At 60.6% G+C, this 57,671-nt stretch carries 46 protein-coding genes and 5 pseudogenes (1 of these 51 running past the window's edge); 27 read left to right on the top strand and 24 right to left on the bottom strand.

Annotation, left to right across the window (positions count from 1 at the left end; all coding sequences use genetic code 11):
• From QMK52_RS27465 to QMK52_RS24885, 3 genes and pseudogenes are all read right to left on the bottom strand, one after another.
• Positions 1 to 199, bottom strand: the 5' portion of a protein-coding gene (locus QMK52_RS27465; protein WP_413817853.1) for a methyl-accepting chemotaxis protein. It extends 623 nt beyond the left edge of the window; 199 of the gene's 822 nt are visible here — the first part of the coding sequence; its start codon is at positions 197 to 199; the stop codon falls past the left edge of the window.
• Between the two features lie 36 nt (positions 200 to 235).
• A pseudogene (locus tag QMK52_RS27470) lies at positions 236 to 1,057 on the bottom strand (cache domain-containing protein); the annotation flags it as partial.
• A gap of 125 nt (positions 1,058 to 1,182) precedes the next feature.
• Positions 1,183 to 2,502, bottom strand: coding sequence for a Na+/H+ antiporter family protein (locus tag QMK52_RS24885; protein ID WP_164366002.1), 1,320 nt, complete (start codon positions 2,500 to 2,502; stop codon positions 1,183 to 1,185).
• Between the two features lie 455 nt (positions 2,503 to 2,957).
• On the opposite strand from QMK52_RS24885, the pseudogene QMK52_RS27475 reads away from it, so the two are divergent.
• A pseudogene (locus QMK52_RS27475) lies at positions 2,958 to 4,028 on the top strand (HAMP domain-containing protein); the annotation flags it as partial.
• Between the two features lie 342 nt (positions 4,029 to 4,370).
• Positions 4,371 to 4,886 (top strand): annotated as a pseudogene (locus QMK52_RS27480) (methyl-accepting chemotaxis protein); the annotation flags it as partial.
• A gap of 128 nt (positions 4,887 to 5,014) precedes the next feature.
• Here QMK52_RS27480 and QMK52_RS24895 read toward each other — a convergent pair.
• The 4 genes from QMK52_RS24895 to QMK52_RS24910 are packed head-to-tail and all read right to left on the bottom strand — an operon-like array spanning position 5,015 to position 7,606.
• The gene (locus tag QMK52_RS24895) at positions 5,015 to 6,328 is read right to left on the bottom strand and encodes a sensor histidine kinase (protein ID WP_005786869.1); all 1,314 of its coding nucleotides are present in this window, start codon (positions 6,326 to 6,328) and stop codon (positions 5,015 to 5,017) included.
• The gene (locus QMK52_RS24900) at positions 6,325 to 6,993 is read right to left on the bottom strand and encodes a response regulator transcription factor (RefSeq protein ID WP_005786867.1); all 669 of its coding nucleotides are present in this window, start codon (positions 6,991 to 6,993) and stop codon (positions 6,325 to 6,327) included. The genes QMK52_RS24895 and QMK52_RS24900 overlap by 4 nt, the downstream gene beginning before the upstream one ends.
• A complete protein-coding gene (locus tag QMK52_RS24905; protein ID WP_005786865.1) occupies positions 6,993 to 7,304 on the bottom strand; it encodes a PepSY domain-containing protein in 312 nt (103 codons plus the stop codon). Before QMK52_RS24905 ends, QMK52_RS24900 begins: the two co-directional genes overlap by 1 nt.
• A complete protein-coding gene (locus QMK52_RS24910) occupies positions 7,304 to 7,606 on the bottom strand; it encodes a PepSY domain-containing protein (RefSeq protein ID WP_005786863.1) in 303 nt (100 codons plus the stop codon). Before QMK52_RS24910 ends, QMK52_RS24905 begins: the two co-directional genes overlap by 1 nt.
• Positions 7,607 to 7,765: 159 nt before the next feature.
• Between QMK52_RS24910 and QMK52_RS24915 the strand changes: the two genes are divergently transcribed.
• From QMK52_RS24915 to codA, 5 genes are all read left to right on the top strand, one after another.
• On the top strand, positions 7,766 to 8,845 hold the full coding sequence (locus tag QMK52_RS24915; RefSeq protein ID WP_320403605.1) for a patatin-like phospholipase family protein: 1,080 nt from the start codon (positions 7,766 to 7,768) through the stop codon (positions 8,843 to 8,845).
• 84 nt (positions 8,846 to 8,929) lie between these two features.
• Entirely contained in the window at positions 8,930 to 9,286 is a 357-nt protein-coding gene (gene queD, locus QMK52_RS24920) for a 6-carboxytetrahydropterin synthase QueD (protein ID WP_003190259.1), read from the top strand.
• Between the two features lie 63 nt (positions 9,287 to 9,349).
• Positions 9,350 to 9,973 (top strand): NUDIX hydrolase, encoded by a 624-nt coding sequence (locus QMK52_RS24925; RefSeq protein ID WP_005786854.1) that lies wholly within the window; start codon positions 9,350 to 9,352, stop codon positions 9,971 to 9,973.
• 149 nt (positions 9,974 to 10,122) lie between these two features.
• Positions 10,123 to 11,391, top strand: a complete 1,269-nt coding sequence (codB, locus tag QMK52_RS24930) for a cytosine permease (protein WP_194440403.1) — start codon at positions 10,123 to 10,125, stop codon at positions 11,389 to 11,391.
• Between the two features lie 50 nt (positions 11,392 to 11,441).
• Complete coding sequence (codA, locus tag QMK52_RS24935; protein ID WP_320403606.1) at positions 11,442 to 12,677, top strand: cytosine deaminase; 1,236 nt, start codon at positions 11,442 to 11,444, stop codon at positions 12,675 to 12,677.
• Positions 12,678 to 12,685: 8 nt separating this feature from the next.
• Here codA and QMK52_RS24940 read toward each other — a convergent pair whose 3' ends face one another.
• From QMK52_RS24940 to tssI, 4 genes are read right to left on the bottom strand one after another with little or no spacing between them, the layout of a single operon-like run.
• Positions 12,686 to 14,830: a lipase family protein gene (locus QMK52_RS24940; protein WP_005786848.1), complete on the bottom strand. Its 2,145-nt coding sequence runs from the start codon at positions 14,828 to 14,830 to the stop codon at positions 12,686 to 12,688.
• Positions 14,831 to 14,844: 14 nt separating this feature from the next.
• Positions 14,845 to 15,624: a hypothetical protein gene (locus QMK52_RS24945; protein ID WP_005786846.1), complete on the bottom strand. Its 780-nt coding sequence runs from the start codon at positions 15,622 to 15,624 to the stop codon at positions 14,845 to 14,847.
• Positions 15,617 to 16,453 carry a DUF4123 domain-containing protein gene (locus tag QMK52_RS24950; RefSeq protein WP_005786844.1) on the bottom strand — a complete coding sequence of 279 codons (837 nt, stop codon included), beginning with the start codon at positions 16,451 to 16,453 and terminating at the stop codon, positions 15,617 to 15,619. The genes QMK52_RS24945 and QMK52_RS24950 overlap by 8 nt, the downstream gene beginning before the upstream one ends.
• Complete coding sequence (gene tssI, locus QMK52_RS24955; RefSeq protein ID WP_320403607.1) at positions 16,453 to 18,468, bottom strand: type VI secretion system tip protein TssI/VgrG; 2,016 nt, start codon at positions 18,466 to 18,468, stop codon at positions 16,453 to 16,455. The genes QMK52_RS24950 and tssI overlap by 1 nt, the downstream gene beginning before the upstream one ends.
• Before the next feature lie 598 nt (positions 18,469 to 19,066).
• On the opposite strand from tssI, the gene QMK52_RS24960 reads away from it, so the two are divergent.
• Positions 19,067 to 20,218, top strand: a complete 1,152-nt coding sequence (locus QMK52_RS24960) for an MFS transporter (protein WP_005786838.1) — start codon at positions 19,067 to 19,069, stop codon at positions 20,216 to 20,218.
• Position 20,219: 1 nt separating this feature from the next.
• Here the strand turns inward: QMK52_RS24960 and QMK52_RS24965 are convergent, their stop codons facing one another.
• From QMK52_RS24965 to QMK52_RS24995, 7 genes are all read right to left on the bottom strand, one after another.
• Positions 20,220 to 20,882, bottom strand: coding sequence for a type III secretion effector protein (locus QMK52_RS24965; protein ID WP_232289413.1), 663 nt, complete (start codon positions 20,880 to 20,882; stop codon positions 20,220 to 20,222).
• A gap of 419 nt (positions 20,883 to 21,301) precedes the next feature.
• The gene (locus QMK52_RS24970) at positions 21,302 to 21,619 is read right to left on the bottom strand and encodes a hypothetical protein (protein WP_005786834.1); all 318 of its coding nucleotides are present in this window, start codon (positions 21,617 to 21,619) and stop codon (positions 21,302 to 21,304) included.
• A 140-nt stretch (positions 21,620 to 21,759) separates the two neighbouring features.
• Positions 21,760 to 22,749, bottom strand: coding sequence for a hypothetical protein (locus QMK52_RS24975; RefSeq protein ID WP_005786832.1), 990 nt, complete (start codon positions 22,747 to 22,749; stop codon positions 21,760 to 21,762).
• 225 nt (positions 22,750 to 22,974) lie between these two features.
• Positions 22,975 to 25,380, bottom strand: coding sequence for a TonB-dependent siderophore receptor (locus QMK52_RS24980; protein ID WP_005786830.1), 2,406 nt, complete (start codon positions 25,378 to 25,380; stop codon positions 22,975 to 22,977).
• 97 nt (positions 25,381 to 25,477) lie between these two features.
• On the bottom strand, positions 25,478 to 26,428 hold the full coding sequence (locus tag QMK52_RS24985) for a FecR family protein (RefSeq protein ID WP_194440400.1): 951 nt from the start codon (positions 26,426 to 26,428) through the stop codon (positions 25,478 to 25,480).
• A 26-nt stretch (positions 26,429 to 26,454) separates the two neighbouring features.
• On the bottom strand, positions 26,455 to 26,952 hold the full coding sequence (locus tag QMK52_RS24990) for a sigma-70 family RNA polymerase sigma factor (RefSeq protein ID WP_005786827.1): 498 nt from the start codon (positions 26,950 to 26,952) through the stop codon (positions 26,455 to 26,457).
• Between the two features lie 98 nt (positions 26,953 to 27,050).
• Complete coding sequence (locus QMK52_RS24995) at positions 27,051 to 27,425, bottom strand: c-type cytochrome (RefSeq protein WP_087945280.1); 375 nt, start codon at positions 27,423 to 27,425, stop codon at positions 27,051 to 27,053.
• A gap of 198 nt (positions 27,426 to 27,623) precedes the next feature.
• Here QMK52_RS24995 and QMK52_RS25000 point away from each other — a divergent pair, with 198 nt between their 5' ends.
• Genes QMK52_RS25000 through QMK52_RS25010 form a run of 3 tightly spaced genes read left to right on the top strand, consistent with a single transcriptional unit; the run spans position 27,624 to position 31,142 of the window.
• Positions 27,624 to 28,424, top strand: a complete 801-nt coding sequence (locus QMK52_RS25000; protein ID WP_005786823.1) for a glucose 1-dehydrogenase — start codon at positions 27,624 to 27,626, stop codon at positions 28,422 to 28,424.
• Positions 28,417 to 30,243 carry a glycoside hydrolase family 15 protein gene (locus tag QMK52_RS25005; protein WP_005786821.1) on the top strand — a complete coding sequence of 609 codons (1,827 nt, stop codon included), beginning with the start codon at positions 28,417 to 28,419 and terminating at the stop codon, positions 30,241 to 30,243. Before QMK52_RS25000 ends, QMK52_RS25005 begins: the two co-directional genes overlap by 8 nt.
• Entirely contained in the window at positions 30,231 to 31,142 is a 912-nt protein-coding gene (locus QMK52_RS25010) for an alpha/beta hydrolase (RefSeq protein ID WP_320403608.1), read from the top strand. The genes QMK52_RS25005 and QMK52_RS25010 overlap by 13 nt, the downstream gene beginning before the upstream one ends.
• Here QMK52_RS25010 and QMK52_RS25015 read toward each other — a convergent pair.
• Positions 31,128 to 32,096, bottom strand: a complete 969-nt coding sequence (locus QMK52_RS25015) for a GlxA family transcriptional regulator (RefSeq protein ID WP_194440398.1) — start codon at positions 32,094 to 32,096, stop codon at positions 31,128 to 31,130. The two genes, QMK52_RS25010 and QMK52_RS25015, sit on opposite strands and share 15 nt — an antisense overlap.
• 88 nt (positions 32,097 to 32,184) lie before the next feature.
• On the opposite strand from QMK52_RS25015, the gene inhA reads away from it, so the two are divergent.
• On the top strand, positions 32,185 to 32,865 hold the full coding sequence (inhA, locus tag QMK52_RS25020; RefSeq protein WP_005786816.1) for an isonitrile hydratase: 681 nt from the start codon (positions 32,185 to 32,187) through the stop codon (positions 32,863 to 32,865).
• Positions 32,866 to 32,873: 8 nt separating this feature from the next.
• Here inhA and QMK52_RS27485 read toward each other — a convergent pair.
• Both QMK52_RS27485 and QMK52_RS25025 read right to left on the bottom strand, forming a co-directional pair.
• Positions 32,874 to 33,035: pseudogene (locus QMK52_RS27485) on the bottom strand (DUF6124 family protein); the annotation flags it as partial.
• Between the two features lie 782 nt (positions 33,036 to 33,817).
• A pseudogene (locus QMK52_RS25025) lies at positions 33,818 to 33,988 on the bottom strand (LysE family translocator); the annotation flags it as partial.
• A gap of 131 nt (positions 33,989 to 34,119) precedes the next feature.
• On the opposite strand from QMK52_RS25025, the gene QMK52_RS25030 reads away from it, so the two are divergent.
• From QMK52_RS25030 to QMK52_RS25100, 15 genes are all read left to right on the top strand, one after another.
• Entirely contained in the window at positions 34,120 to 34,635 is a 516-nt protein-coding gene (locus QMK52_RS25030; RefSeq protein ID WP_032876877.1) for a sigma-70 family RNA polymerase sigma factor, read from the top strand.
• The gene (locus tag QMK52_RS25035; protein WP_005786812.1) at positions 34,622 to 35,572 is read left to right on the top strand and encodes a FecR domain-containing protein; all 951 of its coding nucleotides are present in this window, start codon (positions 34,622 to 34,624) and stop codon (positions 35,570 to 35,572) included. The genes QMK52_RS25030 and QMK52_RS25035 overlap by 14 nt, the downstream gene beginning before the upstream one ends.
• Positions 35,573 to 35,677: 105 nt before the next feature.
• Positions 35,678 to 38,164: a TonB-dependent siderophore receptor gene (locus tag QMK52_RS25040; RefSeq protein WP_005786810.1), complete on the top strand. Its 2,487-nt coding sequence runs from the start codon at positions 35,678 to 35,680 to the stop codon at positions 38,162 to 38,164.
• Positions 38,165 to 38,597: 433 nt separating this feature from the next.
• On the top strand, positions 38,598 to 40,037 hold the full coding sequence (locus QMK52_RS25045) for an undecaprenyl-phosphate glucose phosphotransferase (RefSeq protein WP_032876885.1): 1,440 nt from the start codon (positions 38,598 to 38,600) through the stop codon (positions 40,035 to 40,037).
• A complete protein-coding gene (locus QMK52_RS25050) occupies positions 40,037 to 41,497 on the top strand; it encodes a mannose-1-phosphate guanylyltransferase/mannose-6-phosphate isomerase (RefSeq protein ID WP_320403609.1) in 1,461 nt (486 codons plus the stop codon). Before QMK52_RS25045 ends, QMK52_RS25050 begins: the two co-directional genes overlap by 1 nt.
• Entirely contained in the window at positions 41,497 to 42,408 is a 912-nt protein-coding gene (locus tag QMK52_RS25055) for a glycosyltransferase family 2 protein (protein ID WP_005786804.1), read from the top strand. The genes QMK52_RS25050 and QMK52_RS25055 overlap by 1 nt, the downstream gene beginning before the upstream one ends.
• Positions 42,409 to 42,414: 6 nt before the next feature.
• Positions 42,415 to 43,242: a polysaccharide biosynthesis/export family protein gene (locus QMK52_RS25060; protein ID WP_005786802.1), complete on the top strand. Its 828-nt coding sequence runs from the start codon at positions 42,415 to 42,417 to the stop codon at positions 43,240 to 43,242.
• Between the two features lie 70 nt (positions 43,243 to 43,312).
• The gene (locus QMK52_RS25065) at positions 43,313 to 45,292 is read left to right on the top strand and encodes a GumC family protein (RefSeq protein WP_005786801.1); all 1,980 of its coding nucleotides are present in this window, start codon (positions 43,313 to 43,315) and stop codon (positions 45,290 to 45,292) included.
• Positions 45,292 to 46,473, top strand: a complete 1,182-nt coding sequence (locus tag QMK52_RS25070; protein WP_005786799.1) for a glycosyltransferase — start codon at positions 45,292 to 45,294, stop codon at positions 46,471 to 46,473. Before QMK52_RS25065 ends, QMK52_RS25070 begins: the two co-directional genes overlap by 1 nt.
• Positions 46,470 to 47,810 (top strand): beta-xylosidase, encoded by a 1,341-nt coding sequence (locus tag QMK52_RS25075; RefSeq protein WP_103735419.1) that lies wholly within the window; start codon positions 46,470 to 46,472, stop codon positions 47,808 to 47,810. The genes QMK52_RS25070 and QMK52_RS25075 overlap by 4 nt, the downstream gene beginning before the upstream one ends.
• Before the next feature lie 22 nt (positions 47,811 to 47,832).
• Positions 47,833 to 49,047 carry a glycosyltransferase family 4 protein gene (locus QMK52_RS25080; RefSeq protein WP_005786794.1) on the top strand — a complete coding sequence of 405 codons (1,215 nt, stop codon included), beginning with the start codon at positions 47,833 to 47,835 and terminating at the stop codon, positions 49,045 to 49,047.
• Positions 49,038 to 50,141 (top strand): glycosyltransferase family 4 protein, encoded by a 1,104-nt coding sequence (locus tag QMK52_RS25085; protein WP_005786792.1) that lies wholly within the window; start codon positions 49,038 to 49,040, stop codon positions 50,139 to 50,141. The genes QMK52_RS25080 and QMK52_RS25085 overlap by 10 nt, the downstream gene beginning before the upstream one ends.
• Positions 50,141 to 51,544: an O-antigen ligase family protein gene (locus tag QMK52_RS25090; RefSeq protein WP_005786790.1), complete on the top strand. Its 1,404-nt coding sequence runs from the start codon at positions 50,141 to 50,143 to the stop codon at positions 51,542 to 51,544. Before QMK52_RS25085 ends, QMK52_RS25090 begins: the two co-directional genes overlap by 1 nt.
• Positions 51,541 to 52,362 (top strand): acyltransferase, encoded by an 822-nt coding sequence (locus QMK52_RS25095; RefSeq protein WP_320403610.1) that lies wholly within the window; start codon positions 51,541 to 51,543, stop codon positions 52,360 to 52,362. Before QMK52_RS25090 ends, QMK52_RS25095 begins: the two co-directional genes overlap by 4 nt.
• A complete protein-coding gene (locus QMK52_RS25100; RefSeq protein WP_194440393.1) occupies positions 52,362 to 53,768 on the top strand; it encodes a lipid II flippase MurJ in 1,407 nt (468 codons plus the stop codon). The genes QMK52_RS25095 and QMK52_RS25100 overlap by 1 nt, the downstream gene beginning before the upstream one ends.
• Positions 53,769 to 53,827: 59 nt before the next feature.
• Here QMK52_RS25100 and QMK52_RS25105 read toward each other — a convergent pair whose 3' ends face one another.
• From QMK52_RS25105 to QMK52_RS25115, 3 genes are all read right to left on the bottom strand, one after another.
• The gene (locus QMK52_RS25105) at positions 53,828 to 54,400 is read right to left on the bottom strand and encodes a DUF4174 domain-containing protein (RefSeq protein ID WP_005786783.1); all 573 of its coding nucleotides are present in this window, start codon (positions 54,398 to 54,400) and stop codon (positions 53,828 to 53,830) included.
• 152 nt (positions 54,401 to 54,552) lie between these two features.
• A complete protein-coding gene (locus QMK52_RS25110; protein WP_005786781.1) occupies positions 54,553 to 55,185 on the bottom strand; it encodes a glutathione S-transferase family protein in 633 nt (210 codons plus the stop codon).
• 49 nt (positions 55,186 to 55,234) lie between these two features.
• Positions 55,235 to 57,592 (bottom strand): DNA polymerase II, encoded by a 2,358-nt coding sequence (locus QMK52_RS25115; protein WP_194440391.1) that lies wholly within the window; start codon positions 57,590 to 57,592, stop codon positions 55,235 to 55,237.
• Between the last annotated feature and the right edge of the window lie 79 nt (positions 57,593 to 57,671).

Here is a 57,671-nt window from a genome sequence, read left to right on the forward strand (position 1 = left end):
CCTGGCCCTCGGCGTCGGTCTGTTGCGCGGCGACCGCAGCGCCCTGGGCACTGCGCGCCACTTCATGGGCCGCGGACGACATCTGGTTGATCGCGGTGGCCACCTGGTCGGTCTCGTGGCGCTGGCGTTCCATGGCCTGTTCGGAGCGCTGGGCCTGGTCGGACACCTGGCTCACCAGCCCAGTAAGCTGGGCGGTCATTTCGGTGATCTGGCGCACCAGGCCGTGGATTTTATCGACAAACCGGTTGAACGCACCGGCCAGGTCGCCCAGTTCATCCTGGCTGGTGATGGCCAGGCGGCGGGTCAGGTCGCCTTCACCGGCAGCGATGTCGTCGAGGTTGGCTTTCATCAGGTTCAGCGGGCGCAGGATGGTATTGGCGACTAACATGCCCACCGCCGCAATCACCAGCAACACCACCACAGCCACGCCAAGGATGCTCAGCAGCACGCCTTGCATACGCTGTTCGACCTTGTCCTGGACCACCGCCACCTGGGCCTCGATGCCGTCCAGGTTCACAGAGGTGCCGATAACCATGTCCCATTTGGGCAGGTATTCGGTGTAGCCGAGCTTGGGCACCAGTTCGGTCTGGCCAGGTTGGGTCGAACTGTATTGCAAGTAGTGGGTGCCGTCCTTGCCGACCTTGACCAGGTCGCGATTGACGTAGACACCGTTGGGGTCACGGTTGTCCTTGAAGCTTTTGCCTACGCCGTCCGGGCTGTTGCCCTTGAACAGGCGGATGGTTTCGGAGTCGTAGCCGAAGAAATAACCGTCTTTGCCGTAGCGGGTGTTGGACAGCAACTTGACCACCTGCGCCCGCGCCGTGCTATCGCCGGGAGCAGCTGCGTCGTAGAGCGGCTTGATGGTGGTCATGGCCACTTCGACATAGCCTTGCAAAGTGGCCTTGGCGTCGTCGAGCAGGCGCTGGCGGGTTTCATCCACTTCGTTGCGGGCCTGGCCCTGCAGAATCCACACGGTGGTGAGGCTGATGACCACGGCAAACAGCAACACCGGCACAACGGCAAGGGCCAGGACTTTGGCCTTCAAACTCAGACGCATGGCTTTTCTCTCTTGTTAGTGGCGACTTGAGAGGTTAACGGCCAAGTAAGTGATTTCTGTAGGAGCGAGCTTGTGTGGCGAGGGAGCTTGCTCCCTCGCCACAGTGGAGGTGTGCAGTGCTTGCGTCAGAGCGTCATTGCAGCCAGCCAGCCAAATGCCAGCAACGGGATGTTGTAGTGCAGGAAGGTCGGCACCACGGTGTCCCAGATATGGTGGTGCTGGCCGTCGATATTCAGGCCGGAAGTGGGGCCGAGGGTGGAGTCCGATGCGGGCGAGCCGGCATCGCCCAATGCACCGGCGGTGCCGACGATGCACACGATGGCCAACGGGCTGAAGCCCAGTTGCACGCACAGCGGCACGAAAATCGCGGCAAGGATCGGCACCGTGGAAAACGACGAGCCGATGCCCATGGTGACCAACAGCCCTACCAACAACATCAGCAACGCCCCTACCCCACGGCTATGGCCGATAAACGCCGCCGAGGCTTCCACCAGTGAGCGTACGTCACCGGTGGCCTTGAGCACTTCGGCAAAGCCCGACGAGGCGATCATGATGAAGCCGATCATCGCCATCATCTTCATGCCTTCGGTGAACAGGTCATCGGTGTCGCTCCAGCGCACGATGCCCGACACCGAGAAGATCAAAAACCCGGCCAGGGCGCCGATGATCATCGAGTCCAGCCACAGCTGAATGATGAACGCCGCGGCAATCGCCAGGCCGGCCACCAGCAGGGTCAGCGGGTTGTACTGTACCGCCACTTGCTCGACGCGCTCGATTTTTTCCAAGTCGTACACGCGTTTTTTGCGGTAGCTGACAAACACCGCCACCAGCAGGCCGACCACCATGCCCAGTGCCGGCAGGCCCATGGCATGGGTGACGTTGACCTGGCTGATATCCACGCCGCTCTTGGCCACGTTGGCCAACAGGATCTGGTTGAGGAAGATGTTGCCGAAGCCCACCGGCAGGAACATGTATGGCGTGATCAGGCCGAAGGTCATCACACACGCGATCAGGCGGCGGTCCAGTTGCAGCTTGGTCAGCACGTACAACAGCGGCGGTACCAGCAACGGAATGAACGCAATATGGATCGGCAGGATGTTCTGCGAGGCAATCGCCACCACCCACAACAGGCCGATCAACAGCCATTTGACGTGGCTGCCGCCGCTGGCTTCCTGGCGGTCCACCAGCAGCAAGGCTTTGTCTGCCAGCGCATGGGCCAGGCCGGACTTGGCAATGGCCACCGCGAAAGCGCCCAGCAGTGCGTAAGACAAGGCGACGGTTGCACCACCGCCCAGACCGCCGTTGAAGGCTTTGAGCGTGGCGTCGATCCCCAGGCCACCGGTCAAGCCGCCCACCAGGGCACCAACGATGATGGCGATGACCACATGCACGCGGGACAGGCTGAGCACCAGCATGGTGCCGACCGCGGCGATGACTGCGTTAATCATGGTTACCTCAAGCAAAAACATAAAAGACAGGCATACCCGCGCACGGCCCATGGGAACAGCTGCCGGCGTGCAGGCTTGAAAGAGGTCTTATTAGAGGGCGCGCACTTTGCAGCAGGCAGGCGCTCATGTCAAAAAACGACGCCGCTTTGAGGTTTAAATGGGCCGTTTGAATAAAGAACCACGGGCGCCGGCCGATAAGCTGTTTCCATGTGCTTTCAGGTAAGGATGTCCCGATGTCGCTCAGGCAGCTCTCCATTCAATGGAAAATCACCCTGCTGGCGGGCCTGTGCCTGCTGGGGATCGTGACCCTGCTGGTGGGTCTGTCGCTGTATCGCATGGCGCAGAGCTCGGAGCAGGTCAAGGCGTCCAGCATGAAGATGCTCGACGAAGCCGCCCAGGCGCGCATTGAGGCCCAAGGTGAAGTGCAGGCATTGGGCATTCGTCAGCAGTTCATGGATGCCTACCAGTACGGCCATGGGTTTTCCCGCCAGGTACTGTTTTTGCGCGAACAGGCGGAGAAACGCTTTCTCGATGCCTTCGACACCCGTGAAGACCTGACCCGCCAGGTCAAGGCCGCCTTACAGGCCAACCCCGACCTGCTGGGTTTGTCCCTGGTATTCGAAGCCAATGCGCTGGATGGCAAAGACGAGCTATTTGCCAACCAGGCGGAACTGGGCAGTAATGACAAGGGCCGGTTCGCCCTTTACTGGTCGCAACCCACACCCGGCAAAATCACTTCGATGGCGCTGCCTGAAAGCGACATGACCGACACCTCCATTAGCCCCAGCGGTGAAAAAGCCAACGCCTGGTTCACCTGCCCGCGCACGACCCTCAAGCCGTGTGTGATCGAACCCTATTTCTATGTGATCGACGGTCAGAACGTGCTGATGACCAGCATCGTGTTCCCGCTGATGGTCAATGGCAAAGTCATTGCCTCACTGTCGGTGGACATCAACCTCAACAGCTTGCAGGCCGTGAGCCAACAGGCCAGCCAGAAGCTGTACGACGGCCAGACCCAAGTCAGCATCCTCAGCCCCACCGGTTTGCTGGCTGGCTACAGCCCGGACGCGAGCAAACTCAGCCAGCGTCTGGAGCAGGTCGACACCGCCAGCGGCGCGCAGTTGGTCAGAGCCTTGGCCAACAGCACCCAGACCCATAGCCTGCGCACCGAACAGCAACTCAAGGTGCTGGCGCCGTTTGCGCCGATCCCAGGGGGCAAGTCGTGGGGCGTATTGCTGGATGTACCGGGAAAAGTTCTGGTAGCCCCCGCCGAGGCGCTGAAAACCCAGCTGGATGCTGACAATGCCAAGGGCACCCTGTTGGAACTGGGCCTGGGCCTGCTGGCCGCTGTGGTTGGCTTGGTGCTGGTGTGGCTGATGGCGCGCAGTGTGACTCGGCCGATCCTTGGCGTGGCGCATATGCTCGAAGACATCGCCAGCGGCGAAGGCGACCTGACCCGGCGCCTGGCTTACAGCAAACAGGACGAACTGGGCCAATTGGCTGGCTGGTTCAACCGTTTCCTCGACAAGCTGCAACCGATCATTGCCGAAGTCAAACGCTCGGTGCAGGACGCCCGCGGCACCGCCGACCAGTCTGCCGAGATTGCTACGCAGACCAGTGCCGGCATGGAACAGCAGTATCGCCAGGTGGATCAGGTGGCCACCGCGTCCCATGAAATGAGCGCCACCGCCCAGGACGTCGCCCGCAGTGCCGCTCAGGCGGCCCAAGCTGCGAAGGATGCCGACCAGGCGACGCGCGAAGGCTTGACCGTCATAGACCGCACCACCGCCAACATTGGTGACCTGGCCGCCGATATGAGCACCGCCATGACCCAGGTGGAAGGCTTGGCCGCTAACAGCGAGAAGATCGGCTCGGTGCTCGAAGTGATTCGTGGCATCGCCGAGCAGACCAACCTGTTGGCGCTTAACGCCGCCATCGAAGCCGCCCGTGCCGGCGAGGCCGGGCGAGGTTTTGCGGTGGTCGCCGACGAAGTGCGCAACCTGGCACGACGCACCCAGGAGTCGGTGGAAGAAACCCGCGTGGTGATCGAACAATTGCAAAACGGTACTACCGACGTGGTCAGCTCCATGGGCAACAGCTATCGCCAGGCCCAAGGCAGCGTCGAACAAGTCGGCCAGGCCGTCACAGCCTTGCGCCAGATTGGCAACGCGGTCACGGTGATCAGCGACATGAACCTGCAGATCGCCAGCGCCGCCGAAGAGCAAAGCGCGGTGGCCGAAGAGATCAACAACAACGTGGCGACCATTCGCGATGTGACCGAGTCGCTGTCGGAACAGGCCAATGAATCGGCGCGGGTCAGCCAGGCGTTGAACAGCCTGGCCAACCAGCAGCAGGGTTTGATGGATCAGTTTCGGGTCTGAATGCAGCCAGGCTTTTCTGTGGGAGCCGGGCTTGCCCGCGATGCAACACCTCGGTATTTCAGGCAAACCGAGTCGGTGCTATCGCAGGCAAGCCAACTCCCACATTTTTGAACTGGGGTGGGTCAGTGCTAGCGGCGTGGTAGCTCGATCAATACCTTGAGCCCACCCAGCTCACTTTCCTGCAACTGCAACACCCCGCCCCACACCTCAACGATGTCCCGCACGATCCCCAATCCCAGGCCATGGCCGACCCTCTGCTCATCCAGGCGTGCGCCGCGACTGAATACCTGGTCGCGCTGGGCCTGAGGAATGCCCGGACCGTCGTCCTCCACCGCCAACAGGTAGCCCCGGGGCGTCTCGCTGACGCTCAAGCGCACCTCGGCATCCGCCCACTTGCAGGCGTTGTCCAACAGGTTGCCCAGCAGTTCCAACAGGTCTTCACGGTCCCAGGGCAAATGCAGACCCGGCGCGACCTGATAGGCGAGGTCCAGGTGCTCACCATGGATCATGCGCAGGGTGGCCAACAAACCGGGCAGTTCCTTTTCACAGTCAAACAGCGCACCCGGCAGCGCATCGCCCGCCAGGCGGGCACGGTTAAGCTCGCGATTGAGGCGCTGCTGCACCTGTTCCAGTTGCTCGCGCAACAACTGGCTCAACTGCGGATGATCCTTGAGCGCATCACTGGAGGCTGCGCTCAACAGCACCGCCATAGGGGTTTTCAGCGCATGGCCCAGGTTGCCGAGGGCATTGCGTGAGCGCTTGAGGCTGTCTTCAGTGTGGGCCAGCAAATGGTTGATTTGCGCCACCAGCGGTTCCAGTTCCTGCGGCACCTGAGTGTCGAGTTGGGAGCGCTGGCCTTGCTGCAGTTGAGCGATCTGGTTGCGCGCCGTCTCCAGCGGGCGCAAGGCGCGACGCACGGTGACCCGTTGCAGCACCAGCACCAGCAGCAGCGCCACCACCCCCACCACCAGGCCCACCTGACGCATCAGGCGAAAGCTTTCCCGCACGGGTGTGTAGTCCTGCGCCACGCTGATGGAAATCAACTTGCCAAAGCGCTTGTAGTCCGAGCGCAACACCAACAACTGCTGACCTTCCGGGCCCAATTGCAGGTTGCCCTTGAGCCCCGCCTCCGGGAGCCTGGGCAGCTCCTGATCCCACAGTGAACGAGAGCGCCAATGGACATCGGCAAAGTCGATACGAAAATAATGCCCGGAGAACGGCCGCTGATAAGCCGGCGACAGGCGCTGTTCATCCAACTGGACGCCGTTGGGCCCGCGCACCAGCGCCACCAGCAGGTTCTCGCTGTCGTTGCGCAAGCCCGCCTCCAGGTAGCGCTGCAAGCCTGCTTCGAACAGCAAGAGGCTGGTCTGCGCCAGTACCACGCCGACGATCACCATCACGCTGATCAACCCCAGGCTCAGGCGCCGCTGGATCGACTTCATGCCGGGGTGGCGCCAAATCGGTAGCCCTGGCCGCGCCGGGTTTCGATGACGCTGCGCCCCAGTTTGCGGCGCAGATGGTTGACATGGACCTCCAGTACATTGGAGTCACGCTCGGTCTCGCCGTCATATAAATGCTCGGCCAGATGGCTTTTGGACAGAATCTGTTCGGGGTGCAGCATGAAATAGCGCAGCAAGCGAAATTCAGCGGCCGTCAGTTGGATCTCGGCGCCATCGCGCAGTACACACTGGCGACCTTCATCCAGATGCAGGCCGGCAGCTTGCAGCGTTGGCTGGTTGGCTTGGCCGTGGGAGCGGCGTAACAGCGCCTGGATGCGCAGGTACAGTTCTTCGGGGTGAAAGGGTTTGCTCAGGTAATCATCGGCTCCGGCCTTGAGCCCTTCGATACGCTCGGCCCAGGAATCGCGGGCGGTGAGGATCAGCACCGGGATGGCCAGCGCGGCGGCGCGCCATTGCGCCAGCACCTCAAGCCCGGGCAAGCCAGGCAGGCCAAGGTCAAGGATGATCAGGTCATACGGCTCGCTGCGCCCTTGATACACGGCGTCGCGGCCATCGGCCAGCCAGTCGACCGCATAGCCCTGGCGCTGCAGGCCGGCCAGCAGTTCGTCGGCCAGGGGTACGTTGTCTTCCACCAGAAGCAGGCGCATCAGTCTTCCTCATCTTTGATCAGCACACCATTGGTCGCGTCCAGCTTGATCTCGCGTACCACGCCTTCGGTGGTCACCAATTCCACTTCATAGGCGTATTGCCCGTGTTTCTTTTCCAGCTCGGCCTCCAGCAGCCGCGAGCCGGGATAACGCGCCATGGCTTGGTGCAGCAGCTGTTCCAGCGGCAGAATCACGCCCTGCTGGCGCAGGGCCAGGGCTTCATCCTGGTTGAGGTCGCGGGCCGCCAGGCTGGAGCAAAAAATCATGAGCACCAGCGCCACTCGACTGCCGACGCGTAAATTTACCTTCATTACGTATCCTGATGATTCTTGAGAACCTGCCCGGTGAGCGCGTTCAATTCAACGTCCCATTCAATGCCGTCGGCATCTTGCAGCTCGACTTCGTAGACGTACTTGCCGTATTCCTCATCCAGGTCGGTGTCCAGTAGCGTCGAACCGGGGTGAAGGGCCAGGGCCGTGGCTTCCAATTGATCGAAAGCGACAATAGTAACAGTGGCGGGCACGATCAGTGGCTTGTCAGGGTCCGCGGCGGCGGCTTGGGTCGCCGTAACGATGATGATAGCGGCGGCGCCCAGAACAGTGAGGCGCTTCATGATAAGTCTCCGTTACATGATGTTTTCCTACGCCGGTCACGGTACCTGTCGCAACTTAACTGAAACTGAATTGCCACCATGGCAATTTCCGAGCGGACCCTTTTCCCCACTGCCAGCGAGATTTTCTATAATGCCCCGCTCGCCTCACCAGAGACCGGTATGACTGCCATCCACATCAAGTTCCCTGCCTTGACCCTCAAGGCAGGCAAACGTGCGTTCAGCCGCATTCGCGAACAGGGACTTGCGCCTGCCGACGTGGGTATCCTCCCCGGTGCGGCCGGTGGCCCCAAGGCCCTGGGTATCCAAGGGCTGGACTTGGCGCTGTTCGGTGACTGGTTGCCGCGCGCACCAAGGGAACGCGCGCTGATCGGCGCCTCCATTGGTTCGTGGCGGTTTGCCAGCGCCTGCCTGCCCGACCCGGTGCAGGGCTTGCTGGACCTGGGCCGCTTGTATAACGAGCAGCGCTTTGCCAAGGGCGTGACCATGGCCGAAGTCAGTCAGAGCTGCCAACGGATGCTCGATGACCTGCTGGCCGGCCGTGATGCGCAGGTACTGGACAACCCCGACTACCGGCTGAACATCATGGTGGTCAAGAGCCACGGGCTGCTTGCCGATGACCACCGTGGGCGGCTGGGGCTGGGCTTGTCGTCGGTGATTGCCGATAACCTGCGGGGCCGCGCCCGGCTGTCGCGGCATTTCGAGCGGCTGATCATCCACGACCCGCGCCAGGCGCCGCCGGTACATCCGCTCAAGGACTTTGCCTCGCGCTTCATCGACCTGGAACTGGGCAACCTGCGCCAGGCGCTACTGGCATCCGGCTCAATCCCCATGGTCATGCAAGGCGTGCGCGACCTGCCCGGCGCCGGGGCCGGCACCTACCGCGACGGCGGCCTGCTGGACTACCACCTCGACCTGCCCTATCTCGGCGATGACATCGTGCTGTACCCGCACTTCACCGATCGAGTCATCCCCGGCTGGTTCGACAAGGGCCTGCCGTGGCGACGCAGCAACCCGCAAGGCTTGCAGGATGTATTGTTGCTGGCGCCATCCAGGGACTACCTGGCCCGCCTGCCCCACGGCAAACTGCCAGACCGTAGTGACTTCAAGCGCTTTATGGGCGACGACCCGAGCCGCAACAAATATTGGCAAACCGCGATGAGCGAGAGCCGGCGGCTGGGGGACGAGTTCCTGGCATTGGCAGATAACGGCAAATTGGGCGAACACTTGCAAGCCCTTTGACCCTGGCGAGGGGCGGTATGCGCAAGGGTTGATCAAACTGTTAAACTCGCCGCCTGCCAGACACCTGACCGAGCTGAAAACACTGTGGAAATCTTCAAGGAATTTACATTCGAATCCGCCCACCGCCTGCCCCACGTACCGGAAGGCCATAAATGCGGGCGCCTGCATGGGCATTCGTTCAAGGTGGCCATCCACCTGAGCGGCGACCTGGATCCCCATACCGGCTGGATTCGCGATTTCTCGGAGATCAAGGCGATTTTCAAGCCGCTCTATGAGCGCCTCGACCACAACTACCTCAATGACATCCCCGGCCTGGAAAACCCCACCAGCGAAGTGCTGGCCAAGTGGATCTGGAATGAATTGAAACCTCTGCTGCCGGAGCTCAGTGCAATCCGCATCCATGAAACTTGCACCAGCGGCTGCATCTATCGCGGCGAGTAAGCGGTAGCGTGTCGAAAACCACCTACGGGTGGTTTTTTTTGGAAATGCCTACAGGAGAACGTGATGGAAAACACCTGGCTGGCCCACGCCAAGCGCTTGCAGGCACTGGCTTCCACGGGGCTGCATTTCTGCACCGATGATTTCGAGCGCGAACGTCTGGAAGAAATTGCCCTGATCGCCCACACCATGCTGGCGCAGTTGGGCAGCGTGCCGCTGGAGCGTATCAACGGCCTGGTCTCGGATTTTGCCCAGAGATATTCGACGCCGATGGTCGATGTGCGCGGTGCAGTGATCGAAGGTGAGCGGATTTTGCTGGTACGGGAATCGACGGATGGCTGCTGGGCATTACCGGGTGGTTATGCCGACATCGGTTTGTCGGCGGCCGAGAACATTATCAAGGAAATCCGCGAAGAAGCCGGGCTGACGGTCACCGCAAGGGCGTTATACAGCGTGACGCACAAAGCCAAGGGCTTGTACCGGCCGGATGTGAGGGATTTCTACAAGTTGTACTTCCTGTGTGACCGGGTGGACCAACTCGCGCCCATGGCAGGTTTTGAAACCACCGAAGTCGGGTTTTTTACACTGGATGATCTGCCGCCCCTGTCTCGCGGGCGCACGATTGAAGGTGATCTTGAGGCGGCCTTTGCGTTTCATCGGGGTGAGACCACGCAGACGCTGTTCGACTGAGCCAGTTTGGCTCACCGCTGCACTGCTTCTGCACCGGATTGGGCTGGGGTAACTTGAAGGGGCTTGCTTGCGCTAGCTGATATCTACCCGCCTCTGCGTTGGCACGCACGATGCAAACGAGCTGCGTCACCACTCAGGGAGCAGCCCCCATGACGCAGCAACCACCTGGCAACGATTACCCCCTCAGCGAAGTCCCCCTGCATGCGCGCAAAGGCCTTGCGTCCACGGCCATGGTGTTGCTGGGTTTTACCTTTTTTACCGCAACCATGTTTGCCGGCGGCAAGCTGGGGGTGGCGTTCAGTTTCATCGACATGCTCGGCGTCGTGGCCCTGGGTAACCTGTTGTTGGGTATCTATGCCGCAGGCCTGGGTTACATCGCGTTCAAGAGTGGCCTGAATTCGGTGTTGATGGGGCGTTTCTGTTTTGGCGAAGTGGGCAGCAAGCTCAGCGACTTGATCCTCGGTTTTACCCAGATCGGCTGGTATGCCTGGGGCACTGCCACGGCGGCCGTAGTATTGGGCAAGTATTTCCAGCTGAGCCCAGGCAGTGTGCTGGGGTTGATGATGGTGTTTGGCTTATTGTTCTGCGCCACCGCCTATGTGGGGTATCGCGGGCTGGAAATCCTGTCCTGGGTCGCAGTGCCTGCAATGGGGTTATTGTTGATCCTGTCGATGTGGGTCGCCACGGTGAAAGTCGGCGGGCTACCGGGGCTGCTGGCGGTGGTGCCGACCGCAGAGTTGGACTTGTCCACGGCGATTACCCTGGTGTTCGGCACCTTCGTCAGCGGTGCGACCCAGGCCACCAACTGGACGCGGTTTTCGCGCTCGGCCAAGGTCGCGGTGCTGGCCAGCCTGATCGGCTTTTTTATCGGCAATGGCCTGATGGTGCTGATCGGCGCCTATGGCGCCATCGTCTATCAGCAACCGGATGTGGTAGAGGTTTTACTGCTGCAAGGTTTCGCCATGGCCGCGATGGCGATGTTGCTGCTCAATATCTGGAGCACCCAGGACAACACCATCTACAACTTCGCCGTCGCCGGTTGCAACCTGCTGCGCACCCAGCGCCGCAAAACAGTGACCCTGGCCGGTGCAGTAATCGGCACCCTGCTCGCCTTGCTTGGCATGTACGACCTGCTGGTGCCCTACCTGATCCTGCTGGGCACCGTGATCCCGCCGATTGGCGGGGTGATCATGGCGGACTTCTTCTATCGTTATGGCGGCCAATACCCGCGTCTGGCGGATGCTCGCCTGCCGGCATTCAACTGGCCAGGTCTGGTAGCGTATGGGGTGGGTACCGTACTGGCGTTCAATTCGCCATGGGTCGCGCCGCTGGTGGGAATTGTTGCCGCATCGCTGACCTACGTGTTGCTCAGCGCCATACTACGCATCATGACCGCCGGGGCATCGGTATCGCCTTGAGGATCCGGCGGCTGCCTGCCTGATTGTTTTTAGCCAAGAGGAACTTGACCATGCACATCATCAATGCCCGCCTGCGCAACCGTGAAGGCTTGCATGATCTGCACCTGGAACACGGCCGGATCGCCAGTATTACTGCGCAAACCAGCGTGCCCACGCTCGCGGCCGGCGATCTGGACGCCGCCGGCAACCTGGTGATACCGCCTTTCGTCGAACCCCACATCCACCTTGATGCCACGCTCACTGCCGGCGAACCGCGCTGGAACATGAGCGGTACGCTGTTCGAGGGGATCGAGTGCTGGGGGGAGCGCAAGGCCACCATTACCCAGGAAGACACCAAGGCCCGGGCCAAAAAAACCATCCAGGCCCTCGCCGCTCATGGTATCCAGCATGTGCGCACCCATGTCGACGTCACCGACCCGGACCTCACCGCGCTCAAAGCCATGCTGCAAGTGCGTGAAGAAAGCACGCACCTGATCGACCTGCAAATTGTTGCCTTCCCCCAGGAGGGCATCGAGTCGTTCCGCAATGGCCGCGAGTTGATGGAGGAAGCCATTCGCCTGGGCGCCGACGTAATCGGCGGCATCCCCCACTTCGAATACACCCGCGATCAAGGGGTCAGTTCGGTGAAGTTCCTCATGGACCTGGCCGAACGCACCGGTTGCCTGGTGGACGTGCATTGTGACGAAACCGATGACCCTCACTCACGCTTTCTCGAAGTACTTGCCGAAGAAGCCCGCAGCCGCGACATGGGCACCCGCGTCACCGCCAGCCACACCACGGCCATGGGCTCCTACGACAACGCGTACTGCGCCAAACTGTTTCGCCTGCTGGGGCATTCCGGCATCAGCTTTGTGTCTTGCCCCACCGAAAGCATCCACCTGCAAGGCCGCTTCGACAGCTTCCCGAAACGCCGCGGCGTCACCCGTGTCAACGAGTTGCTCGAAGCCGGCATGAACGTGTGTTTCGGCCAGGACTCCATCGTCGATCCCTGGTACCCGTTGGGTAACGGCAACATCCTGCGCGTGCTGGAAGCCGGCCTGCACATCTGCCATATGCTCGGCTACCGCAACCTGCAAAGCGCGCTGGACCTGGTCACCGACAACAGTGCCAAGGCCATGGCCCTGGGTGACCGCTACGGTCTGGAAGCCGGCCGCCCTGCCAACCTGCTGATCCTGTCGGCCGACAGCGACTACGAAGTCATTCGTAGCCAGGGCCTGCCCCTGTACTCGATCCGCAATGGCGAGGTGCTGATGAAGCGGCAACCGGCACAGGTGGAGTTTATGTAACCCGGTGGCTAGACGATGGAGTCGATATCCAGTGTTTGCGCCCTTGCCAGATCATCGTGGGAAGGCGGTGGGATGCTGGCAAATTGAGCAGGCTCGCGATTCTCACGGTGGCTGAACCAGCGTTTGAGGCTGGCTTGCAGGTGCGCGGCCCCCGCATGACTGCCGTAGACATCGCGGGCTTGAAGGCGGCGCCAGCGCAGGCTGGCCAGACGCTCGCGACTGGTATGTAAACGGTCGATCTCGGCGTTCAAGGCATCGCTGGTTTCATGGCTGCGATCATTGGCAGGGCGTCGATGGGCGAACTCACGCCGTTTGGCCCGCAGTTGCGCGCGCATGTCCTCAAGCGCCTGGTCGAGCAGCTCAAACTCCCTTGGAGTCACCAAGGGGCCTTGGCTATCCAGGGTTTGTTGCCAGCGGCGCAATGTAGCCCAGGCCGCGGGGATGTAGCTGGTGGTCATGAAGTGTTGACCGGACTGAAAAAGCTGCCTCAATAGATTGTCTCGGTCGGGCATGTCGCCCTGCAGTTGCAATGCGCGATTACAACCTGCCTCTTCGATGGACTCACAGCCCGGCTTCCATAACACCGAAGAATGGGTGCCGTCCGGGAGCGTGATCGGCATGAAGTGATGTTGTTCACCATGATGTTGATAGGGGTTGCCCCCCATGCGCACCAACCCGGCGGCGAACAACAGGCCACCGGGTGCAGGAGCACTGAATAACGTGATGGCCCCGGGTATCCAGAGTTTGGCGGTGGTGTTCATCCACGGGGCGGGGACACTAGGCACGGGGTCGTTGTGATTGACGATGCGGTGGTGGACCAGTGATGAAGCGCCGGCAGTGAATTCGGAGTCAGCGGCACGGGGCGCCCCATAGGTGTAAAGGAGGATGTTGTAGTGGGCGTCCGGCGTTCGGCGCAGTCCTTCGGCCAACAGCAATGCAATGGCGCCGCCAAGGCTGTGGCCGCAAATTACAATGCGCTGGCCGGTGTGAAACCTAGCAAGATAACCGAGTATGAAATTTTGCATGGCCCGAAACGCTTGATAAAACCCGAGATGCGCTTTACCAACACCCTCAACAAGGGAGACCTGATGGGCATCCGCATCACGCAAGACGTCGGCGCCGCTAGCCGTGCCACGCACAGCGATGAGAACAACCTCATTGTGATGACAGATGAATGCTTGAGTATCCGTACCAGACTCAACATCGTTAAAAAAATGAAGTCGCTCTGGGTGTTCAGGACTACCCAAGGTGTCACCCTGTCCGTACAACGCGGGATCAAAAGGCAAAATCTCAAATCGACGTGAATAGGCCACCTCTTCATACACTGGGAAAAAACGCTGTACTTGCTCTGAGTCGAATCTCCACGCTTCCTTGTAGCAAGACAGGTATTCGACAAATAAATTTCCGATACTTGGATCCAGTGGAAAGCTGACCTTATCCTCAGGCGCTGTCGAGGGTTCTTGACCAAACTCGCAGTAACTTAATGTAGCCATTAAAGCCAATTGGTAAAGATTTAAAGCACAAAATTGATCATGTATTGAAATGGCGGGGCGTAACGCTCGCAGAGGACGAACCTCCAACACCGTAAACCTCTTGGGAAACAGTACCAATCCATTGGAAGATAGTTCTGGAGGCCCAAACCCAAGGTCTGCCATCAATTTTTGCACATGCCGCCTTGGGTGGCGGGTTTGCGACGATCGTGGCGGCAGGTGAGCGCTATGTCGAACCAGATCACTCACTTCAACTTGATAAAAATGATCTGCATTCTGCCGTGCAGGATTATTTTCGCCATGCTGATCGTGGCTAACAAGAAAATGTGTTTGCTCGGCACGTACTTGAAGCTCAGTGATAGGCAAAGCGTAAAAGGATCGCGACATCAGCGACTGATAAAGCTCCTCCTGTCCCGAATACCGCTCCTCCATCACAAGGATTACGGGGCCACAGGAAAAATCCGCCACTCTGGCGAAACCCTCCCCGTTCAACCGACCTCTGTACTGTTGCCCCGCACCATCATAGATTGTGTAAGGCAGCCCCCCATAACCCTTACCACTCCCGGTTTCATCCACTAAGCAAAACGTCAACCAATGCCCTTTCAATGGGCAAGCAGGCATCCTGTCGTTGAAGAACTGCTGCTTCCATGCATCGTGTTCCATGAGTTTCCTCCTTATTAATCACAGGTCGGATAAATACTGCAAAGGCGCCCATCTGGCATTTTGAAAGCCTTGAAGTCAGAGACATTGCCACGACAAAATGCAAACATATCCTCCTGACTTTCGCCCTTGCAGCGCTTCCAGCCACCCGACACTTTTACCCAGTTATCCTCCACGGCTGGCAACTCATCTTCGGTTAATGCAAGCACCATTCTCAATGTCTTCCCGGACAATCCGCTACGAGAAACATGTCCGCCGGCTCGTACCTTCGTGGGCTGTCCACTTGCATTCAACGAATTACATCGAAGCACCTTGATAACGGCATGTTCAGGGCCAACAGTACGAAATAACCATTGGCATTGCCCAGGGAGCTCTTGAGGCCGAGTACCAAGCACTGAAAATATGCCAGGTCCTTGATTATCCAGAAAATAGATAGCCGCATAATCCCGCCCGATATCCGACCAGCGCGTGCCCCACGTCGCATTAATTGCAAACACAAGTTTGCGTAAAACAAGCGGGCAGCCTTCCACCTGTTGTGTTAATGGCACATCAAAACTCACTCTATTTGCCACTGACTTGCTGGCAGCCTTGAATATCTTCAGATTCGGACGTTTACCGCCTCGCCGGGTCAGCTCGCACATTTCTCCCGATGCTGGTGTGTATGACGCATCGCCAACAAGGCTGAATTGCGCCGGCAAATCCACCTCCAATGTAAAACTATCCACCACCCGCCCCGCGCACCCCGGAATCCCCGCCCCCCCAAGAACAAGCAACACCGCTGCCATCCACCTATTCATCGTTTTCCACCTCCCTGTGCCACTGCTCCACGACCCGTTCAAAATGCACTTCAGGTGTTTCCCCAGCCCGAGGCGGCCAATGAATAACGCTGCTTCGGATCGTCTCTTCCAACCGGCGCACCACCAGGAACGCCAACTGCTCGGGGCTGCGCCATTGCCAGGTCCGCGCCTGTTCCAGTATTTGGCTGAGCCAGACCCTGGGGTCCTGGAATTCGACCAATGCCGCCAGGTCCTCACTGTGCTCCGCGAGCAGATAACGCAGGATATTGGCGTGCAGGATGGCTTCGGCCTGTGGGTTTGGCGTATCCAGCCAGGGCGCTGGATCCGGTGCCGAGTAATCGCCCGGAGCAGGGTTTTCGCTTTGGTGCCAGCGCCCTTCATGCCAATAGCACACGCTGACCAGCGGCCCGAGATAGACCGGCCAGTGCTCCTTTGATAGATGGAGCAAGGCGCGGGCCAGGGTGCGGTTGTCGTGAATACGATAGAGCGCCCGCTGCCCCGTCGGCCCCACCAGCAGCCTGTCGCGCCAATGTCGCGTTGCACCCGCCAAGTCGGCAGCGGATAGGCTAAAGAGCCATCCCCAGTTCGACTCGGGATGTTGCAGCAGGTCGATCAGTGCGGGCTCGTTCATTTGTTCCAGCAATAGGATCAGCGGGCCAGAACTCGCCAACTGCGCCGCATCGGTCTCGCTGTAGAGGTTGCAATAACGCGACAGATCGCGCCCTGCCAGCAGCGGTTGGCTAGCCTCATGACTCCCCTCAAGCATCAGGCATAGGTGGTAGCCTTGTTGCTGCTGTCGGGCCATCCATCGAGTGACCAGACTGTCCATCAAGCTGCCCTCCCCGCAATATCGCACTGACCTTCGCGGCAGCATTCGCACAGCGGGCAAAAGTCCGCACCCAGTTTTTTAGCCAAATCCATGATGACGCCTTGCGCTGCAGAAATTTGCGCGCCGGCAACTGGCGGGGGCGTTACCGAGCGCGTTGCGGACGGTGAACCGCCCAGGATGATGGGCCGGCTGCTGAAAATACCGCCGGCCTGAATCAGCAGGTGCTCTCCGCCAGCCTTCAGGCTCAGTTGCGCACCCGCATCAATCACCAGGTTGGCACCAGCCTTGAGATGAACCTGTTGTCCGGCTTCGATCACCAGGGTCTGAGCAACACGGGTCAGGCTATCGCCCTGTACGTCGAGGTGGTCGTGCGCCTCGAGCACAACCTTGCGAGCACCAAGAACATGGCGACGCTCCTCACTTTCCAACCGAACCGTACTGGTTCCCCGAATGACTTCATGCCGTTCCCCTGCCACTTCCAGGCGGCTGTCATGCCCCACCCGTTGTTCCAGATCACGCTGGGCGCGCAGGTAGATGAGCTCTTCGCCACTGCGGTCTTCCAGATGCAGCTCATTGCCACCGCTACCGCCTGGGGAACTACGGCTGCGCAGTACCGTGCGTGTCTTGTGCTGTGGCAAGGGGTAAGCCGGCAAGTGCAACGCATTGGGCAAACAGCCGTTGACCAAAGGTTGGTCCGGGTCGCCTTCCAGGAAGCTCACCAGCACTTCCATGCCTACCCTGGGAATGACCAGCGCGCCAAATCCGTCACCGGCCCAGCCCGAAGTCACCCGCAGCCAACAGCTGCTCGTATCGTCGTTTTTGTCCAGGCGATCCCAATGAAAGCGCACCTTCACCCGGCCATAGGCATCGCAATGCACGTCCTCTCCAACGGGCCCGGTTACCGTTGCGGTCTGGCTGCTACTGATCGTCGGCTTGGGGTGCTTGAGGGCCGGGCGATGTACTGCGCGCCAGGGGGTTGCAGTGAATCGGTTGCGATAGCCCTGAAACCCGCTGGCCTCGAATGCCGACTCTTCCAACACCTGCGGCTGGCAGCCCTCATGACGCACCGACGTCAGCAACCATAAGTCATTGCAGGCTGGATCCGGGTGACCGCACAGTTCAAGAAAGTGACCACTGCGTAACGCGGGTTGATCGCTTTTGCCCAACACCCGATGGCGATCACGCTGATGGCGCTCCAGGCCACGTCGCGCCAGTTGCGCCCCCCGGGCACGGCCGGTGAAACCACCGGGGCATTCATAGTCTTCCCATGGTTCTGCCGTTTTGGCACCGGCCTGTTCTTGCAGGCAAAACGAAGGATGCTCAAAGTCATAGTCTCGACGCACGGTTCGCTGACTGCGTGCTTGCAAACGCCGGTCGAAGCGCTGGACCACCCGGGCCTCGAGCGCCGGATCACCCGACGAGCAATAACGCTGCACCGCCAGCCGTCGAAATACCGTCTGGTCGTCACCGAATACCAGCAGATGGTTATCCACGCTGTGGCGAAAATGGTAGTGAATACCCTCCTCTTCACACAGCCGCTGTATAAAGTGCAGGTCGGATTCCCTGTACTGCACGCAAAACACCCGAGGTGGATACACCACCGGTCCAAGCTCGAAGGCATAGGCGTCGGCAAGGATCCCGTGGTGTTCAAGGACCGTTGCAATGATCTGCGGCACGCTGCGTTGCTGGAATATCCGCTGGTCGCGACGATGGGCAAGGCAGGCCAGGCGCGGGGCGAGGGTCAGGTGATAACGGGTGAGCCGCACGCCAGGGTCATCTCGACCGATGGCGTAGACCTGCCCATGCAGCCCCTGCTCCGCTTCGCCAAAGTCCAGATAGGCGGGTTGATGAAGAAGCGCCTCCAAATCGAAGGAAGGGTCTTCGCTGACCAGTTGCACATGTATGAAGTAAGGCTGATCGAGGGCTTCAGTGCCTTTGAATGCCACTACCTGAAAGTCTGTGGTTATGCCTGGAAGAACCAATTTGAAACGTGACGAAACAAACGCGTTAACCATCCTTTGTTACCCGCCATCAACTTTTCAACTGAACGACTCCCCCTCGCCAATACCTGATGGATTGCGAAAAAAAGCACCTGAACAGCCTAAAGCTTAGCGATTTCCCGCGCTTTTCGGCGCTTACCCAATAAAAAAGAAGTTTCGTACACCGAAGATGGAAGTGTCGCTTATAAAGCAAGACATACAGCCAATGAGCCATCTAAGAACAACAAGAAAACTCTTACGCGAGTTTATATCTGAATAACCAAGTTCCGAAGAAACAGCTGACATCTGCCCACCAACGTTATCGGACAGGGGAAGCGTATTACAGAACCTCCAACCTGTGGGAAGTGGACTGGAAGGTGGTAATCCGTCGCAAGAAACCTGGGGTTCAGCCACCCTCACGAGGATTACGCACCTTCCAGACCACCGCCTACAGGTTCAATCACTCCTGTGTGGTTATCAGCCACCAAAGCGTTCCGGCTCTGTAAAAAAATAATTTTCTCAATCCGTATTTTTAATCCCGAACGCGGAGGGAACCCGGCTCGCTCCAGAGGGCCTGATGTGCAAGGATGTAACACTGAACATCGCTCGATGAACGCAAAACCAAGGACTTTTCATGACTGCCATCCCCACCCCTGCGCCCGTAATTCCCGGGCGGCTGGAGCAGATGTCGACGCGCATCGCTTTCTTTATCGCTGGCTTCGGTATCGCCGCCTGGGCGCCGTTGGTGCCGTATGCCAAAGCGCGCGCCGATCTGAATGAAGGCACGCTTGGCCTGCTGCTGTTGTGCCTGGGAGTTGGCTCGATCATCGCGATGCCGGCAGCAGGCGCCTTGGCATCGCGCTACGGCTGCCGTCGCGTGCTGACCGCGGGGACGCTCATGATCTGCCTGGCCCTGCCGATGCTGGCCACGGTCAGTTCGATCCCGTTGTTGATCGCAGGGTTGTTCCTGTTCGGCGCGGGCTTGGGCACCGTGGATTCCACCGTCAATCTGCAAGCGGTGATTGTCGAGCGCGCCAGTGGTAAAACCATGATGTCGGGCTTCCATGGTTTGTTCAGCCTGGGGGGCATCGTCGGCGCAGCGGGGGTTGCCGGGTTGCTGGGCCTGGGCCTGTCGCCACTTGAGGCGACGCTGGTAGTAGTGGTTATCATGGTTGTGGCGCTGCTCAAGGCCGCACCGCACCTCCTGCCTTATGGCAGTGAAAGCTCCGGCCCGGCGTTTGCGGTGCCACATGGAGTGGTGTTGTTTATCGGTTGCCTGTGTTTCATCGTGTTCCTGGCCGAAGGTGCCGTGCTGGATTGGAGTGCTGTATTCCTCAGTGCCGAGCGCGGCCTGGATGAAGCTTACGCCGGCCTTGGCTACGCGGCATTTGCCTTGACCATGACCGCTGGGCGTTTGACCGGTGATGCCATTGTCCGACGCCTGGGGGCAACGCGAGTGATCGTGATCGGGGGCACCTTGGCGTGTGTCGGCCTGCTCATCGCGACGCTATTACCCGCCTGGGAAACTGCATTGCTTGGATACGCATTGGTGGGTGCCGGGTGTTCGAATATCGTGCCGGTGCTGTATACCGCCGTCGGCAAACAAAAGGTCATGCCGGAGCATATTGCGGTGCCGGCCATCACCACGCTCGGTTATGCCGGCATTCTCGCCGGCCCTGCGGTGATCGGTTTTATCGCCCATGGCAGCAGCCTGAGCACCGCCTTTGTATTGATAGCAGTGTTGCTGGCGGCCGTGGCCATCAGCGGCAAAATCCTCAAGGTATAAGTCAGCGCGCTTTGCGAGCATCGTCCTGCTCCCGCCAGCGCTCGAGGCTTTTGTTGCTCAGCCACCCCTCTTTGTGGGGGGGCCCAAACAGTCGCGTGCCGTTGGCACGTTCCAATGAGGGCAGCAAACCTGGGCGTTCGAAAATGTTCTTCGCCGTGTAGACACACAACTCACTGTATTGGGGCCTGGGCATGCCGGTAGACGTGTCCAGTACAGGGCTGCCCTGCTGATCAACTTCGTAAGGGTCCTGCATGACCGCCTTGAGCTTGGCAATCTCAACGTACTGGTGTTGTTCGAACAGGAAGGTGCGATCCATTGTCTTGTCTCTCAACTGTTCAAACTGGCTTTGCAGCGCTTGCACCACTTGCGCGTTGCCATGGGTATGAAACGGATCCTGGCTGAACACACTCGCCGAGCTGTTGCCATGCAAAGCCTGGGCTGCCGCACTGAGGCTGTCACGCGTGATATCGCCGTCGCGGCTGAAGATGGTGTCGCTTAACCGCGCACGCTTGAGAATTTCCCTGACGACCTGAATGACGCCGTCCAGTGCCTCGTTTTCACCCATGGGTTGAGCGGCGATCCGCTGCAATGACATCCAGGTCAAGCGCCCCTCATTAAGGAAGGGGTGCAACAGACCAAAGGCTTTTTCAAGGGCCTTTGCCAATTGCTTGTCCGTTGAAGTTTCACCCGGCAAGGAACTGCTCGCCCGTTCAGCGGGGAAGTTCTGCAGGTCTCGATGACTTAGAGCGGATAACGTTCCGCGCAAAAGAGTGGGCTGGCGAGAGATTCCTCGCTCCGACACGCAAGAGGCTTCCTGCCAAGTGACCGGTGATAGCGACGTTGCTCGCGCGGCTGATCCGCCAGGGGCGAGAGGCCGACCGGGAGGTAGTACACCCTCGATTTTCATGGGTTTTCTCCAACTCTATTCAGATGCATATCCGCTTGGTGACCTGTGTCGGAATGACAAGATCAACGAATGGATTCCACTCGGACAAGCACCTCATGTGTGGTTGGAGGGAGACGGCAGTTCCGGATGAGTAGCGAATACCAATGACAATATGTAAAAGCCCAGGCGAGGCAGCATCAACCTGACTTTCGACTACGCCACCACGTCGTCAGGCTATTGATCAGCCCGGTGCTTTTCAGTGAATCGGCGCGGGCCACTGGAACCTGGCGGTCAGCCAACATGCCCCGGGAAAAATCATCCGCAACGGGCGCCTGAAATTTTCGCTCGCCGGCAAACGCTTTCATGCGGCGGGCTTGGGCCACATATTCCTGCGCTGCAGTGGGCATACCTTCTGATACTCCGCCCTTGTCGGAGAGCGAAGGTTTTACTTGCTGGTTGTTTTGCAGAAGTTCAAGGCGGCAGGATTGGGAGGAATTAAACGAAGTTGAAGTCATGTGTTTTCCCTCAGGCGAAATCTGAAAAGCGGTGGGCCGATGCACCACCGCAGTTACCACCTATGTGGCAAATAAGCGTAAGCCGTTCCTTAAATAATTTAATCAGGCGCCGTTTTCGCAGCGCAGCGCCTGAAAGTGGGTTATTGCGACAGTAAGGCCAATGCTTTGCGACGGATCTTTCCATCACCGTCGGCACTGACGAGGTTATCCATCAGTTTGAGCAGGTCGCCCCGTTTCATGACTGCCTGGGCCAATTGGATCAGGTGATCCTTGGCTGCATCGCCCGTGAGCTCCTGACTTGCAAGTTTCCTCAAGTCTTTGAATTTCAGGTGGGGCCCGCCGCTCCCATCCTTGAGTTCATCGAAATGCTCGAGCATTTCAGCGGCCAATTCCTTGTCAGTCTTGTACTTGAAGTAGTTATCTCCCTGGATAACCGCGTTCAGGCTTTTCCAATCAATAAGATCATTCAACGCACCGGTGCGACCGTCCCGGTCAAGCGCCGCCATCAGTTCCGGACGTCGCAGCAGCTCATTGGCCAAGCGGGTGTTTTCCCTCATGACCGGGTTAGGTGACCATCCTCGTTTCGCCATCGCAAGAATGCTGTCAACGCTGATAGACCCAGGGTTATTTGGATCTCTAAACGCGTTGAAACTGTCGCGCAATTGCTGCGCCAACTCTTCGTTACTCTTTAATGAGTATTGCGGGTCCGGCCTGCCGGGGGCGACCGGATAAGGCCTACCCCCTGCGGTAGGGTCGGGGCGCGGCGGTGGATTGCTTGCCCCGGGGTTGGGCCTTGGCGGCGGGTTGCTGCAGCCCGGATGCATGGGCGGCCGATGCCCCAGGAACCAATGACTGAGCCAGCGCTTGAGTTGGCTCAGTAAGTGATGCAGCCCGGGAGGGTTGTGTTGATGGCCAAGCACATCAGCCGCGGTTGTTGCCGGCTGATGGTGATCGAACACCGGCCCGGCCTTGTTTTCCGCGCTCGGGAAGTTGACATGGGCAGCTCGCTGATCATTGAAAGAAGGCGCAGCAGGGGCCTCGCGAGTGTGTTTGACGACGGCCTTGCCAGTGACTTGTGAAAGGTCTGGCGTTTTTGAAGCAGAGACGGATGTATCCATCGATACCGACATAGGTTTCTCCATTGCAGTAGGCGCGATTTTCAGCTTGTCGCTCCAACACAGTGTCGAAGCCCATCAGCTTTCCCATGTGTGGTTTTGTGTCGGAAACAGTTCCTGACGCAGCAACAGTATGTGCTTTGGCGGTGTAGGAAACACATCAGGCAGGCTTGCGTTACGCCTGGCGCAGGCAAAAAAAATCGCAACCCTTGGGCTGCGATTTTTGCCATCCATCGAAGATCAGAATCCAACGCTTGCCTGTACGAAGAACGTGCGTGGCTCGCCCAGGTATATCCCGGCGTTGTTGTCGCTGGAGCGCGTGTAATGTTGCTGGTCGAAGAGATTTTTCACCCCCACGCCAAGTTTCAGGTTCGACAGTTGCGCGCCGAAGTCATAACCGCTGCGCACGTTGACCGAAACATAGCCCGGAATATCACCGTACTGGCCGTCAGCGGTGCCTTGAGTGATATAGGTGGTGCCGGTGCCTGGCGCACGCTGGCCAGACTGGGCATAGACGTCCAGGTTGTGCGTCCAGTGGTTGACATCGTAACGCAGGCCCAGGGTCGCCACTTCACGGGAATACAGCGGCAGATCGCGGCCCTTGAACGGTACGTCGCCCTCGGAGGTGGCCTTGGTATAGGTAAAGCCGGCGTTGGCGGTCAGGCCGTCGAGGCGCGGGTCAAGATTGGACAGGTCGTAGTGGGCCGACGCTTCGATACCAGCGTGCTTGGTGGCGCCGAGGTTGGTCCAGCCTACGTCATTGCTGACGTATTGCAGTTCATCCGAGAAGTCGATGTAGAACAGCGTCACTTCGCCGCCCCAGATGCTGTCGTTGTAGCGCGTCCCGATCTCGTAGGTCTTGGCTTTTTCCGGGTTCAGACCGTTGGCGGTCTGGTTGCCGGTACCGCCCTGCCCCAACTGGAAATACTGCAAGCTGCCGAAGGAGGTTTCATAGTTGGCGAACAGTTTCCATGCGTCGCTGACGTGGTACATCACGCTCAGGGCCGGTAGCGGTTCATTGTTGTGAATCTCGCGGCGTTTTTCCTCGGTACGCTTGCCGTTCAGGGCCACGACCGGGCGGTCATGCCATTCGGTGCGGATGTCTTCAAAGCGGATGCCCGGCGTGATGGTCCACTGGCCGATGTCGATTTTGTTGTCGATGTAGAACGCGCTGGCTTCGGTGCCGCCGGTGCGGTCTTGATAAACGTGGCCGTCGTTCTGCCCACCTGGCGTGGGTACGTTGTTGACCAGGTTCAGGCTGGTGGCCTGCTCATGCATGCCTTCCTTCAAATAGCGGTAGCCAACGCTGACTTCCTGCGTGCTGGGGCCCACATCGAACACATGAGACACCCGTGGCTCGATGCCGAAGGTGTAGTAGGTGCGTGGGTAGGAACTGAGGGTTTTCAGATCGCGGTTGGCGATGTTGCTGCCTCGGAAGCTGTCGGAATAGTAGGTCAGCACTTCAGCCTGGGTACGGTCGTCGATCTGGCGGATGTACTTGAAGGACACGTCCTTGCGGCGGCCGCTGAAGTTGTCCCAGTCGCGCACCGACTGGTACGGGTTGGCGTCAAACTGCTTCTGGGTCAGGCCACCGGGCATGTCGGCGCTGGCATCGTAATAGTGGAAGTTGAGCGAGAAGTCATCTTGATCAGTCGGCGCCCAGTGGGTCTTGAAGATTACATCGTCAATGTCGTTGGAATTGTTGCTGTTGCGATAGCCGTTGCCATTGACCCCGGAGTACAGCAACGCGGCGCCGATGCCGTTGTCGGCGGTGCCGCCGATAAACGCATTTTCGACGTGCTTCCAGCCACCGTGGGCGGACGTTTGCAGGGTGGTGCCGACTTCCCCGGAGAATTTTTCCGGGATGGCGCGGGTCACGAAATTGATCACACCGCCGACGTTCTGTGGGCCATAGCGCACGGACCCGGCACCACGCACGACGTCGATGCTGTCCAGGTTACCGGCGGAAATGGGCGCCATCGACAGTTGCGGTTGGCCGTACGGGGCGAAGGCTGCCGGTACGCCGTCAATCAGCACGGTCGAGCGTGGCGACAGGCGTGAGGTCAAGCCGCGTACGCCGACGTTGAGAGAAATATCGCTGCCCCCGGTGCCGTTGGATTCCTGTACCTGCACGCCAGGCACGCGGCGCAATACGTCACCGACGTTCATCGCGCCCTGCTCCACCATGGCTTCGCGGCGCACCACCGTGCGTGCACCCGCATGGTTTTGCACCACGGCGGCGTCGGCATCGCCGAGCCAGTCACCCACCACCTTGATGTCGGTGACGCCCAGTTCCAGCGGCGAGCCAGCTTCGCCAGTGCCGGCGCTCAGCGTGCGCAAGGTTACGGAGCCTGCGTCGATCTGGTAATCCAGCCCACTGCCTTGCAGCAATTGGCGCAGGGCTTGTTCAGGCGAGAGGTTGCCATCCACTGCTGGGGCTTGCTTGCCGGCGACCATGTCGGGGCTGAAGAACACTTGCAGGGAGGTCTGCTGGCCCAGTTGGCTCAAGGCTGCGCCCAGGGGCTGGGCGCGAATATGAATGCCTTCGCCAGCCTGTGCGGCAGGCAGCGCGATGCTGACTGCAATAGCCAGGGCGAGAGGCGCCCAGCGGGAGATTTTATTGTTGTGGAGGGCGAGTTTTTTCACGTCGAACCTAGTCCTGTGATCGCAAAAGTGTGCGGCTGTTAATGCAAACCAGTTGCAGTTGCAGGAGAAGACGAATAACGCGAAAAAAACCTGAATGTCAGCGTGAAATAATTTCCTGGCTGCCGTCCGGCAAGGTGCGCAAGGCAACCGGCAGAATATGTGGCAAGGCTTTGAGCAGGGCGTCGGTGTCACTGGCGTTGAACACGCTGGTCAGACGCAGGTTGCCCACCGCTGCCGTGGTGACGCGCAACGGTTGCTCGCGATAGCGCGACACTTCCCGCGCCACTTCGGCCAGGCTAGCGTTGTTGAACACCAGTTTGCCGGTGCGCCATGCGGTCAGCTCTTCAGGGTTTACGGCGTAGGCCGCAGCCACTTCGCCCTGAGTATCGACATGAGTGCCCCGGCCGGCGGTGAGCGTCACGACTTGAGCCGACGCTCGTCCCTGCACCTTGACGGTGCCGGTCTCGACCACCACGCGGGTGCGGTCGTCATCGCGACGCACATCGAAGCGTGTGCCGGTGACCGTCACCTGCCCTGCCCCGGCGGCCACCACGAACGGGCGACTGACGTCGTGCTCGACACTGAACATCGCCTCACCCTGCTTGAGCTCAATGCCCCGCCGACCTTTTTCGTAGTGAACCGCAACCACACTGCGGCTGTTGAGGTCCATCACAGAACCGTCGGGCAAGGCCACCTGGCGCTGCTCGCCCACCCGGGTAGTGAACTCGGCGCTGTACGGCTTGGACTGGCCCAGCCCGCTGAACAAACCCAGGCCCACGGCAATGGCAACCACACCGGCCGCTACCGCATAACGCAGCACCGCGCCACCTCTGGGGCGCTCGGCCGGCGCATCGCACAAAGCCTGCAAACGGGGTTGGGGCAGCAGATCGGTGGCGCTCCACAGCCCTTGCAGCACATCGAATTCATATTGGTGTTCGGGCTGCTCGGCACGCCAGGCCTCGAAACGTCGCCGTTCTTCGGCGTTCAACGGGCCGTCTTGCAGGCGCACAAACCATTGTGCCGCTTCGTCACGGACACGCTTATCCATCGTGGAAGATCCTGTTTCAATGCGGGTCATGGCGCCATTGCATCCAGGCGGTCACGCAGATGCCGCAGGGTGCGGATCATATACTTCTCCACCATGTTTTTAGACAGCCCCAGGCGCACGGCGATTTCCTGCTGGGTGAGCCCCTCGATTTTCTGCCAGATAAAAATCTTGCGACAGTTGAGCGGCAACTCGACCAGGGCCCGCTCGATGGAGTCAGCCAACTGAATCGCGTGCATGTAATGCTCCGGATCACCGCTGTGGGGGGCGTGATCAGCGGCCTGCAACATCAACGCCTCGCGACGTTCTTCGCGCCGGTAGGCGTCCACCGCGATATTGCGCGCGGTTTGATGCAGGTAGGCGCGTGGTTGTGCAACCTCGCTGGCGTGGGACTCGAGCACTCGCACAAAAGTGTCGTGGGTCAGGTCCTCGGCTTGCTGACGGCTCCTCAAGCGGCGCGTCCACGTGCCGATCAACTCTTCGTAGTGCTCGAAAAAGCCTGTTCTGCGGGGCGGCTGAGGAATCATCGCGAAGGCACTGAGGAGGCGGGGCGTGAATAGTAATGTTTCCTATTAAGCAGGGCAATTGCTGTCCATCGGCGGTACGCCCGCCGCACTCAAACCCCTCAACTTTTTGAAATCACACTACTCATGTATTGATGCAGATCGCGGAAATCCTGAACGCTCCACGCGTGCGGCGCTATCTTCACACCGTTGTCCTTCAACGTCTTTGGAATCAGGTTGCCATTTGGGCGAAGTATTATCGACGACACGATCACGCCCGGATAATCATGCAGCCGTTGTTTGAACGCGGCGGTTGTAAGGTCGGGCGTGGGGGGATTGCTTTTTTTAGCCAATGGCCCGGAGGCCTTTATATCGGGGCCATGGCACACGGCGCATCGCTGTAGATAGAGCGTTTTTCCGTTGCTGTTTTCCGCAACGGCCAGTGATGTCTGAGCCAGTGGTAAAACGGCTGATAAGCCAATGAGTAAACGTTTCATCCTTGAGGTGCGTGTCGACATACACATTCCTTTGCTCCATCCCTTATCTTTTGTTTTCAGCATATTACGATAAACCTTTGCCTTGCGCCCCGGCGCTACACCTGCGGCCCACGGCCTGAGCGTACAAACCGCGCGGTGAACTTCCGCTCTACGCCGCCAGTCAGCTGAAAGGACTCTGATAAACACAGTGGGTGGGCGATGCAGATTTCCTTGCAGCAACAAGTAGCTCTGGTCACCGGCGCCAGTTCCGGCATCGGTGCTGGCGCAGCCAAAGCCCTGGCCGACGCGGGCGCGGCGGTAGTGCTTAACTACAACTCCCAGGCGGCCCCCGCCGAGGCCCTTGCCGCACAGATCAATGCCAACGGCGGTCGGGCGCTTGCCATCGGTGGCGACGTGTCCAAGGAGGCCGATGTCGAGCGCCTGTTCGCACAGACCCTCGATGCCTTCGGCCACCTGGATATTCTGGTGGCCAACTCCGGCCTGCAAAAAGACGCCAACCTGGTCGACATGAGCCTCGAGGACTGGAACACCGTGATCGGTGTCAACCTCACCGGGCAGTTCCTCTGTGCCCGAGCGGCGGTGCGTATCTTCAATCGTCAGGGCGTTCGCGAGGGCGTGTCACGAGCGGCCGGCAAAATCATCCATATGAGTTCGGTGCATCAAGTCATTCCGTGGGCCGGGCATGTGAATTATGCAGCGTCCAAGGGCGGCGTTGAGATGCTGATGCGCACCCTCGCCCAGGAAGTCAGCGAGCAACGCATCCGCATCAATGGCATTGCGCCTGGGGCGATTCGCACGGCGATCAACCGCGCAGCCACTGAAGGCGCTGCGGAGAAAGAGTTGCTCAAATTGATTCCTTACGGTCGCGTCGGAGATGTAGAAGATGTGGCCAATGCAGTGGTGTGGCTGGCCAGTGATGCTTCTGATTACGTGGTCGGCAGTACGTTGTTCATCGATGGCGGCATGAGCCTTTATCCGGAGTTTCGCGGCAATGGTTGATCTGAAAAAAGAACCCCAAAGCGCCATCGATGCCCATGGCATCATCGGCGACATGCGCAGTGCCGCACTGGTAAACGACCGTGGCAGCATCGATTTTTTCTGCTGGCCGGAATTCGACAGCCCGTCGATCTTCTGCGCACTGCTCGACACGCCCGACGCCGGCACCTTCCAACTTACCCCGGACCTGCCCAACGCCCGCCGCGAGCAGATCTACCTGCCTGACACCAACGTGCTGCAAACACGCTGGCTGAGTGACGAGGCAGTGGTGGAAATCACCGATCTGCTGGCCGTCAGCGAAGACGTTGACGATTTGCCGCTGCTGATTCGCCGCGTACGGGTAGTCAGTGGCCAGGCAACTCTGCACCTGCGTTGCGCCGTGCGCCACGACTACGCCCGTGCCAAGACCCACACCACAGCCGATGACAGCGGCGTGCTGTTCAGCGCCGACGGTCAGCCCGGCCTGCGCCTGGTAGGCAGCCACCCGCTGACCCTCGAAGAAAATGCCGTCGTATCCCGCTTCACCCTGGCCCAGGACGAGGGCGCTGAATTTGTGCTCGGCGGCCAGGATGATCCGCGGGTGGTCAACGACTGCACGGACCTGTACCTGGAACGCACCCTCAAGTTCTGGCGCGGCTGGATCTCCCAGTCCAATTACCGTGGGCGCTGGCGCGAAATGGTCAACCGCTCGGCCTTGGCGTTGAAGCTTTTGACCTCGCGCAAGCACGGCGCAATCATCGCCGCCGCCACCTTCGGCCTGCCGGAAAGCCCCGGCGGCGAGCGCAACTGGGATTACCGCTATACCTGGATACGCGATGCGTCGTTTACCGTCTACGCGTTCATGCGCCTGGGGTTTGTCGAGGAAGCCAACGCCTATATGCGCTGGCTCAAAGGCAGAGTCAGCGACTGCTGCGGCCAGCCGACCAAAATCAATATTCTCTACGGCATCGACGGTCGCCAGGAGTTGCCGGAAACCACCCTCGATCATTTGCGCGGCCACGGCGACGCCCAACCGGTGCGCGTGGGCAACGAAGCGTTCGACCAGATCCAGCTGGATATCTACGGCGAATTGATGGACGCGGTGTATCTGGTCAACAAGTACGGCGAAGCCATTTCCCACGAAGGCTGGAAACATACGGTGGAAGTGGTCGACCAAGTGTGTGAGATCTGGAACCGCAAAGACGTAGGTATCTGGGAAATGCGCGGCGAGCAACACCACTTTTTGCACTCGCGCCTGATGTGCTGGGTGGCTTTGGACCGAGCTATTCGCCTCGCCTCCAAACGCTCGCTGCCCGCCCCGTTCGCGCGCTGGGACCAGACACGCCAGGCTATCTACGCCGACATCTGGAGCAACTTCTGGAACGAAGAACGCGGGCATTTCGTCCAGCATATCGGCAGTACGGCGCTGGACGGCTCGATGCTGTTGATGCCGCTGGTGCGCTTCGTTGCGGCCACCGACCCGCGCTGGCTGGCGACGCTGGAAGCGATCCAGAAAAGCCTGGTGCGCGACGGCATGGTCTACCGCTACCGCAATGACGACAGCCAGATAGATGGGCTGCAAGGCACAGAAGGCGCATTTGCTGCCTGCTCGTTCTGGTACGTGGAATGCCTGGCCCGCGCCGGACAAGTGGAAAAGGCCCACCTGGAATTCGAACAGCTGCTGCGCTACGCCAACCCGCTGGGACTGTACGCCGAAGAATTCGACAGCCAGGCTCGGCACTTGGGCAACACACCTCAGGCGTTGAGCCACTTGGCATTGATCAGTGCGGCAACCTTCCTGGACCGCAAACTCAGTGGGGAGAAGACTGTATGGCAACCCTGACGACCCCTGCCCCGCTGTTGTATGTGCGCACGTCCATGCTAGACGTGGCTTATGAAACCCACGGCCCCATCGCGGGCGAGCCGGTGATCCTGCTGCATGGCTTCCCTTATGACCCTCGCGGTTATGACGAAATCGCGCCGGTGCTGGCCGAGCGTGGTTATCGGGTGTTGGTCCCCTATTTGCGCGGTTATGGCCCGACGCGGTTTATCAACGACCAGGTCATGCGCTCCGGCCAACAGGCGGCGTTGGCCAAGGACCTGCTGGATTTCATGGATGCGCTGTCCATTAAGCAGGCCACGCTCGCCGGGTATGACTGGGGTGGGCGCGCGGCGTGTATTGTCGCGGCGCTATGGCCCGAGCGGGTACGCGGCTTGGTGACGGGGGACGGTTACAACATCCAGGACATCGCCAAGTCCCTTGAGCCTCGGGCACCGGAAACCGAGCATCGATTGTGGTACCAGTATTACTTCCACACCCAGCGTGGGGTCGACGGTTTGACCGCCAATCGACGAGAGCTGTGTGAGTTGTTATGGCGGCTTTGGTCGCCGACCTGGCGTGAAGGGCCAAGTCTGTATGGCAAGACTGCGCCGTCATTTGATAACCCGGACTTTGTCGCGGTGGTGATCCACTCTTACCGCCATCGTTTCATGTATGCGCCGGGTGATCCCGCGTTGGAGTACATCGAACAGGCGCTGGTGCCCCAACCGGCGATAACGGTGCCCAGCATTTCGTTATGTGGGGCCGACGACGGTGTGGGCCCGCCGCCACTTGAGGATGACGATGTGGAGCACTTCAGCGGTTTTTATCGCCGGCAGGTTTTGCCAGGCATTGGTCATAATGTTTTCCAGGAAGCGCCCCTGGTCACGCTTGAAGCATTGCTGGAACTACTGGAGCGCTGAAAAACGCTCCCGGTAAGCTTGAGGCGTCACTGACAAGGCCCGCACAAAGCTGCGGCGCAAAGTCTCTTCACAGCCAAAACCGCACTGCATGGCGATACGTTTGATGGAGGTCGTGCTGTCTGCCAATTGCCGGCGCGCAGTTTCGACACGGATCAGTTCCACGGCCCGGGCCGGGGTCTGGCCGGTCTCGGCGCGGTAATGGCGCACAAAGCTACGCTCGCTCATGCCAGCCTGGGCCGCAAGGGTGGCGATGTTCAGATCCAGCGTCAGATGGTCGGCGATCCAAGCGTGCAGGTCGGCAAAGCGGCTGTCGCTCTTTTGCAGGGATAACGTCACGCTAAATTGCGACTGACCGCCAGGGCGCTTGAGAAAGACCACCAAGTGGCGCGCCACTTCCAAGGCAATGGCGCGACCCAGGTCATCCTCTACCAGGGCCAGGCACAGGTCGATCCCGGCGGTCACACCAGCAGACGTCCACACGGCGCCCTGCTGGATGAAAATCGGATTGGCCTCCACCGTGAGTGCGGGAAACTTGCGCGCCAGTTCTTCACACCGCGTCCAGTGCGTGGCCACTCGGCAACCATCGAGCAAACCACTGGCGGCCAGCAGAAAGGCCCCGGTGCACACCGAAGCCATGCGCCGGGTGTGCCGGGATTTATCGCGCACCCATTGCACCAGTGTCGGGTCTTCGGCGGCAGCGTACACGCCCCAGCCACCGGCGATCACCAGGGTGTCGCAAGGCGCGTCGATGGCGGGCAGCGGCTCAGCCAGCAGCGCCAGGCCGGCAGAAGTCCTCACCGGTTCAGGCTGAGCGGCGATCACGTTCACCGCGTAGGGCAACGGTAAACCACGTTGGCGCAACAGGTCATTAGCCGACGCAAACACTTGCAGAGGCCCGGTGACATCGAGCACCTGGGCATTTTCAAAAGCGAGTACATGAATAATCTTGGGCATGATTGGCGTGATTAGTGGGTTCAATGGCGTACCCGCCAAAGCCTAGGCTTCTACAGTGAGGTCGTCCATTTCTTTCGGAGCTTGCACCATGACCTTGCAGATCGGCTTTCTGTTGTTCCCCGGCATCCAGCAACTGGACCTGACCGGCCCCTATGATGTCCTCGGTTCGCTGCCAGACGTGAAGCTGCACCTGGTGTGGAAAGACCTCGCGCCGATCACCTCCAGCACTGGCCTGGTGTTCACGCCGACCATCACTTACGCCGACTGCCCGAACCTGGATGTGCTCTGCGTACCCGGTGGCGCCGGTGTGGGCCCTTTGATGGAAGACCCGCAAACCCTGGATTTTCTCAAGGCCCAGGCACAGACAGTGCGCTACATGACCTCGGTGTGCACCGGCTCATTGGTATTGGGCGCGGCAGGGTTGCTGCGCGGTCGCAAGGCCACGACCCACTGGGCCTACCACCACCTGCTCGCCCCGCTCGGTGCTATTCCCGTGCAGGAGCGCGTGGTGCGTGACGGCAACCTGTTTACCGGCGGCGGGATCACCGCCGGCATCGACTTTGCCCTGACCCTGGCCGCAGAGTTGTACAGCGAAGCGGCGGCGCAACTGGTGCAATTGCAAATCGAATATGCGCCGGCCCCACCGTTTGACTCCGGCCGCCCGGAGACTGCGCCCCGATATGTACTGGAGGAAGCCAACAAGCGCACGGTGGAGTCACGCAGAGTGCGTGGGGAGATTGTTGCGCGGGCGGCTGCGCGGTTGGGGTGAATGTTCATCCGTGGCGAGCCATCAACCTCAAAGGCCAGGTGCGCCGCTATGGCATTGATGGATTCCAGATCCTGGGAAGCATTGACCAGCAGGGTTTCTGTGTCGCGGTTGGGACGGAGGGTGAAGAGAAGGTTTGAATCTGAAGGAGGATTGGAGATGTCTTTGATCATGATGTAGTTCCTGAGAGTAATGGACTACTGGAGTAATTCGGATTTCTCACGTCCGGTCGCTGAATTGGCAGCGACTGGGCAAGACTAGTGACGACTGTTTCTAGCAGCAACCTTAAAGGGTTGTGGGAAAAAACCGGCTTCAGCGCCTGGACGCAAGGTGAGTCCTAGGCTGCTGTACGAAACTTCTTTTGATTCTTTCGGGGGTAAACGGCCTGTCCGGTTGTAGCCGACAGTAACCACGATGCGAAGCGAGCCGCTCTTGATCTTGATCTGCTTGTGATCTTGATCTTAAGCGCCCCGTTAAACCACGCTGGCCGGAATTCGACAGGGATTTGGGGGGTAAACCGGCAGGGATGCCGGTTTAGCCGCCCCGCGCCATGGATGGCGCGTGGCGGCGGCCCCCCCAAATCCCTGGCGGATTACGGGCACACCGAGCCCAGGCGAGGTGCCGAGTGGTGGGGCAAGAGCGTTTTGCTTACTTTTGCGCTTTTCAAAAGTGAGCCGCCGTCAGGGCGGAACCCTAAGTGGCCGTTACCGCAGGAATGGATATGTACTCGGTATGACTGTGTTGGCTGTCAGGCCGCCTTCGCGAGCAAGCCCGCTCCCACATTTGGATCGCGGGGTGTCAGGTAGAGAAGCATCGCCTGTCAGGCCGCTATCGCAGGCAAGCCAGCTCCCACAATTGGAGTGTGAGGTGTCAGGTAAATGAGCATCGACTGGCAGGCCGTTACGGGAGCAAGCTCCCTCGCCACACAGAAACCTGCTTGGCTTCCCGCGTGTCGTCAGGCAGGACGTGACATCACCGCCAAGCGCACGGCCAGCGCCATCAACACTGCCGCCAACCCCCACTTCTGCAGCCAGGCGCTTTTGGTGCGTTTGGCGAAGAAGCGGCTGAGCGCCCCGCCAAACATGCCCAGCAGTAGGTGAAACACACTCGCGATCAGCGTCAGCACGGCGCTCGCAGGCTCTACAAAAAATTGTGCTGGATACATTACTGACGCAGCGAACCAGTGATTGCTGAATGCCACAACCAACGTCTAGAATGCGAAACATTATCAATTAAGCCTGCTGCGCCAGGATGACCATGTCGAGCGATCACCCACTGGACCATGCCGCCATCGGCCAGCTTTACCAAGCCCACCATTCCTGGCTGCGCGGCTGGTTGAGCCGACGCACCGGCTGCCGTGAACACGCCGCTGACCTGGCGCAGGAAACCTTCGTGCGCCTGCTCAACGCGCGCAAGCAACAGACCTTGCAGCAGCCGCGTGCTTACTTGAGCAGCATCGCACGCAGTTTGATGATCGACCAGTACCGACGCCGCGAACTGGAACGTGCCTACCTGGAAAGCCTGGCGCACTTTCCCCAAGTCGAGGTGCCGAGCGAAGAAACCCGCCTGCTGATCCTCGACAGCCTGGCGCGCATCGACCGTTTGCTCGACCAGCTCAAGCCACGGGTGCGCGAGGCGTTTCTGTTGGCCCAACTGGACGGCCTGACCTGCGCGCAAATCGCTTTGCGCCTGGGCGTGTCCAAGGCCACGGTGGAGCGTGACCTGTCCAAGGCATTGCACGCCTGCTATCGGTTACGTTATGCCGAATGCTGATCCGCGCCTGGTGGACCAGGCCATCCAGTGGATGATCAAGCTGCGCTTCAACACCGCTGACGACGCCAGTACGGCGGCCTTCGAACAGTGGCTGCACACCAGCGCCGCGCATCAACTGGCGTGGCAGCGCGTGGCGACCATGAATGACGACTTCACCCAACTGCCGGCGCATGTCAGTCGCCATGCCCTCGATGGCGCGCGCCAACGTATCAGTCGGCGTGAAGGCTTGAAGCTGCTGGGGTTGTTGGCCGGCGCCGCCGGGTTGGCCTGGCTGGGTCGCGACTACACGCCCCTGCCCGCCCTGATGGCCGACTATCGCACCGCCACCGGCGAGCGGCGCTGGGTGGTGTTGAACGATGGCAGCAAGGTCCAGCTCAACAGCGCCAGTGCCATCGATATCACCCTGAATGCCGAGCGGCGTCTGGTGAACCTGCGTCAGGGTGAAGTGTTAGTCAATACCGGCGCTGACAACCGTCCGTTCTGGGTGCACACCCGCGATGGTTACCTGCGCACCCTCGGCACGCGCTTTGTGGTACGTGAAGAAGCCCAAGGTACGCTGCTGGCTGTGCAGCAGGGTGCGGTCGCGGTGTATGCCGACAGCCATGACGCCAGCGCACGCCAAATGATCAAGCCGGGCGAACAGGTGCTGTTCAACCGTAGCGGCATTCGCCCTTCTCCCACCAATGGCCTGGATCCCTGGGCCTGGAGCGACGGCGTCATCAGCGCCCACAATATGCGCCTTGACGACTTCCTGGCCGAACTGGGCCGCTACCGCAACGGCTTGCTCCGTTGCAGCGAAGCCGTCGCGGGGCTGCGGGTTTCGGGCACCTATCAACTGGAAGACACCGATCAGGTACTCAAGCTGGTGGCGCAATCGTTGTCGATCAATGTGACCTACCGCAGCCCCTATTGGGTGACCGTCTCCGCTCGGGTTTGAGCGGCCGAAAATAAATGAGGTGAATTCTCATTGCCATTCGACCTGTAAGGAAAGGCCGATCAACAGGCCGGTGTTGTCCACTTCCTTCAGGAGCATCCCGCGGTCATGCAAGCGTTCCCCTCCAAACGTTCCCCCCTCAGACACGCCCTCAATGCCACTCTTCTTGGCGCGTGCGTGGCAGCCAGCGCTTTGCCGTATACCGCAACAGCCCAGGAACCCCGCAGCGAGCGCCAGGCCCGCGCCTGGAATATTGCGCCCGGGCCTCTGGCGGGCGCCCTTGATCAGTTTGCGCGGCAGGCCGGTATCAGCCTGTCGTATGACGCGGGCAGCGTGGCCGGCAAAAGCAGCCCGGGGCTGAGCGGCACCCTGGCCCCACAACAGGCCCTGAGTCAGTTGCTTCAGGGCCAGGGTTTGCAGGCGCAAAGCCAGGGCCAGAACGCCTGGTTACTGCTACCTCAGCAGCAAGCCGGCTCGGCGCTGAGCCTGGGCGCCACCACCATCACTGGTGATCGTCTGGGCGCCACCACCGAAGGCAGCGGTTCCTACACCACCGGTGCGGTGACCATCGGCAAGGGCGAACATAGCCTGCGACGCACGCCGCAATCGGTGAGCGTGATGACCCGCAAGCTGATGGATGACCAGAACATCACCACCATCGACCAATTGCTGGAGCGCACGCCAGGGATCACCAGCTACGAGTCGCCCATGGGCGGCAAGTATTTTTACTCCCGGGGCTTCAAGATGCTCGGTCAGTACCAGTTCGATGGTGTGCCGCTGGACATCGGCAAGGACTACATACAGGCCGACAGTTTCAGCGCGAACATGGCGATTTATGACCGGGTAGAGGTGCTAAAAGGCGCCGCCGGTATGCTCAAGGGCGCCGGCACCGCCAGCGGTGCAGTGAACTTCGTGCGTAAGCGGCCCCAAGCCACCCCGACCACCAGCCTCGGGCTGTCGGCGGGCACCTGGGATAACTACCACGCCGAACTCGACACCGGCGGCCCGTTGAACGACAGCGGCACGGTGCGCGGCCGTGCGTCGGTCAGCCAGCAGAATCGTGGCTCCTACATGGACCTTGCCAAGCGCCAGGACCAGGCGTTTTACGCGGCGCTGGACATGGATGTCAGCCCTGACACCACCCTAGGCTTCGGCGCCAGCTATGAGGATGTCGACGCCACACCGTGCTGGAGCGGCCTGCCGCGCTACCGCGACGGCAAAAGCCTCGGCCTGAGCCGCTCCACCTGCCTGGGCCAGGCCTGGAACGATTGGCAAAGCCAGCGCACCACGCTGTTCGCCGATCTGACCCATCACTTCAACGACGACTGGAAGCTCAAAGTCAGCGCCGTGCATAGCCGCAACCTGCAAGACATCAAATACGCCGCCAGCGAAAGCACCGTGGACTATGGCAACCCGGCCCCTACGCTCACCAGCTACGCCGCGCTGCTGGATTACGATCACAAGGACTACGGCCTGGATGCCTACATTGATGGTCAATTCGAAGCGTTTGGCCTGCAACATGAGTTGATCCTCGGCGCCAATGGCAGTCGTGGCACCCAGGACGATGTCTACGCGATCCGCAACCTGCCCCAGCGCCAAAGCGTTTTCAACCCCAACCACCACTTCCCGGAACCTGCCGACGATACCTTCTGGCCCAACATGTACCGTGGCGGCACGGTCAAGGAAACCGCCACCCAATACGGCGCCTACGCCACCTTGCGCCTGCGTCTGGCCGAACCGTTGATGCTGGTTCTGGGCAGTCGCGTCAGTTGGTATGAAAACCGCCGTGAGTCCTTGAACCTGGCCTGGGGCGAGTGGGCCGACCAGGATGCACGCACCAAGGAAACCGGCGTGGTCACGCCGTTTGCCGCGCTGATCTACGACCTCAATGACAACCTTTCGGTGTACGCCAGCTACGCCGATATCTTCCAGCCACAAAGCTCCTACGCCACGGTCAGCGGTTCGGCGCTCAAGCCGAAAATGGGTGAGAACTACGAGCTGGGTATCAAGGGCGAATGGTTTGACGGGCGCCTCAACAGCTCCCTGGCGCTGTTTCGCGCCATCGAAAAAAACGCCGCCCAAACCGATTTCGAGACCCGCTGCGGCAGCTCCTCCGACGGCTACTGCTACACCGACACGGGCAAAGTTCGCGCCCAAGGGGTCGAGGCCGAGCTGAGCGGCGAATTGCTTGAACGCCTGCAAGTGTTTGGCGGCTACACCTACACGCAAACCAAGAACCTGAAGAACATCGACAGCGCAGCCGAAGGCGCGGTGTCCAACACCTACGTACCAAGGCATATGCTGCGTTTGTGGGGCGACTACCAGTTGGACGGTGCACTGTCAAAATGGACAGTCGGCGCCGGGGTCAACGCCCAAAGCAGCAATTACCGGTTGCAAACCATCAAACTGGAACAGGCCGGGTATGCGTTGTGGAATGCGCGCATTGCGTATCAGGTGGACGACACCTGGACTGTGGCGCTCAACGGCAACAACCTGTTCGATAAAAACTACTACCAGACCGTGGGTACCTCAGGCTGGGGTAATCTTTATGGAGAGCCGCGCAACCTTACGCTGAGCCTCAAAGGCAACTTCTAAACATCAGCAGTCCTTGCACCAGAGCCGGCAAGCCGGCCCTGGTTCGACAACCCCCCTTCCCCCGCCCTGCTTCTGTCAAAAAAAAGCTTTTTTCGCTGGCAGGCAAATCCCCACGTTTGTTCCTACACTCCAAAAAGCCATCATCGATTCTCGATTTTTCTGAAAGCATGGCCTCTCATGTCAATAAATCGTCATATCATGGGGGCCTCATGAGAGCCATTGAAGGCAGCGGCGAAAAAAGCCAAATCATTGACACGGAACCTCAAGGAAGCCACTATTTAGCCATCACTCCGTAAATTCCTGCGTCTGAACAGGCATTACGTATTACCCAGCAACTGCAGTTGTTCGATTTGCACCACTTGTAAAGCAAACCTGCCTTATGGATGAGCAAAACGAATAGGAACGTTCTGGTGGTGTATTGAGGATCTGATCTATGCGCGGTAAATCGTCGGTCGATAGCCTGTTTTTGACTCGTCCCGGTTTCGTTGAGTTTTTTGTCGTCTTCGTAAAACTGATCCACGGCCTCACTGCTGTGGTGCCGGCAATTATCCTGTTGTTCTACCCGGAACCCGTCGCCGAGCACATGCGCAACCACTACCTGGGCCTGCTGGTATTCTTTGCGCTCTTGACCATCATTCTGTTCCAGGCCCTGGGGGTGTACTCCGAGGATCTGTTCAGCAATCGCCTGCGTTTTCGCGTGATGCTGGTGGCCTGGGTCTCGGCGTTTTGCATCCTGCTGTTCATGTACCAGATCCTGCTGCTGTTCCCACAGTTGAGCCCACGCAACCTGGCGGCCTGGTTCTCCATGAGCCTGGTGCTGTTTGGCGTGGAGCGGATATTGATGCTGCGCCTGTATCGCCATTTGATGAAGAACGGCAAATTCTTGCAGCGTACGGTGATCCTGGGTTTTACCGAGACGGCGGTGCATGTGGCTGAACACCTGTCGCGCAACAGCGATATCCGTTCCGGCCTGATCGGCTTTATCGACGACCGTACCGAGCGCATTCCCAAGGAACTGAGCCGCCTGCCCTTGCTGGGCAATACCCGCGATCTGGAAAAGCTGATCCGCTCCGAACAGGTCAATCAGGTCATGATCACCCTGCCCTGGGCTGCCGAGCAGCGTATCAACGGGCTGGTCAAACGCCTGCGGCAGATGTCGGTGAACGTCATGCTGGTGCCCGACATGGCGGCCTTGCGTTATGGGCATAACCGCATCACCGATGTGGGCGGCATCCTGATGTTCAACACCTCGCAGTTGCCGCTGCGCGGCTGGTCGCCCTTTATCAAGCGTTGCGAAGACCTGCTGCTGGCCAGCCTCGGCCTGTTGTTGCTGTCACCGGTGATGCTGGCGACGGCCATCGCGATCAAACTCGATTCCAAGGGCCCGGTGCTGTTTCGCCAGAAGCGCTTTGGCTACAACGACAACCTGATCCGGGTGTTCAAGTTCCGCTCGATGTACGTGGAACAGACCGACCTCAACGCCGAGAACCAGACCACACGCCAGGACCCGCGCATCACCCGGGTAGGCAGGATCATTCGCAAGACCAGCATCGATGAGCTGCCACAACTGTTCAACGTGCTGCTGGGCAATATGTCGATGGTCGGCCCGCGCCCCCACGCCACGGCCACCAAGGCCGCCGGGATTCCGTTCGAGCAAGCGGTCAGCGAATACAGCTCACGCCACCGGGTCAAGCCAGGCATCACCGGCTGGGCACAGATCAATGGCTACCGTGGCGAGACCGACACCCTGTTCAAAATCCAGAAGCGCGTCGAATACGACCTGGAATACATCGCCAAATGGTCGGTGTGGCTGGATCTGTACATCGTTTTCATGACGGTTCCGGCCGTCCTTTCCACCAAGGAAGTCTATTGATGAACCCTCTTAACGGATTGATCCCGTGCATCATCTCCGGTGGTTCGGGCACGCGGCTGTGGCCGGTTTCGCGGCAGAACATGCCCAAACCCTTCATGCGCATGCGCGATGACCAGAGCCTGCTGCAAAAGACCTTCCTGCGCGCCAGTCACTTGCCGGGGGTGGAGAGCATCCTGACGGTGACCAACCGCGACCTGCTGTTTCGCACCCTCGACGACTACCGTGCGGTGAACACTCAGCGATTGGCCCTGGAGCTGCTGCTGGAGCCGTTTGGCCGTAACACCGCCGCCGCCATCGCCGTGGCCGCCTTGCATGTGCAGGAGCATTTCGGCGCTGAAGCACAGTTGCTGGTGATGCCCGCCGATCACCTGATCCTGGATGAAACGGCCTTCGCCCAAGCGGTGGAAAAAGCCCGTGCGCTGGCCGAGGCCGGTTACCTGGTGACCTTCGGCATTCAGCCTGACCGTGCCGAAACCGGCTTTGGCTATATCGAACAAGGCGCAGCGTTGGGGGCCGGGTTTCAGGTCCGGCGCTTTGTCGAGAAGCCCGATCTGGCCACCGCCCAAGGCTATCTGGACGGCGGCAAGCACCTGTGGAATGCCGGCATGTTCTGCTTCAAGGCGGCCAGCCTGTTGGAAGAATTGGCCAGCCACGCCCCGGCAGTCCTGGACGCTGCCAGGGCCGCACTCGAGCACAGCCAGAGCCTGCAGAACAGCAGCAGTCGCCAGCGTGAGCTGAGCCCGGAAGGTTTCGGTACCGCGCCGGACATCTCCATCGACGTGGCCCTGATGGAAAAATCCGCAAAGGTCGCGGTCGTGCCCTGCAACATTGGCTGGAGCGATATCGGCTCCTGGGAAGCGCTGCGCCAACTCACCCCCAGTGATGACAATGGCAACCAGATCAATGGCGAGGCGATCCTGCACGACGTGCATAACTGCTACATCGACTCGCCCAAGCGGGTACTCGGTGCAGTGGGCGTGCGCGATCTGATCATCGTCGACACCCCGGACGCACTGTTGATCGCCGACGCCCACCGCAGCCAGGACGTGCGCTATATCGTCGCCGAACTCAAGCGCCAGAATCACCCGGCGTTCAGTCTGCATCGCACAGTCACCCGCCCGTGGGGCACCTACACGGTGCTGGAAGAAAGCACGCGTTTCAAAATCAAGCGCATTGTGGTCAAGCCCAAAGGCTCGCTGTCCCTGCAAATGCACCATCACCGCAGCGAGCATTGGGTAGTGGTCAGCGGCGCAGCGATGATCACCAATGGCGAGCGCGAAATCCTGCTCAACATGAACGAGTCCACCTATATTCCCGCCGGCCACAAACACCGCCTGACCAACCCCGGCATCATCGATCTGGTGATGATCGAGGTACAGAGCGGTGAGTACCTGGGCGAAGACGACATCGTGCGTTATGACGACATCTACGGCCGCGCGCCGGTGGAAGAGAAACCCTGATGCGCACGTCCCTGATCATCCCCACCCGCAACGCGGCCAGCCATCTGGACCGCCTGCTGCCAGCGCTGCGCATGCAGACCCTGCAACCGGACGAGATGCTGGTGGTCGACAGCGCATCGAGCGATGACACCGTGGCGCGTTTTCGCGAGTTTGGCGCGCGCGTGGAGGTGATTGCTGCCCGCGACTTCAACCACGGCGGCACCCGGCGCTGGGCCAGTGAACAGGTGGGCGGCGACGCTTTGATCGTCATGACTCAGGACGCGATCCCCGCCACGGCCGAGACCTTCGCCAACCTGATCGCCGAATTGCAACTGGAGCCGCTCAATGGCGTGGCCTATGGACGGCAGTTGCCGCACCCCGGTGCAGGGGTGCTGGGGGCACAGTCGCGGCACTTCAACTACCCGGCGGCCAGCCGCAGCAAAAGCCTGGCCGATGCACCGCAGCTAGGGATCAAAACCTGCTTCAGCTCCGACTCGTTTTCGGTGTACCGACGCAGCGCCCTGCAGGCGGTGGGTGGTTTTCCCCAGGATGTGATTGGCAGCGAAGACGCCTACGTCGCCGCACGCATGTTGCTGGCCGGCTACCAGGTGCGCTACGCCGCCAGCGCGCAGGTTTATCACTCCCATGATTACCGCTTGCTGGACGAGTTCAAGCGCTACTTCGATATCGGTGTGTTCTACGGCCGCGAGGCGTGGATTCGCCAGGCGTTCGGCGACGCCGGCGGCGAAGGTAAACGTTATGTGCTGGCCGAACTGCGCGCATTGCGCGAGGCCAACGCGCTGCACCGTGCGCCGGAAGTGGTGGTGCGCAGCGCCTTTAAATTGCTGGGTTATCGCCTCGGCCACCTTGAACGCCACTTGCCCAACTCGCTTAAACGGCGCCTGGGCATGTTTTCCACCTACTGGACTTGAGCCGTCATGAAGACTACCAACCGACGTTCCCGTCTTACCCTGCTCAGCCTCTTGAGTGCCTCAATCTGGCTGGCGGGCTGTTCGACCCCCGCGCGGGTGCCGCTTCCTGACAACAATACGCTCAAGGCCGGCCATCAAGCGGCGCTGACCCTGGCCGACCTGCCACCACCGCAGGTGCTGATCCAGACCGGCGACTCGCTGCGGATCGTGCGCGATGCCCAGGAACCGGCGGCGGCCGATGACATGACCGTATTCGTCGTGCGCCCCGACGGCGTGATCTCGGTGCCCAATATTGGCCGGGTCAAGGCCGCCCTGCGCACGCCCGAAGACCTGGGCAAGGAAATCACCGAGAAGTACAAGCGCATCTACCGCGAACCGGCGGTGACGGTGAACATCGCCAGCGCACCGAGCAACAAGGTGTTTATCGGCGGCGCGGTGTCCAACCCGGCGTTTTTCGACCTGGCCGGCAACGTCAGCGTCGAGCAGGCGCTGCTCAGTTCCGGTGGTGTATTGCCCTCGGCGGATGCCTCCAACGTGGCCTTGCTGCGCACCGGGCCAGATGGCAAGTACAGGACGTACTTCATCAGCCTGGAGAGCATGTTGACCAACCCCAATCACCCGCGGGTGGCGTTGCAGCGCGGCGACTTGATCTTTGTGCCGCAGTCGGGCATCGGCGCGACGGTGGAAGCCGTGGATATGTACTTCACCAAGCTGTTTCCCATCAACAAAGGGATTGGCGTGGGCTTTAACTACGACCTGAACAAGAGCGACGTGAAAAACAGCGGCAACACCATCTACAACAACCCAACCATCAACGCAGGCCAAGGATTATGAAGCGGGCGTCGTATCACTCGAACCAAGCGTTCCCGTCTTTCGTAAACCCCATATGCAATGGAGTGATCCTGTGATAGAAATCCGCTCTCTTCGCGACCTGCTGCGGCTGTTTTTCATCTACCGCCGCGAATTCAAACTGGCAGTGATCACCACGATCGTCGTCGCGGTGCTGGGTGCCTTCCTGTTGCCGGCTCGCTACGAGTCCGACGCGCGCTTGCTGGTCAAGCCGGGGCGGGACAACACCACCGTGCCGATCGAAGCCGGCAACCGCCAGACGCTGATTGCCCCGAGCACCCAGCACGACCCGATTGTCGACGAAGAAAAAATGCTCACGGGCCGGCCCATCGTGCATATCGTTGCCGAGCGCTATATGGCGATGACCTCCGAGCCGCCGCAGGGCTTCTGGAAGGTCACCAAGTTCTACATCAAGAAGGGCCTTGGCGAAGTCATCAATGGCATACGCAGTGTGCTGCAGTTTGTGGGCCTTGCCGAGAAACAAAGCCCGCTGGAGCGCCTCGCGACCTCGCTGGAGAAGAACTTCAAAGCCGGTCACGAGCCGGGCTCTTCGGTGATCGAGATTTCCTTCACTTGGGACGACCCGGCGGTGGCGCAAAAAATCGTCGAGGAATGGGTCAACGCCTACCTTGAGGAACGTGCGCGGATTCTCGGGCGCAAGAGCCTGCATACCTTCTACGAAACCGAACGCGCCAAGGTGGCGGAAAATATCCAAAGCCTGAAGGACCAACTGCAAGGCCGTTTGAAGCAGATCGATTCGATCAGTGTCGATGCGCGCCTGAAGAACCTCACCAGTCAGATCGACCGTGTCACCGACGCCAAGGTCAGCGCACAGAACCAGATCTCGGGCATTCGCAGCCTCCTGGCCAACGCCAGCCAGCAGATCAAGAGCCAGCCGGCAGACGTGGTGACGATGCGCGAAACCAGCCTCAACCCCACCCAACTGGACCTCAAGCGCCAGCTCAATGCGCTGCAAGTGGAACGCGCACGCCTGTTGCGCACCTACCTGCCGGGCACGCCGCAGGTCAATCAGATCGAGCAGAACATCCGCGACATTGAAGCCCTCAGCGCTCAGGAAGCTACGCGCCTGGAACGCTCGCAAAACACTGCGCCCAACAGCTTGGTGATCAACGTCAAGCAGCAAGTGATCGACGCCCAATTGCAAGAGCGCAAACTGGCCGGGGAAATCGAGAACTACGACAAGACCCTCGCCGAACTGCGTGACCAGCGTGACAAGGCGATGACCGATGAGCCGGAACTCAACAAGCTGAGCCAACAACTGCGCGCCGCCGAAAAAAGCTACGCCTTGTACTCGGACAATCTTGAACAGGCGCGTATCGATCACGAACTGGACAACAGCCAGATCAGCAACATCGCGCTGATCGAACACGCCACCCTGAACCCGTCACGTGTGTTTCCCAAGAGCCTGCTGATTCTGTTGTTCGCCATTCCCGCCGGCGTAGCCGTGGGCTTTTTGACCATTTATGTGCTGTACCTGCTGGACCAGCGCATCCACGATGGCACCCGCTTGCAGGAGATGTTCCAGGTGCCGCTGTGGAGCAGCATCCCCGACGTGCAAGACGCCACGCCGGCCGCCGTCACCGCCAGCCTCTATCGCCTGTACAGCCTGCTGCCCCTGGAGCGCATCGCCAGTGAAGGCTTTGCCCTGGGCCTGACCTCGGCGCGGCATGGCGAGGGCGTGACGTTTATCATCGAGCAGCTCAAGCGCCTGCTGGAAGAACGTGGCCACCGCGTCTCGGTCGACGGGGCGAACGCGCCCACGGCGGGTGAAGTGCTGTTGCTGGATGCCTCGGCCTTGTCGTCCAACCCACAGGCCTTCCTGACGCTACGCCGTGCCGACCAGATCGTGCTGGTGATCGAAGCCCGCACCAGTACCGTACCGACCATCGAAAACGCGGTGTCGCTGCTGACCACCGCGTTCGGCAAAGTCGACGGCATGATCCTCAACCGCCGCCGCTTCGAAGTACCGGCCAAGGTCCTGGCGCGGATCAACAGCTGGCGCGGTGCGGCCTGATGCGTATTGCATTGCTGGCACCTCTGCCGCCGGAGCAGACCGGAATCGCCGATTACGCCGCGCATTTGCGCAACGCGTTGATCGAACTGGGCCTTGAAGTGGTGACCCCCCTCGCGGGTTGCCAGGACCTGGCTGAACAGTTGCGGCGCTTGCAAGTCTTTGACTGGCACGGTGTGGACCTGGTCCATGCCGAACTGGGAGGTGGGCGCTTCGGTGAGTTCCAGGCGCTTGACTACCTGCGCCGGGCACACCCACAACTGCCGTTGACTGCCACGGTGCATGACCCGGAGCGCTTGATCTGGCGCCGGGCCAAGCTGTTTTTCCCCTTGACCCTGCTCGAACGCCTGCCCCACCCGCTGCCCCAGGCGGCGGCGCTGCTGGCCGACCCGCTGACCTTGCACGAAGAACGACGCCTGGCCAAAGGTATGCGCCGGCTGATCACCCTCACCCGCCTGGGAGGCGACTGCCTGCGCCAACGCATGGGCCTGCGCCCGCAGCAAGTGGCGGTGATTGCTCACGGCAACCTGCCCATCGCGCCCCAGGACTTGCCGCCGCTTGCGCCGCTGCGTCTGTTGTATTTCGGCTTTATCTATCGCGGCAAGGGCATTGAAGATCTGCTCCAGGCCCTGGCCCAGTCACTGGCCGCTCACCCGCAATGCCGAGGCCAGGTGCGCCTGACCCTGGCCGGCGGCACCGCCCCGGAAATGACCTTCGACCCGGCCGGCAACTACCTCGACGGCCTGCGCCAACAGATCAGCGCGCTGCACCTGGAGGATGTGGTGGACTGGCAGCTGGACCTGCCATCGGCGCAGATCGCCGCTACGATCCAGGCGCACCATGTGATGGTGCTGCCCTACCGTGAATCGAAAAAACTCGGTTTCCTGGGACAGATGCGTGGCACCAGTGGCGCGCTGTCGTGGGCCAATGCCTGCGGGCGCGGGGTGATCACCTCCAATGCGCGTGCCTTTGCTGAAGAGGTGGCCGGCGGCAATGGCATCACCTATCAGCAGGGCGATATCGATTCCTTGAGCAACGCCTTGAACCGCTTGATCCTCGACCCGCAGCAGGCCCGGCAATGGGCTGCCCGGGCAGCGGAAATCGGCCACCAACGCCAGTGGGCCACCACGGCCCAACGTTTTGCCGAATTATTTCGGGATGCTTGTGAGGAGCCGTTGCGATGAATATTTCATCTGTTCGCCCGATGTGGCGCTATCTGCCGCTGGTGCTGGCAATCGCCGTGGGTGGCGCCCTGCTGTCGAGTGAAAAAGTCGATGCGCAGCCGGTGAATCTGGCCCCGGAGCGCACTGTGGTATGGAAGGACTTCCTTGGCGTGAACGCGCACTTTCTGTGGTTCACGCCCGAGCAGTACCGCCAGCAGATCAAGCAATACAAGAAACTTGGGTTGCAATGGGTGCGGGTCGACCTGCACTGGGATCGCCTGGAGCCCACAGAAGACGGTTATCAACTCAGCACCTTCGATGAACTGGACCGCACCCTGAGCGCTGAAAAAATCCGCTCGGTGTTTTACCTGGTGGGCTCGGCGCCCTTTATCACCACCGCCCCCAAGGGCGCGCAGTTCCAGGACCAGTATCGCCCGCGGGACCCCGAAATCTACGCGCTGCGCCTGGCACTCCTGGCCAAGCGCTACCCCAATATCGATGCCTGGCAGGTGTGGAACGAGCAGAACCTGCCGAACAACTGGCGCCCCAAAGTCAACGCCAAGGAGTACGGGCAATTGTTATTGGCCAGTCACCAGGCGTTGAATATTGCCGCGCCCGGCAAACTGCAAGTCATGGGCGGCATGGCGTACTACAGCCAAATGCCGCCGCGTGGCAAAACCCTGATGTTCGAAGCGCTTGGCGCGCTGGGCGTGCAAAACCTGGGCATGGTCGCGGCCTATCACCCTTATTCGATGACCCCGGAAACCGATGAACCGGGCAAGAACGAAGTGCTGCTGCGCGGCGATCAACTCAATACCATGCTGCACGGCGCCGGCATCAAGAACGTATGGGCTACCGAGTGGGGCTGGTCCAGCTATGCCGGCCCCAAGGAGATGCAGGACCTGATCGGTATCGACGGGCAGGCCGACTACACCTTGCGCCGCCTGGCGTTGATGGCGTCCCAGGACTATCAGAAGATTTTCCTGTTCGCGCTGTCCGACCTCGACCAACGCGCCTCGCCACGCGACCAGCATTACGGCCTGCTGAACCTGGACGGCGAACCCAAGCCGGTCTACACCGCCCTCGCCCGCTTCCTCGAGATCACCGGCCCCTCCCTTAAACCCGGCACCACGCCCAAGCTTGAGGATGTGCCGGACAGTTTCTACAGCGTGGCCTGGACTCGGCCTGACGGAAAACACCTGTTGATGTACTGGAGTGCCAAAGGCAGCAGCATCAGCCTGCCGGACATCAAACACGCAGAACTGCTGGACCCGCTGACCGGAGCCCGGCAGCCCCTGAACGACGACAACGGTATTCGCCCAGCGGTGAAGCCGAGTTTGCAGATACTGGTGTGGTAGCCCCGGGCATGGAGAGCTGTACATGAGAATCCTATGGATTGTGCCCTACCTGCCTTGGCCGACCACCAGCGGCGGCAAGACCCGGCAGTATCATTTGCTGCGCACCTTGAGTGAGCGCGGGCATCGCATCACGCTGCTGGCGCAATCGAAGACACCGGCCGATGACGCGGTGCACGCAGCCCTTGAACCGTTGCTCGAACGCCTGATCGTGGTGCCGCGCCGGCCGCTGAAACACCCGATGACCCTGCTCGCGGGTGTATTCGCACCATGGCCGCTGTTGACCACGGTCAACGGCCTGTCGGCACCGTTGCAAGCCCAATTTGCGCAACTGTTGAACGAGCGCTGGGACGTGATTCAAGTGGAACACAGCTACAGCCTGCAACCGTTTCTGCGCACCTTGCAGCAGCGCCAGCGCGAGTTTGTGCTGACCGAGCACAACCTGGAATCAAGCCTGGGCGGCGCCACTTATGACCGTTTTCCCAAGTGGGCTGCGCCGTTCGTGCAGTACGACCAATGGCGCTGCCGGCAATGGGAGCGCAAGGCGTTCGATGCCGCCGCCCATGTGATCGCGGTGACCGACGCGGACGCCCAGGCCATGCGGCCGTTGACTGCAACGCCGGTAAGCGTGGTAGTCAATGGCGTCGACAGCCGTGCCTTCGCCCAGGTCAGTGCCGATACGCAGAGCCAGCGTTTGTTGTTTGTCGGCAATTACGAATACGCACCGAACCTGGACGCTGTGCAGTGGTTGCTTGAAGAGATATTCCCCCGGGTCTGGCTGCAGTGTCCGAACGCGCGCCTGGCGGTGGCCGGTTACGGCTTGCCCGAACACTGGCGCGACCGTTGGCCGGATGAACGTGTCGAGTGGCTGGGGTTTGTTCCTGATCTGTGCGCCCTGCAACGGCGCTGCGCCGGTTTTGTCGCCGCGTTGCGCCATGGCGGCGGCTCCAAGCTCAAGGTGCTGGAGGCAATGGCCGCCGGCTTGCCGCTGGTCAGCACGGCCCAGGGTGTTTCCGGTTTGGCGGTGCAACCACAGGCGCATTACCTCGCGGGCGAAAGCGCCGAGGCCCTGGCCGACGCCATCGTGCGTCTGCTGGATCAGCCGCTGCTGGCCCGGCAACTGGCCGATGCGGCACGCGATTATGCGCGGCACTACCACGACTGGGCGGTGGCCGGTGACGAACTGGAGCACATCTACCGCACCTTGATCGCCTCTAAGGAGTCTCAGCCATGCGCGTAGCCCTGGACTATCGCCCCGCCACGGTTGCGCCCTCGTCGGGCATCGCCCGCCAGGTCCTGGCGCTGGAAGATGCCCTGCGCGCGCGGGGCAACACCGAGGTGGTGCTGTTCACTGAGGCGCCCCTGGACCACCCGCAACGCCAGACCGCCATTTGCCCACCCTGGGCCAGCCCGCTGGATGGCCTGCAACGGCCGCAGGTACGCTTGCGGTTCGAGCGCAAATTTTTGCCCAGAGCCCTGCACGAGCAACAGATCGACCTGCACATCGCCACGGCCAATATGGGCTTGCCGCTGTGCCGCAAACCCGCCGGCACCCGTTATGTCCTGGTGCTGCATGACCTGTTTCAGCTGACTCAGCGTAACTTCCATCGCTCCAGGCTCAAGGCCCTGGCCTATCGTTTGATCGACGGCGCCTCGATTGCCTGGTCGGTGTGGCAGGCTGACCGGGTGTGGTGCCCTTCGCAGTTTTCCTGCAACGAAGCCGCCCGCGTATTCCCCTGGGCCCGGGCCAAGTTCCGGGTGTTGAGCAACCTGGTGCCCGAATTGAATGCAGCGCCAGAGCCGCTGCCAGACAACCTGCCGGCGCGTTACTGGCTGGTGGTGGGCACACGGGAGCCGCGCAAGAACATGGCATTTTTCCTGCGTCAATGGCAGGCCTGCCGTGCGGCGAACCCTGAGGTGCCGGACCTGGTGCTGGTGGGCCACGCCAGCGATGTACCGTCCGCCCTTGGCGAACTGCCGGGCCTGCACTGGTGCAGCGGTTTATCCGACGGCCAACTGCAAGCCCTCTACCGTCATACCGACTGCCTATGGCAGCCGTCTTATGCCGAGGGCTTTGGCCTGCCGGTGGTGGAAGCTTTGAGTGTGGGCACGCCGGTGGCGGTGGCACGCGGTTCCGCCCTGGATGAAGTCGCGCCGCCCGGCGCCCCGCGCTTCGACCCACACGATGCCAGGCAATTGCAGAACGTCATGCAGCAACTGGCAACCGCGGGCGACACGGCAGACGCCGAAACGCAGCGCGCCTGGGCCCGGCAATTTGCCGAACCGGCCTATCGCTCGCGCCTGGATACTTTGCTCAAGGAATTGGACCGCTAATGCTGCCAGGAAAACTCATCAGTCTGCTCCTGGGCCTGGTCTTCGGCATTTTGCTGTTGGCCCTGTCGCCGATCAAGGCCTTGCTGGTCGTGGCCGGCGCGGGTGTGGCCTTGACCCTGATCCGCTTTCCCCTGTGGGGCTTGCTGATTTTCGCGGTGTTGGCCACCAGCATTCCCTACACCACGTTGGAACTGGGGATCCGCACCACCATCAGCGAAGCCGTGTTGGGGCTGACCTGGGTCGGGGTGTTCTGGCAATCGTTTATCGGCAAGACCCGCGGCTTGATCCTGTGGCGTCCGACCGAGCGCGCGCTGATGTGGTTGATGCTGTTCAGCACTATTCCGTTTATCTGGGGCATGGTCATCATCCATGCCGAAGGCAACGGGCCGGTGAACTGGGTACGCTGGCTGATGAACCTGTCGTTGCTGTTTATCGTGCCGTTGCTGCTGCGCACCGACGCCGACCGCGACAAGGTGGTGGTCGCCCTGCTGCTGGGCAACCTGGCGATGCTGTTGCTGTCGATTTTCATGTTTTTGAAAACGCGCAACGCCATGTCGATGATCGAGGTGCTCACCGACCTCAAGTACGCCCACCCGGAAGCGGTGAAGGATATTTTTTCCGCCAACTACACGCGCATGGCCTCGCCCTGGGTGCACCCAAACCTGACGGGTGGCGTGCTGGTGCTGTTTATCCCCCTGGCGCTGTTCTACGGCTGGACCCGCAGCGGCTGGCGCCGGGCGCTGGGCCTGGCGGTGGCGGTGCTGGGTTGCGCCGGCCTGCTGCTGAGTATTTCCCGTGGCGCCATCGTGGCCCTGGCGCTGGTGCTGATCTGGCTGACCTATAAGCGCGTACCCAACAGCGGGCGCATCATCGGTATCGGCGTGGCGTTTGGGGTTGCGCTGGTGATGTTCTATCCGCCGTTGCAGGAGCGCTTGCTGACCATCTTCTCGTCCACCAATGCCAGTACCGAAATCCGCTTCGACGAGTACGCAAGATTCCCCGAGGCCATGTCGACATACCCCCTGGGGATCGGCTTCAAGATCGACCCACCCGTACCCGGCACCAACCTGTTGGGCATCTCCAACCTGTGGCTGAACTTCATCTACAAGGTCGGCATTCCGGGGATGCTGTTGTTTATCACCGTCACGGTGTTGTGGTGGCGTGAAGTGCGCCCCCTGGGCCAGGTGCGCAAGGTCACCGCCGACAACGCCCTGTGGCTGGGGTGTATCTGCGGCGTGATGGCAGCGCTGTTGACGGGGATTTTCGACCACTATTTCAGCTTCACCTTTGTACTGATCGCGCTGTTCTGGCTGTTGATGGGCATGAGCCTGCAACAGGTGCGTCTGCGCCCCTCCATTACCGCCCCTGTTGCTGCTATTGCGCCAAAGGATAACCAACCATGAAGCACCGGATGATTCACTCCACCGATTTGCGCGATCGCCTCCCCACACTGGCCGCTGAACTGGGCGTGAGCCTGCCGGACCTGGAAGAGGCGCTGGACTGGTGCCTGGCCAACGACGTGGTGTTTGAAGAGGGCGAAGGCGACAACAAGCGCTTCTGGATAAACTCCATCGACCTGGAACCCGCCCTTGAGCACCCGGTGGCCCGCCTTTTGTTCCGCCGTATGAAACAGGACCTGCCGGGCAAGCTGTTGCCGCGCTATGGCAAAAACTGGGCAACGATCAAGGATCGCTGGCGCAACGCCTGGGACATGGCCTACAACATTTTGATCAACAAGATCCCCAGCCACCATGTGCGCATTGCCTGGCTGCGCCTGGGCGGCGCGAAGATCGGCAAGGGCACAAGCTTGTGGCGTAACACCGAAGTGTTGGGCATCCACAACTTGAGAGTCGGTGACGATACGGTGATCGGTTGGCATTGCCAAGTAGACGCCCGCGCCGGGCTGGTGATCGGCAACCACGTGGCGATTGCCTCCCACGTGCTGATCATCGCCGGCAGTCATGATTTGCAGGCACCGGAGTTCTGGTCGATTTCCGGGCCGATCTACATCGACGACTATGTGTGGATCGGCAGCCGGGCGTTGATCGGCTACGGCACGCACCTGGGTCATGGTTCGGTGATCAGCGCCAATACCGTGGTGGCCAAGGCTGTGGCCCCCTATAAAATCATTGGCGGTTCCGGGGCCAAAATCATGGGCGAACGTTGCCATGCTCTGAACTATAAGGTGGGTGGCAAGGGCCTGTTCACCCTGTTCCACTGATGTTCGGCAGCACGCTCTGGCTGACCGTCGCGACCCTCGCCGGGCTGGTCGCCGGTTTTGCCCGCGAATGGCTGCTGGTGGCGGCCTGGGGCGCAGGTAGCCGCAGCGACGGGTTTCTGGTGGCGGTGTTTTTGCCCGAAGCGTTGCGCATGACCCTGGCCGCCGGCTTGCTTGCGGCGGCTGCCCTGCCCCTCTATCAACAACGCGACCCACAACGCCAGCAAGCCTGGCTGGCCAGCCTTTCTCCACGCCTGCTGGGAGTAGGCCTGGCCCTGTTTGCCGTATTGGCGCTGGGCGCGCCGCTGTGGGTGCGCCTGATCGGCCCCGGCCTGGACGCCGCAGCCCATGCCGAAGCCGCCGCTAACTTGCGCTGGCTGGCGGCCTGTGCGCCGGGCCTGGTGATGCATGGGTTGTTCAGTATTCCCTTGCAGGCACGCCAGCGTTTTGTGCTGCCGGGGCTGGGCTCTTTGCTGTTCAACCTGCCGCCGGTGCTGTACCTGTTTATCCGCGGCAGCGCAAGCGACAGCGGCGAACTGGCCATGAGCTTTTTTGCCGGCAGTGTGTTGATGTGCCTGCCGCTGCTGGCGCCGGTCTGGTCTTTCGGCTGGCGGCCGTGGCAAGTCACTGGCGACAAGCTGGCGGGCCGCGAACTGTTGGGGCGCATCGGACCATTGTTGGCCAGCAATGTCGCCAGCCAGGGTTTGGCGCTGCTTGAGCGATTGATCGCCAGTTACCTGGGGGAAGGCGCCGTCACGTGGGTCAACCTTGCACGCAAACTGATCAATCTGCCCTTGATCGCCCTGATGAGCCTCAACCAGGTACTGCTGGGCATGATGAGCGGCGAACAAGGCCAGCAGCGCCTGGCCCTGCTGCGCCGAGGCCTGGATGCTGCGACCCTGCTCAGCCTGCCGGCCGCCCTCGGCCTGATCGGCGCCAGCCCGGTGCTGATTCATCTGCTGATGCCCGCCCAAAGCGCCGACAGCCCACTGCCCGCCCTGCTGGCCTGGTTCGCGACGCCATTGGTGTTCGGCGCCTGGAACGCTATGCTCGCCCGCTACGCCTATGCCAGCGGCGACACGCGCCTGCCCTTGCGCTGCGAATTGCTGGGCAGCGGGGTCAACGCTTTGCTGTTGGTGCTGCTGCCGTACTTTCTGGGTTTGCCGGGTATCGCCCTGGCGGCGTTGGGCGGGGTTATCGTCACCAACCTGCTGCTGATGCAGCGCCAGCAATTGCTTGGGCAACTGGGCTGGCCGCTGCAATGGGGGCTGAGTGCGGTTTTACTGGGTTTTGCAGCCGTGATATTGCACCCGCTGCACAATGATGGGTGGCAACTGGGCTTGAGTACCTTGGCGGCTGCCCTGGTATTGGGAGGGTTGGCTGGGTGGTTCAAGCCGTGGAAACAGTGAACTGGAGCCACCACCGCAATGGCCTGCGCAGGAGCTGGTAAGCCAGCTCCTGCACGGACTCAGTCATCCAACTGTTGAGGCGCAGCCGGCTTGGTTGCCTTACCCGCTTTGGTAGCGTTCTTGCCAGGCGCAGGCGCCGGTTCTGGCACAACCGGAGCAGCCGCTTCTTTCTCGGCCATCGGCATCTGGTCGATGGTGCTGAAAAATTCCTTCAGGTCGAGGGTATCCGGCGGGACGGTCTTCTCAACTTTCTTCTCACCATCCTTGCCGATCAGGATCACCTTGGTGCCGCTGCCGACGCCGAGCTTGAGGGCACGGATCAGCGCGTTGGTTTCAGGCGGCGTGAGCTTTTTGCTGTCCTTTGGGTCCTTGGCGAACTTCTCCCCTTCGGCGCCAATGCTACCGAACTTGACGGTGTAGAACACCATGCTGCGCTCTTCGAAGGACTGCTTGGTGGCAGCCTCTTCCAGTTGTTTCTTCAGCGTTGCCAGTGTCGGGTTTCCAGCATCAAGCTCCACGACCACCAGCGGGCGCGTCTTGCCCAACTCCTGCTTGAGCGGATTATCATCAGCGGCCAACAACGGCCCCGTAAAAGCCATCAAGGTAGCCAGGGTCAGCGACCGGATGAGCATGCGCACCTCCTTTGAATTCCATGCAGGGTTCTTGAGTTTCATGTCTGCGACAGTCAAATTCAAGGATGATTCCTACATCACTTTGAGAAGAGTAGGTCAGGACGCCCGCTACGCAAGGGCTTGGACAGTGGCCGGAGCATTGTTTCTTCCGGTTACGAGACCGTCCACTGCGGCCAATGACGGGCAAAAACCGGGGCCACGACAGGGTCGGCGTCTACCCGCTCCAGGCTCTGTGCAAAGCCCGGCGCCAGGTTGCCGAGCACCTCGCGCGCGTCATCCCAGCGCGACACCGCCGCCGCCATGATGCCCAGTGCATTCGGCACATTGCCCGGGGTAAACAGCTGGTCGGCAAACTGATCGGCAAACACGACCCAGGCCTGGTGCAGGTAGCGCCGTGTGCCGCTGACCAGTTGCGCTTGCTGCGCCTCATCGGCATTACCCAACCAGCGTTGCGGGTAGTCGATGATGCCGATCGCCGAATAGCAATTGGCGGCGATGTACAGCAGCCCGCGCAGGATCTGCGCACGATCGCCGGCCAGCAACTCGGCCTTGGGGTACTCCAGGCCCAGGTGGATCAGGATAGCGGCGCTTTCGGTCAGCACCTGGCCATTGGGGGTGACCAGGGTGGGGATCTGCTTGAGTGGATTGATACGTGCAAGAGCGTCGCTGCCCTCGCCGTCCTGCCAGGAGCTGGCGTCCACGCGATGCCACGGCACGGCGCAGCGCTGCAGGGCGATTTCGATCATGCAGGAGCCGGATTCGTCGGTGCCATAAAGTGTGTACATGGGCGTTGCCTCCTGAGCGATGGGCGATAGGGACAGTGTGGTCCATTGCCTAGAATAGCCCCATCTGCCCGCCCACCAGGGTACCGAAGTCATCATTCACAAACGGCAAGATCGCGTCAGCAACGGGCTGCAATTGCCGGGTCACATAGTGGTCGTAGTCGATGGGCGCTTGCCGCACTTCCAAGGGTTCGGGGCCGTTGACGCTGATCACGTAGCTGATCCAGCCACCGCGCTGGTACTGGCGCGGGCGCCCCAGGCGGTCGTTGTACTCGTCGGCCAAACGTGCCGCGCGCACATGGGGCGGAACGTTGCGTTCATAGTCGTGCAAGGGGCGGCGCAGGCGCTTGCGGTAGATCAGCAACTCGTCGAACTCGCCGCTCAGGGTACGGCGCACGTAGTCGCGTATGTAGTCCTGATGGGGCTGGCGATGGAAGATGCGCCGGTAGAGTTCCTGCTGGAATTGCCGGGCCAGAGGCGACCAATCGCTGCGCACGGTTTCCAGGCCTTTGTAGACCATCTCTTCGCTGCCATCGTCGCGCACCACCAAACCGGCGTAGCGCTTCTTGCTGCCCTCCTCCGCGCCACGGATGGTCGGCATCAGGAAGCGGCTGAAGTGGGTTTCGTATTGCAGCTCCAAAGCACTTCGCAGGCCGTACTCCGTGCTCAGGTGGGCGCGCCACCAATCATTGACGTGCTGCACCAGCGCCTGGCCGATGCGATTGGCATCCTGCGGAGAATGGGCGCTGCCGAGCCAGACGAAGGTGGAGTCGGTGTCGCCGTAGATCACTTCATAACCCTGGGCCTCCACCAGCTCGCGGGTCTGGCGCATGATCTGGTGCCCACGCAGGGTGATCGACGACGCCAACCGCGTATCGAAGAACCGACAGCCACTGGAGCCGAGCACGCCATAGAAGGCATTCATGATGATTTTCAAGGCTTGGGACAGCGGCGCGTTGTGCTCGCGCTTGGCCTCTTCACGGCCTTCGGATACGCGAGTGACGATGGACGGCAGGCAGTGCCGGGTGCGGGAGAAACGTGCGCCGCGAAAGCCCTCTACCGAGTCGCTATCGTCGGGATGCTTGAGGCCTTCGATCAAGCCCACCGGGTCGATCAGGAAGCTGCGGATGATCGATGGGTAAAGGCTTTTGTAGTCCAGCACCAGCACCGATTCGTAGAGGCCCGGGCGTGAGTCCATGACAAACCCGCCAGGGCTGGCCTGGGGCGGTTTGTCGCCCAGGTTCGGCGCGACGAAACCCTGGCGATGCATCAACGGCAGGTACAAGTGGGTGAAGGCGGCGACCGAACCGCCGTTACGATCGGCCGGCAAGCCAGTGACGCTGGCACGCTCCAGCAAGAACTTGAGTAACTCGGTCTTTTCAAAAATCCGTGTGACCAGCTCACAGTCCTTGAGGTTGTAGCGCGCCAAGGCGGGCTTGTCCTCGGCGAACATGCGGTTGATTTCGTCCATGCGCTGGTACGGGGTGGAAATGTCCTTGCCTTCGCCGAGCAGGGTTTGTGCGACGTTTTCCAGGCTGAAGGATTCAAAGCTCCAGGTCGCCGAGCGCAGTGCTTCGATCCCGTCGATGATCAAGCGCCCCGCCGCTGCCGCGAAGTAGTGATTGCGGCTGCCGTGCTCGCGCCAGGTCATGGCTTCACCGCCACGCCCCAACAACAGCGGCACGTTCAAACGTTGGGCGTGCTCATGCAGGACGCGCAGGTCGAACTGCACCACATTCCAGCCGATGATCGCATCGGGATCAAAGGTGGCCAGCCATTGGTTGAGGCGTTCGAGCAGTTGCGCACGGGTGTCGCAGTAGTCGAGCTTGAAGTCCACGGCATCGGTTTTGTTTGGCGGGCCGAGCATATACACCTGGCGTTCGCCGCAGCCTTCCAGCGCGATGGAATACAGATCGCCCTGGGCGGTGGTTTCGATGTCCAGGGACACCAGCTTCAAGCGCGGGCGGTAGTCGGGCGCGGGCTTCATCTGCGCATCCAGCAAGGTACCGCTGGCATCCGCAGTGCCGCCAAACCACACGGGAGCTGTGATAAAGCGCTCCATCATGTAGCGCTCGGGCGGTCGCACATCGCCTTCATAGACATCGACCCCGGCGCTGCGCAGGCGCTTTTCGATGTCCATCAATTGGCGGTGCTGGCGGGCATAGAGGCCCAGGACCGGGCGATGGTGGAAGTCGCAGAGTTGCAACGGGCGCAGCTCAAGATCGCGCTCGCCCTTGAGCAGCCAATCAAGCGGCTTGCGATGGACTTCGGGGATGAACATCACCGAGGTTTGCACGGGTAGGCGAATACACCGAGGCCCGTGGTCGGTGGCCAGCCAGAAACTGACCTCCGTGCCCAACGAGGTATCGCGCCAATGCCGGGTCAGGACAAAACCCTGCTGTAAATCCACCGTACCGCACCTCAGGAATCGCTTTCAGGGCGTGATTCTACTCGGCATCCGGGCAAACGCGTCGGGTAAACGCACACGC

The sequence above is a fragment of the Pseudomonas sp. P9_2 genome (assembly GCF_034008255.1).
Taxonomy (GTDB): domain Bacteria; phylum Pseudomonadota; class Gammaproteobacteria; order Pseudomonadales; family Pseudomonadaceae; genus Aquipseudomonas; species Aquipseudomonas synxantha_A.

What these genes read in the sequence shown, in the direction of transcription:
- QMK52_RS24915 (WP_320403605.1), top strand. Translation starts at nt 7,766, where the DNA reads ATGACTGCCATCCACATCAAGTTCCCTGCCTTGACCCTCAAGGCAGGC.
- QMK52_RS24945 (WP_005786846.1), bottom strand. Translation starts at nt 15,624, where the DNA reads ATGAATAGGTGGATGGCAGCGGTGTTGCTTGTTCTTGGGGGGGCGGGG.
- QMK52_RS25075 (WP_103735419.1), top strand. Translation starts at nt 46,470, where the DNA reads ATGAATATTTCATCTGTTCGCCCGATGTGGCGCTATCTGCCGCTGGTG.
- QMK52_RS25050 (WP_320403609.1), top strand. Translation starts at nt 40,037, where the DNA reads ATGAACCCTCTTAACGGATTGATCCCGTGCATCATCTCCGGTGGTTCG.
- QMK52_RS24975 (WP_005786832.1), bottom strand. Translation starts at nt 22,749, where the DNA reads ATGTCGGTATCGATGGATACATCCGTCTCTGCTTCAAAAACGCCAGAC.
- QMK52_RS24990 (WP_005786827.1), bottom strand. Translation starts at nt 26,952, where the DNA reads ATGATTCCTCAGCCGCCCCGCAGAACAGGCTTTTTCGAGCACTACGAA.
- QMK52_RS25010 (WP_320403608.1), top strand. Translation starts at nt 30,231, where the DNA reads ATGGCAACCCTGACGACCCCTGCCCCGCTGTTGTATGTGCGCACGTCC.
- QMK52_RS25090 (WP_005786790.1), top strand. Translation starts at nt 50,141, where the DNA reads ATGCTGCCAGGAAAACTCATCAGTCTGCTCCTGGGCCTGGTCTTCGGC.
- QMK52_RS24925 (WP_005786854.1), top strand. Translation starts at nt 9,350, where the DNA reads ATGGAAAACACCTGGCTGGCCCACGCCAAGCGCTTGCAGGCACTGGCT.
- QMK52_RS25085 (WP_005786792.1), top strand. Translation starts at nt 49,038, where the DNA reads ATGCGCGTAGCCCTGGACTATCGCCCCGCCACGGTTGCGCCCTCGTCG.
- QMK52_RS25095 (WP_320403610.1), top strand. Translation starts at nt 51,541, where the DNA reads ATGAAGCACCGGATGATTCACTCCACCGATTTGCGCGATCGCCTCCCC.
- QMK52_RS25105 (WP_005786783.1), bottom strand. Translation starts at nt 54,400, where the DNA reads ATGCTCATCCGGTCGCTGACCCTGGCTACCTTGATGGCTTTTACGGGG.
- QMK52_RS25070 (WP_005786799.1), top strand. Translation starts at nt 45,292, where the DNA reads ATGCGTATTGCATTGCTGGCACCTCTGCCGCCGGAGCAGACCGGAATC.
- tssI (WP_320403607.1), bottom strand. Translation starts at nt 18,468, where the DNA reads ATGGTTAACGCGTTTGTTTCGTCACGTTTCAAATTGGTTCTTCCAGGC.
- QMK52_RS25015 (WP_194440398.1), bottom strand. Translation starts at nt 32,096, where the DNA reads ATGCCCAAGATTATTCATGTACTCGCTTTTGAAAATGCCCAGGTGCTC.
- QMK52_RS24995 (WP_087945280.1), bottom strand. Translation starts at nt 27,425, where the DNA reads ATGAAACGTTTACTCATTGGCTTATCAGCCGTTTTACCACTGGCTCAG.
- codA (WP_320403606.1), top strand. Translation starts at nt 11,442, where the DNA reads ATGCACATCATCAATGCCCGCCTGCGCAACCGTGAAGGCTTGCATGAT.
- QMK52_RS24985 (WP_194440400.1), bottom strand. Translation starts at nt 26,428, where the DNA reads ATGGATAAGCGTGTCCGTGACGAAGCGGCACAATGGTTTGTGCGCCTG.
- QMK52_RS24895 (WP_005786869.1), bottom strand. Translation starts at nt 6,328, where the DNA reads ATGAAGTCGATCCAGCGGCGCCTGAGCCTGGGGTTGATCAGCGTGATG.
- QMK52_RS24960 (WP_005786838.1), top strand. Translation starts at nt 19,067, where the DNA reads ATGACTGCCATCCCCACCCCTGCGCCCGTAATTCCCGGGCGGCTGGAG.
- QMK52_RS24940 (WP_005786848.1), bottom strand. Translation starts at nt 14,830, where the DNA reads ATGGAACACGATGCATGGAAGCAGCAGTTCTTCAACGACAGGATGCCT.
- QMK52_RS24950 (WP_005786844.1), bottom strand. Translation starts at nt 16,453, where the DNA reads ATGGACAGTCTGGTCACTCGATGGATGGCCCGACAGCAGCAACAAGGC.
- QMK52_RS25030 (WP_032876877.1), top strand. Translation starts at nt 34,120, where the DNA reads ATGTCGAGCGATCACCCACTGGACCATGCCGCCATCGGCCAGCTTTAC.
- QMK52_RS25040 (WP_005786810.1), top strand. Translation starts at nt 35,678, where the DNA reads ATGCAAGCGTTCCCCTCCAAACGTTCCCCCCTCAGACACGCCCTCAAT.
- QMK52_RS25035 (WP_005786812.1), top strand. Translation starts at nt 34,622, where the DNA reads ATGCCGAATGCTGATCCGCGCCTGGTGGACCAGGCCATCCAGTGGATG.
- QMK52_RS25045 (WP_032876885.1), top strand. Translation starts at nt 38,598, where the DNA reads ATGCGCGGTAAATCGTCGGTCGATAGCCTGTTTTTGACTCGTCCCGGT.
- QMK52_RS24970 (WP_005786834.1), bottom strand. Translation starts at nt 21,619, where the DNA reads ATGACTTCAACTTCGTTTAATTCCTCCCAATCCTGCCGCCTTGAACTT.
- QMK52_RS25060 (WP_005786802.1), top strand. Translation starts at nt 42,415, where the DNA reads ATGAAGACTACCAACCGACGTTCCCGTCTTACCCTGCTCAGCCTCTTG.
- QMK52_RS24910 (WP_005786863.1), bottom strand. Translation starts at nt 7,606, where the DNA reads ATGAAGCGCCTCACTGTTCTGGGCGCCGCCGCTATCATCATCGTTACG.
- QMK52_RS25100 (WP_194440393.1), top strand. Translation starts at nt 52,362, where the DNA reads ATGTTCGGCAGCACGCTCTGGCTGACCGTCGCGACCCTCGCCGGGCTG.
- QMK52_RS24905 (WP_005786865.1), bottom strand. Translation starts at nt 7,304, where the DNA reads ATGAAGGTAAATTTACGCGTCGGCAGTCGAGTGGCGCTGGTGCTCATG.
- QMK52_RS25000 (WP_005786823.1), top strand. Translation starts at nt 27,624, where the DNA reads ATGCAGATTTCCTTGCAGCAACAAGTAGCTCTGGTCACCGGCGCCAGT.
- codB (WP_194440403.1), top strand. Translation starts at nt 10,123, where the DNA reads ATGACGCAGCAACCACCTGGCAACGATTACCCCCTCAGCGAAGTCCCC.
- QMK52_RS25110 (WP_005786781.1), bottom strand. Translation starts at nt 55,185, where the DNA reads ATGTACACACTTTATGGCACCGACGAATCCGGCTCCTGCATGATCGAA.
- QMK52_RS25005 (WP_005786821.1), top strand. Translation starts at nt 28,417, where the DNA reads ATGGTTGATCTGAAAAAAGAACCCCAAAGCGCCATCGATGCCCATGGC.
- QMK52_RS25055 (WP_005786804.1), top strand. Translation starts at nt 41,497, where the DNA reads ATGCGCACGTCCCTGATCATCCCCACCCGCAACGCGGCCAGCCATCTG.
- QMK52_RS25080 (WP_005786794.1), top strand. Translation starts at nt 47,833, where the DNA reads ATGAGAATCCTATGGATTGTGCCCTACCTGCCTTGGCCGACCACCAGC.
- inhA (WP_005786816.1), top strand. Translation starts at nt 32,185, where the DNA reads ATGACCTTGCAGATCGGCTTTCTGTTGTTCCCCGGCATCCAGCAACTG.
- QMK52_RS24900 (WP_005786867.1), bottom strand. Translation starts at nt 6,993, where the DNA reads ATGCGCCTGCTTCTGGTGGAAGACAACGTACCCCTGGCCGACGAACTG.